The organism is Kitasatospora sp. NPDC090091, from assembly GCF_044747365.1.
Taxonomy (GTDB): Bacteria; Actinomycetota; Actinomycetes; order Streptomycetales; family Streptomycetaceae; genus Kitasatospora.
Genome location: NZ_JBIVDY010000025.1, coordinates 9437 through 67107, shown reverse-complemented (window position 1 = coordinate 67107; position 57671 = coordinate 9437). Strand labels below are relative to the sequence as shown.

Sequence of the window (57671 nt, the reverse complement as noted above, 5' to 3'; positions counted from 1 at the left end):
TGTTCGCCCGCCACCACGCCGCCGTGCTCGCCTACGCCCGCACCTGCTGCCGGGACGCCGCCACCGCCCACGACCTCGCGGCCGAGGCCTTCGCCCGCACCTGCCGCGCGGTCGCCGCGGGAGCGGGACCGCAGTACGCCTGGCGTCCCTACCTGCTGACCTGCGTGCGCCACGCCGCGATGGACTGGGCCCGGGAGGGCGCCCGCACGCAGTTGTCGGACGACTTCGAGTCCTGGGTCGACACCCTGCCTGCCGGGCAGGACGTCGAAGGCGCCGTTCTCGCCGCCGAGGAGGGATCGCTGGTCCTGCGTGCCTACCGATCGCTGCCCGAGCGCTGGCAGGCCGTGCTGTGGCACGCGGTGGTCGAGCGCGAGCCCGCCGCCGTGACCGCCCGGCGCCTGGGCATGACCGCCGGCGGTATCGGCTCACTCGTCGCCCGCGCCCGCGAAGGGCTGCGCGAGGCCTACCTGCGCGCCCACCTCGACCAGACCGTCAGTGAGGAGTGCCGGCACTACGGTGGCCTGCTCGCCGCCTCGGTCCGCCGACCGGGCAAGCGCGCCGGCCACGACCTCGGCCGCCACCTCCGGTCCTGCGCCGACTGCGCCCGCGCGGAGGGCGACCTGCGCGACCTGAACGGCCGCCTCGGCGCGATCCTGCCCGCGGGCATCCTGCTCTGGAGCCCCCACACCCTCTGGGCGTCCGCCGCGGGGCACGGCCTCCAGCTGACCGCCGCAAAGCTGGCCGCCGCCAAGCTGGGCGCCGCCCGCCTCGGCACCGCCAAGGCGGCGTGGACGGCTGCGGCCGTCGCCGGTGCGACCGTGGCCGCCGTCGGGATCGTGCCGCAGGTGGGAGCCGCCCCGGACCGGGCCGCCGCCCCGCCCGCCGCCACCCCGACACAGGTGCCGGCGCGGCAGGACCCGCCCGTCCCGGCCTCGCCCGCCGTCTCCGCCGCCCCGGCCGTCACCGCGACTCCTGCCGCGCCGTCCGCCTCGCCGTCCGCCGCGCCGTCCGCCTCGCCGTCCGCCGCGCCGTCCGTCTCCGCCCAGCCTGCGGGCTCGCGGGCCATGGTCAACGCCATGACCGGCCTCTGCGCCCAGGCCGACCCCGGCGGCGCCCTCAGCCAGCGCGGCTGCGACCGAAGCGCCGGCCAGACCTGGATCCTGCTCCCGGCCGGCGGCAACGCGCGGATCAAGAACGCGGGGACCGGCCGATGCCTCGGCAGCGGCGGCAGCGCGGCGGACGGTGCCCCGCTCGTCCAGGAGGACTGCGCGACCGGGAGCAAGGGCCAGGTCTGGACGCTCTGCGACAACGGCATGGTGATCAACGCCGCCAACGGCCTGTTGATCGGCCTGAAGCACTGGCCCAAGGCGGACCGCCCCGGTCCCGGAGATCAACTGACGCAGAGTCGGAACTACTATGACAGCCAGGCCTTCCGCTGGCAGCAGCGCCCGCTGGGTGCCGGCGCGTGACCGGCTCCGACCGCGGCCGCGCCTGGGCCGCCGCCCTCCTCGACGACGTCCGCGACTCCGCCGTCGTACCCGCAGGAAGGGAGTGAGGTGTCGACGGCCCCCGCCGGGGTAGGCGCGTTGGGGGGCTCGTTGGGGGGCTCTGTGAACGTCCAACGCGGGGGGGAAGGGAGCAGTGATCATGGGAATACCGCCGAACGACCCGGTACCTCCCAACCCCACGCCGGTTCCGGGGCCCGGCCCCCGGCCGGGTCCGCTGCCCGGCCCGGTCCCGGGCCCCGGCGGTCCGGATCCGGTGCCGCCCGGACCGCTCCCCCCGGAGCCGGACCCACCGCCGCCGCCCGCTCCGAGGCCCGACCCCCACCCGCAGCCCGGGCCGCTGCCGGGCCCGGGCCCGGCTCCGGAACCGGTCACCTGAGGACGGCGCGAGCACTCGCCCGGGCCCAGCCCTTGGCGCGCCCGGGACCCTGCTGAGGCCTCGGGCACGCAGACGGCGCGAACGGCCGGGCCGCGGTCGCTCACGACCGCGGCCCGTCGGCGTGGGGCGGCGCGGTGGTGACGATCGTGCCGCCTTCGCCGCCGTTCGCCCGCCGCCGTTCGCCGTCCGCCGTTCGCCGTCCCGAGAGGGGGCGTCAGACGGTCGGTTAGAGTGGGCGGATGGGCAAGGGGCGGGCGGACGGGCAGGTGGGCGGGGCTGCAGCGACCGGGCCGGCCACGGCCCACCCGGCCGAGCCCGCCGCTGACAGCCCACCGGTCGCCGTCTGGTCCGCACTGCGGGCCCACCCCTTCCGCTTCCCCTTCACCCGCCACTCGCTGCGCTGCGGGGCGTACCTGTCGAGCGGCGCCGTGCTGGGCATGCTGGTGACGGTCCTGCTCGTCGCGCTCACCCTCGCCGGCCTCGGGCTCTCCGTCGTCGGCATCGGCCTGCCGCTCCTGCTCGCCGTCGCGCTGGCCGGGCTGCCGGCCAGCGCCCTGGAGCGGCGCCGGATCCGGCTGGTGGAGCCGCACCCCGTCCCCGACCCGCACCGCGCGCTGCCCGGGGCGGGGCTCCGCGCCCGGCTGCGGACGCGGCTGCGCGAACGCGCGACCTGGCGCGAACTCGCCCACACCGCGCTGGTCGGCCCGGCGCTCACCGCCGCCGGACTGGGCTTCACCGCACTGCTGCTCTTCTCGGCGGCCCTGGTGGTCAGCCCCGTGATCGTCTGGGCGCTCGCCCCCGAGACGGTGATGCTGATCCCCGGACACGCCGTACCCGGACCGCTCCAGGCGCTCCCGGCCACCGCCGTCGGCCTGGCCGGGCTGCTCCTCGCCGGCTACGCGGGCGCGCTGCTGACCACGCTCCAGGTACGGCTGGCCCGGTTGATGCTCGGCCCCCGCGAGGACGACCTCGGCCGCCAGGTCCTCGAACTGACCCGCTCGCGCGCCCGGTTGGCCGACGCCTTCGAGGCCGAACGCCGCCGGATCGAGCGCGATCTGCACGACGGCGCCCAACAGCAGCTCGTCGCCCTCACCATGACCCTCGGCCTCGCCGCCCACGAACTGCGCGAGCGCGCCGCCGGGAGCCCCTCGGCGGACGGGCACGCCGCCGAGGACGGCGCCACCGCGCTGGTCGACCGCGCCCGCACCGAGGCCCGGCGGGCCTTGGAGCAGCTGCGCGACCTGGTCCGCGGCATCCACCCCCAGGTGCTCACCGACCACGGACTGCCCGCCGCCGTCGCCGAGATCGCGCTGCGCCACCCGGTCCCGGTCGCGATCGACCTCGACCTGCCCGGCCGGCTGCCCGGTCCGGTCGAGACCACCGCGTACTTCACCGTCACCGAGGCGCTCACCAACGCCGCCAAGCACAGTGGGGCCGGTGCGATCGCCGTCCACGGCCGGGTCGAGGCCGGCCGGCTGGTGATCCAGGTGACCGACGACGGCTGCGGCGGGGCCGACCCGGCCGCCGGGGCCGGACTGCAGGGACTGGCCGACCGGGCGGCGATCCTGAGAGGACGACTGATGGTGACCAGCCCGAGCGGCGGACCGACCAGGCTCCGGTTGGAGGTGCCGTGCTCCGGCTGGTGATCGCCGAGGACGCCGTGCTGCTCCGGGCCGGCCTGGTCGAACTGCTCACCCGCGGCGGCCACCGGGTGGTCGCCGCCGTCGGCGACGCCGCCGCGCTCGCCGCGGCCGTCGACGCGGAGAAGCCGGACGCCGTCGTCACCGACGTCCGGATGCCGCCGGGCTTCAGCGACGAGGGCCTGCGGGCCGCCCTCGAACTCCGGGAGCGCCACGCCGACCTGCCCGTGCTCGTGCTCTCCCAGTACGTGGCCACCCCGTACGCCACCCGGCTGCTCGGTGCGGCCGGCGCGCAGCGGGCTGGCCTCGGCTACCTGCTCAAGGACCGGGTCGGCGAGGTGGGCGACTTCCTGGACGCGCTGCGCCGGGTGGCGGCGGGGGAGACCGTGATCGACCCGGAGGTGGTCCGCGTCCTGCTCCGTGCGCAGTCCGCCGACCGCCCGCTGGCCCGGCTCACCCCGCGCGAGCGGGAGGTGCTGGGGCTGATGGCCGAGGGCCTCAACAACCAGGCCGTCGGCGTCCGGTTGAGCATCACCGAGGCCTCGGTGGTCAAACACTGCGGGAACATCTTCATGAAGCTTGACCTCGACCCCGCCGAGGGCAACCGCCGCGTCCTTGCGGTCCTCGCCCACCTGCGCGGCGAGTAGCTCCCACCCGGAGACGGCCCGGCCGGGCCGACGGGCGGATCGCTGCTCGGGTGCTGACGGTGTTAGGCCCTGTCCGGATCCCCCGGGGCGGGGGTGAGGAGGGTTGCGAGACGGTGCGCGGTGGCGTCCCAGGACCACTGCTCGCGCACCCACCGCCGTCCGGCGGCGCCCGTCCGCGCCCGCTCGGCGGCCGGGGCACGGAGTATCCGGGTGATCGCCCGGGCCACGGCGGCCGGGTCGCGGCCGTCGACGACGGTGCCGTTGACGCCGTCAAGGACGGCGTCGGGCGCCCCGCCGGACCGGCCCGCGACGACGGGCAGACCGGCGGCCGCAGCCTCCAGGAAGACGATGCCGAGGCCTTCCGCCTCCAGGCCGGCGCGGCGGGTGCGGCAGGGCATCGCGAAGACGTCGGCAGCCGCGTAGTCGGCGGGCGTCTGCGCGTGGTCGCGCCCGCCGGCGAACACGACCGCGCCGGGTTCCGCGTGCCGCCGGGCCAGCCCGCGCAGCCGGCGTTCGTCCGGTCCCCGGCCGACCAGGACGAGCACCGCGCCGGGGACGGCCCGCCGGATCAGGGGGAGCGCACGGATCAGGGTGTCCTGGCCCTTGCGCGGAACCAGCCGCGCCACGCAGACGATCACCGGACCGGCGGCCACGGAGCCGCCGTCGCCGACGGGCTCCGGCCGCGGCCGGAAGAGCTCGGCGTCGACACCGGGGACCAGGCGCTCCAGCCGGGCCGAGGGCCCGAGCGCGGGGGCGATCCGGTCGCGCGTGTAGGCGCCGAGGTAGGTGACCACGTCGACGCTGTCGCCGATCCGGCGCAGCAGACGGCGGGCGCCGGGGGTGCGCGCCCACCAGATCTCGTGGCCGTGCGTGGTGGCGACCGTCCGCCGGACACCCGGGGCCTGGCGGCGCAGTCCGGGGGTCATCGCGGCGAGCGGGGCGGCGGCGCCGAACCAGACCCGGTCGCAGCCGTGGGCCCGGGCGACCTCGGCGGCCCGGCGGGTCACCCGGCCGGTGGGCAGCAGCAGCCCGGACCGGTCGCGGATCACCGGGAACGGGAGCGCGGCGTCGTGGCGGGCGGCGCCCGGCTCGTCCGAGGTGTAGACGACGACCTCGCCGCCGGACACCCGGGGCAGCCGGGTGGCCATGGCCAGGGCGAAGGTCTCGATACCGCCCTGCCGGGGCGGGAAGTCGTTGGTGACGATGAGCGTGCTGGTCATGGGGCGGGTACGACCTCGGTTCGGTGGGCGAGTAGGGACGACGACGGGGCGGGTGCGGCGGTCGGGCCGGGCCTGACGCGGGCGGCGGGGGCGGCTCCGGTGAACCGCCGACCGGCCGCCACAGCCGCCGACGGGGCGGTGGGGACCGCGAACACGGCGGCCGCCCGCCCCGGGTCGACGGCGCCCGCGGCGGGCGGGTCGACGGCGGACCGCAGCCGGGCGAGGAGCACGAGGAGTACCGGCAGCGCGAGGTAGCCGAAGCGTCCGGCCGGTGCCAGCAGGAAGGCCAGGGCGAGTCCGAGCGCGAGCCGGTCGGCGGCGGCGACGGCGCCCCGCGGCGGATGGCGGACGAGCGAGGCGGCGACGGCGAGTCCGGCGAGCAGCAGCAGAGCGGATGCAGCGCACCAGCCGGCCGTGCCGAGGTCCGCGAGCAGCCGGCCGGGCAGCGGGCTGCTCGCCGGCGTGGGCAGCCCGCCACGACCGGTGGGGAAGGCGAACACCTGCTCCAGCAGGGCCCCGGGAGAGCGCAGCGCCGAGGGCAGGGCGAGGGCGGCCGCGCCGCCGACCGCGGTGACGGTGGCGCGCACGGCGGACCGTCGCCCCGCGGTGGCGGCCAGCAGAGCGGCGGTGACCGCCACCGCGGGCCAGGCCGTCCACTTGAGCGCGCAGGCCAGTGCCAGGGCCAGCCCGGCGCCGAACGGGCGGGCCCGTCCGGCCAGGGCGAGTGCCAGGCAGCAGAGCCCGGTCATCGGCAGATCGACCCCGCTGACACAGAGCGGCAGCGCGACCAGCGGCGAGGCGACCAGTGCGACGACCGGCACCAGGGCGCTGCGTCGCCACGTCGGGGTGCTGCGTCGCTGCGAACGGCCGCTGTGCCGCCACGAACGGCCGCTGTGCCGACGCGATCCGGCGACAGCCGCCGGCAGGCAGGCGAGGAACACGGCGGCGCACCACACCCGGGGGTCGCCGAGCAGCCGGGCGGGCAGGCTGTCCGCGCCGACCAGCGCGCGGGGCAGCCCGAACAGCGCCATGCCCGGCAGGTAGGGCGTGACCTCGGCGACGGTGCGCGGCTCGGCCAGGTACGGGGTGCCGTGGCGGAGCAACAGGTCGCCCGACCGCTCGATGACGGTGACCTCACTCTGCCCCTGCGCGGCCGTCACCAGGACCAGCAGCGGTACGACGACCGCGCCGGCGAGCGCGACGGCCGCGGCGCCACCGCGCGCCCACCGCGGGGGCAGCACCAGCACGGCAACTGCCGCGCCCAGGTAGCCCGCTGCGGCGATCAGCCCCCAACTCCGGTGCGGGCCGAGCGCGGAGAGCAGCGGGAACGCGGCGGCCCACCCGGCCGCGACCAGCCAGCCGCCGGACCACAGCACCCGCCACCCGCCGGGAGGGCGGCGGGTGGGGCGTTCCCGGCGGAAGCCGCGGTGGCGGCGCACCTCCGGAGGGCGGCGGTGCACCTCCGGAAGGTGGCGGCGACCGGCGGCGGGGTGGTGGTCGCGGGGACGGGGGAGGCCCTGACAGGCACGGTTGATCTGCACCACTTCATTGCAGCGGCGCTGGTCAGCGAGGTCATGACGGCCAGGTCGAGTCCTCCGGTCGGGTTTCCCCTACCACCGGACGGCGGGCAGGGCCGACGACACGGCCACGGCCACGGCGCCGACCCCGGCGGCGCCGTGGCCCCGAGGTCAGCGGACGGTGATCCGGTCGAGGTTGGGGCCGCCGTCGGCGGTGGTCGAGGAGACCCGGACGGTGTTGGCCCCGGCCTTCAGCGAGATCGGCAGCGACGCGGTCGACCAGGTGTCCCAGCCGGCGGTGGGCGCGAAGACGCGGCCGGTGGCGACCCGGGCCCCGTTGACGGTGACGTCCATCGGCCGGTCGGTGCCGGTGCCGTTGGCGTAGGTCAGGTCGAGGACGGCCGTGGACGCGGCGCCCGCCGGCACCGTCCACTCGGCGTAACTCCCGGTGGAATTGGCCAGGTTGAGGAACCCGCTGCCGCTGAAGCCGGTGTGGTTCGTGTCGATGGTGCCCTGGACGATCCGCGCCTCCTCGGCCTGGTAGACGCCGGAGCTGCCGGAGACCAGCTGGTAGCCGCGCATCGCGGTGGTGAGCAGGTAGCAGTTCTGGAGCGAGCCCGAAGTGTCGCCGAGCGAACGGTAGACGCCCCACTTCGGCCGTACCCGGTCGGCGAGGAAGGTGTCGACGCCGGTCTTCGACACGTCGATCAGGGTGCTGCCCGCACTGCGCAGGATCCACCGCACCGAGCCCGAACTGCCGTCCCCCACCTTGATCTGGAAGTCCACGTCCACCCAGCGGTCGTGCAGCGGGTCCAGGCTGGTGCGGCCCACCAGTACCCCGCTGATGGGGAGTTGGAGCTCGATCGTCTGCGCGCCGTTCACCCGGCGCAGGGACTGCACGACGATCGGCGAGGTGCCGTTGCCGGGCTGCTTCATCTGCATGATGTGGGTGAAGGTGGTGGTCGCCTTCAGCGAGGAGGGGATGTACATCGAGTAGGTGGTGCGCCAGGTCTGGCCGGACCGCCACTCCAGGAAGGCGCCGCCCGCCGGACTGCGCATGCCGGTGACCTCGTGGCGCTGCCGGTCGGCGGCGGAGTCCCGGTCCACCGTGTGCATGTTCCAGCGGTAGTTGCCGTTCTCGACCCGGATGTGCGGATGGCCGGCCGGGTGGGAGTCGGCGCGGTCGTCCTCGATCGTCTCGAAGGCGGCGAGGCCGTCGGTGGCGGCCGAGGGCGCCCAGCGCTGCTGCCAGCTGGAGACGGCCAGGGTGGTGGCTGCCGAGGCGCCGGTGCGCGGCAGCGCGGCGGTGGCGGCCGCGGTGAGGGCGGCGCCGAGGACGGTCCGGCGGGAAGGCCTGTTCACGGGGGCTCCTTGCGGTCGGTGGGCGGTGTCGGCTGCAGGGGCCCGCGCGGGACGGGCGCCGGCGGAGTGGATCCGCCGGCGCCGGACGCCGCGGGCCTGCGCAGCCGGTCGAGCCGGCCGTCGGGTCGGGGTGGTCGAGGCGGCGGAGGCGGTTCGGCGTCGGCCCGCGGTGGTGGCGGGCTGCGAAGTCGCTCTCCGGGTGGACTCGTTCATGCCGTCGCCGTGCCTTCCTCGACGGGAGTGGGCCGGGTGACGTACAGAATTCCGACATGAGGGAGCACGGTCAAGAGGTTTGGTTAGGAAAGTTTCCCAACTGACCGCCAAGCGGCCTGAGGGGGGTCAGCGGCGGGCGGCGCGGCGGCGGCCTGCGGACACGGCCGCGCAGCCGGCGGCGACCAGCGCGGTCGCGCCGACCGCCGTGGCGGCCAGCAGGCCGTCGTCGGCCCCGGTCGCGGCGAGTGCCGGAGCGGCGGTGGCCGTGGTCGCGGCCGTGGCCCGGGTCGGGGTCGGGTGCTGCGTCGAGGCCGGCGCTCCGGAGGAAGGAACCGACGCGGCCGAGGTGGTGCGCGCCGCCGTGGGCGTGGCCGTGGCCGTCGGAGTGGCCGAGGCCGGGACGGCAGCGGTCGTCGGGGCCGGGTTCGTCGGTGCCGGGCTGGTCGGGCCGGTGGTCGGCGTGGGCGGGCAGGCCGTGCCGCCGTTCCACGAGGCGATCAGCAGGCCGGAGAACGGCTCGTCCGGGTAGTGCGGCAGCGGGTGGTCGCTGTCGCTCCCGTCGTACTTCTCGCCGACGCCGTAGAGCGCCAACTCGCCGAAGCAGCCGGGCAGGTGGCCGCTGACGTCGAGCGTGTCGCGGTAGTGCTCGCGGGTCAGCGTCGTGGTGGCCCAGCCGAGGAAGGTCTGTCGGCCCGAGGTGGCCCAGGTCGCGCCCTGCGTCTCGTACGACCCCAGGGAGACGTGGTAGTCGCAGCCTGCGGTGGGGTGGCCGGCCAGCCGGACCTGGACGGTGCCCGAGAGGGCGGGGATCGTGGCGCTGTTGGTCCAGTTGGCGCCGCCGTCCACGGAGTACTGGACCGGCGGTCGCCCGCAGGCGGGTTCGGCGTGCGCGGCGGGCGCGGCGAGGACCGCGGCCCCGGCGGTGAAGGCGAGGGCCGTGAGCGCCGGCAGGGCGCGACGAAGGTTGTTGGACAAGGGATGTGCTCCTGGTGCGATGGGTCGGAGAGCCGGTGGATCGGTACGAAGGGAGCGGCGGGCTCAGGCGCCGTGCCCTTGAACGCGCGGAGGCGGCCGGGGGAGGAGGCTGACGGGCAGCAGGGGGACCGGCGCAGCGCCTCGAAGCCGACGGAAAGCCCGTTCGGGGCGTCCGCCGGGGTTCGACAGGACCTATCGGGCGGGCTCGGCCGCCGGCCGGGGTGCGGCGCCGTCCTCGGAGACGGCGGGGTCTGCGGTGTGTCCGTCGCCCTCGATGTCGAGGTGCGGCAGCAGCCGGTCGAGCCAGCCGGGCAGCCACCAGTTCCGGTCGCCGAGCAGGACCATGGTGGACGGCACCAGCAGGCCGCGGACCACGGTCGCGTCGAGCGCGACGGCGGTGGCCAGGCCGACGCCGAACATCTTGACCACCGGATCGTCGGAGAGCAGGTAGCTGAGGAAGACCGCGACCATGATCAGGGCCGCCGAACTGATGATCCGTCCGGTGCCGGCGAGGCCCGTGACCACCGCGCGACGGCTGTCGCCCTCCCGCAGGTAGCCCTCGCGCACAGCGCTGAGCAGGAACACCTCGTAGTCCATCGAGAGTCCGAAGAGCACCGCGAACATCAGCAGCGGAACGTAGCCGGGGATCGCCACGGCGCCCTCCAGGCCGATCAGTTCGGCGCCCCAGCCGTGCTGGAAGACGGCGCTGAGCACACCGTACGCGGCGGCGACCGACACCAGGTTCATCACGGCCGCCTTCACGGCGACGATCGGCGAGCGGAAGGCGAGCAGCAGGAGCAGGCCCGCGACCGTCAGGACGAACCCGACGACGAGCGGCATCCGGTGCGCGATCCGCGTGTTGAGGTCGGCCTGGGCGGCGGTGGCCCCGCCGATGTGCAGCACCTGGCCGCTGCCGGCGGTGGCCGAGGGCAGGACGTCGGAGCGCAGGCGGTGGACCAGCGCGGTGGTGGCGGGATCGGAGGGGGCGGTGGCCGGGGTGACCTGCCAGCGGGCGGTGCGGCCGTCGGCGGCCACGGCGGGCGGGCCGACGGCGGCGACGCCCTCGGCACCGCGCAGCGCGGCGGTCACGGCGGCCAGGCGCGGATCGACGGCTGCCGTCCCTCCGGCCGGGGCCGTGGCTGCCGTCCCACCGGCCGGGGCCGTGGCCGCCGCCCCACCGGCCTGGGCCGGGGTGGGCAGGACGTCGACGACCTGGAGCGCGCCGTTGGCCCCGGGGCCGAACGCCGCCGCCATCCGGTCGTACGCGGTGCGGCTCATGGTGCCGGAGGCCTTGCTGCCGGCGTCCAGCTGGCCGAGGTGGAGGTGGACGGCCGGGGCGGCCAGGGCACCGAGCAGGGCGAGACCGGCCAGCAGCAGGGGCCAGGGCCTGGCGGCGACCAGCTCGGCGATCCGGCCCCAGCCGCGCGGGCGGGCGTCCGGGGCGGGGGCGGACCGCGCGGGGGTCAGACGCTTCCCCAGCAGGACGAGCACCGCCGGCAGGAGCGTGAGGTTCACGCCCACCGCCGTCACCACGGCGATCGCGGGTGCGAGGGCCAGGGCGTAGAGCAGCGGGAGCCCGCCGAGCGCGAGCCCGGCGAGGGCGGCGACGACGGCGCTGCCGGCGAAGGCGACGGACTTGCCCGAACCGGCTGTGGTGCGCACGGCCGCGTCCTCGATCCCGACCCCCGCGGCGCGCAGCTCGCGGAAGCGGCTGAGTCCGAACAGGGTGTAGTCGATCCCGACGCCGAGGCCGATCATGGCGGCGATGGTCTCGCCGGCCTCGGGGACGTCCATCAGGTGGCCGGCCAGGCCGATGACCGGCAGGGCGATGCCGAGGCCGACGATCCCGGCGAGCAGCGGCAGCCCGGCGGCGACGAGACTGCCGAGGGTGAGGGTGAGGATGACCAGGGCCGTCCCGAGACCGATGGCCTCGCTGCGGCCGGTGGTCCCCTTGTCGACCGCGGCGGCGAGGAAGCCGCCGGGCGTCACCTCGATGCCGGCGGCGGTGGCCGGCGCGGCCGCGGCCAGCACGGCCTCGGTCGTACCGGGCGTCACCTCCCGCCCGGTGAGGTCGAGTTCGACCGAGAGGTAGGCGGTGTGGCCGTCGGCGCTCATCGCCGCGGCGCCGGCCGGGTCGTACGGCGTGGTGACGCTCACCACGTGCGGCACCGCGGCCACGGCCGTCGCCGCCGCCCGGACCGCCGTGGCGGCCTCGGGAGCGGTGAGCGGCGCCGCGGAGGCGTCGGTGTGCAGCAGCACGGGCTGCCGGCCGGACGCCGAGCCGGGGAACGCACGGTCGGTGACGTCCTGGGCCGCCTGGCTGTCGCTGCCGGGTATGGAGACGGCCTCGCTGGTGACGCGCCCGAACACGCCGAGGGCGGTGAGCGCGGTGGCGAGCAGGAGCAGCCAGGCCGCGACCACGCGCTTGGGTCTGCGGGCGCACCAGCGCCCCGTGCCGGTGAACATCTGCGGTGGACCGTCCTTCTTCGCGGCGGCGGGACCGCGGAGGTGCCCGGCCGAACTCATTGCACTCGCCGTGCAACGCGTACACTTGCACTCGCGGTGCAAGAATGTCAACGAGACGCCGGAGGGCCCCGTGAAACGGACCGAAGCCGCCACGCCCGTCCCCGACGGGCGCACGGAACGCGGGCGTCAGACCCGCGAGAAGATCGCCGATGCGATGCTCTCGCTGCTCGACGAGAACCAGGCCCAGTTCCCCGCCGACAAGGTCGCCGAACGCGCAGGCGTATCAAGGCGGTTGGTGTTCCACCACTTCGCGGACATGGCGCAGCTGGCCGAGGTCGCCGTCGGCCGGCGGCTGGAACAGGTGATGGCGCAGGTCCGGCCGCTCCCCACCGACGGGCCGCGGGACGTCCGGGTGGCGGCCGTCGCGGAGCAGCGCGCCCGGATCCTGGAGGGCATCACCCCGGCCCGGCTCGCCGTCATGCGGCTGGAGAACCCCTCCGCCCGCGTCCAGGAGGGCATCCAGCAGATGCTGGACTTCGCGCGGCTGCGGCTCACCCAGATCTTCGCCCTGGAGCTCGACCCGCTCCCCGAGCCCGCCCGGACCGACCTGCTGAACGGCCTCGACGCGGTCACCACGTGGAGCGCCTGGCACCACTGGCGCAGCTCCGGGCTGAGCCCGGAGCAGGCCCGCCACACCATGGCCGCGACCGTCCACGCCCTCCTCGCCGCCGCGGACCGCCCGGCCGGCGACGTTCCGCGGACCGACCCTGTGGACTGAGACGGCGGCGCGATCCGGCTCCGTCCCGCGGACCGGCCGGGCCTGATCCGACCCGCCCGGCCCGCCGCCGCTCTGTCCCCCGCTCAGCCCGCGGCGGCCAGCAGGGCGGCGCCGAGGTCCCCTGCCGCACCGCCGCCGGGGAGGGTGAAGTAGTAGCCGCCGCCGAACGGGAGGACGTACTTCTCCAGGGCCTCGCCGTGGAGGCGGCGCTGGACGGTGGCGAAGCCCTGCTCGACGTCGTGCTGGTAGCAGACGAAGAGCAGGCCGGCGTTCTCGTTGCCGGTGGCGTCGCGGTCCAGGCGGTAGGAGTAGCTGCGGCGCAGGATGCGGCTCGCGTCGCTCTCCGGCGTGCGGGGGTTGGCGCGGCGGATGTGGGAGTCGAGGGAGATGGTCCGGCCCTCGGGGTCGTGCGCGTAGTCGGGGGTGTCGGTCTCGCGGGCGGCGCCCAGGGGTGCGGCGTTGTCCTTGCGGCGGCCGATGACGGCCTCCTGCTTCGGGACCGGGTCGGCGTCCCAGAGCGGCATGGCGAAGCGGATGAGGCGGACGACCTGGTAGGTGCCGCCGGCCGTCCAGGCGGGTTCGTCGGTGCCGGGGCGGACCCAGACCTGGCGGTCCATCAGGGCGGTGTCCTCGGCCTCCAGGTTGCCGGCGCCCTCGCGGAAGCCGAACAGGTTGGTGGTGAAGGCGCGGCCGCCGCGGCCGGTCTCGTTGCCGGGCCGGAAGCCGGGCATCCGCCAGATCCGTTCCAGCCCGGGCACCCGGGCGGCGTGGGCGGCGAGTTCGGCGGCCCGTTCGGGGGTGGCGGCGCAGGTCTGGACGGTGAGGTCGCCGTGGCACCAGGCGGGGTCGAGGACGTCGCTGGGGAAGGCGGGCATCTCGGTGAGGCGGCGCGGGCGCAGTGCGGCGAGTCCGTAGCGCCGGTCGAAGAGCGAGGCGCCGACGGAGACGGTGAGGGTCTCGCCGTCGCCGGCCTTCGCGGCTTCGGCGCCGAGCCGGCGCAGGACGTCGGCGAGCCCGTCCCGCCCGGCGGCGGTGATCCGGTAGGCGGCCACCTCCGCGGCGGCGGGCGGCACGGTGGTGACGCCGGCCTGGTGCGTGGCCGGGGCGGCGGGCGACGGCGGCGGTGCCACCGCGGGCGATCCGGAGCCGCCGGGCGGCGCACTGCTCACCTCGGACTCGGGCCCGCAGGACGTGGCGGCGACCGCTCCGACCAGTCCTGCCAGCAAGGGGCGCCGACGGATCTGCACGTTGTTCCTCGTTCCTGATTGTTCGTTGACGTCGCGGCGCGTACTGGGGGGCGTCGCGGGGGCGTTCTGCCGGGTGGAAATACGGCGGCCGGCAGGCGGACGCCTCACCCGGCTCTCTCACCGGGTGGTGCGGTCCGCCTGCCGGCCGACGGGGATGCCCCTGGGTGGTGCGGCCCCGACGCTGCGGCGGGGCCCGGTCCCGGGCGTTGGGCGGTCGGGCCCCGACGGTGTGCGGTCGGGGCCCGACGGTCTCAGGCCTGCTCCGGGCCGCTCTCGTCGAGGTAGGCCGCGAGGTCTTCCAGGATCGCCTCGAACAGCGTTGCGTCGATCGTGCAGTCCTCGAACTGGCCGTAGAGGTCGACGATCTCGACGAGCTCCGGTCCGAGCCGGGTGACGCCGGCGCTGCTGGTGCCGAGCTTGTACGCGGCGCCACCGGCCTCCGCCCGGCAGCGGCGCCACTCGCGGAGGTAGGACCTCGGGTCGTCGCTGCCGGTGCCGAAGCCCAGGATCAGCGTCTCGACCGCCAGCCGGAGGTTCTCGTCAATGCCCGGGGGCGCCTCGACCAGGACCATGTCGTCCTCGTCGAGGCTGAACGCCCACTGGGTTCTGCTCATCACTTGGGCCCCCTCGGGAAGAAGGTCGACGGGGTGTAGGTGCCGTCCGGCTGCTTCTCCAGGAAGCCGGTCATCCGCACACCGTTGTACTCGCCGTGCACCAGCGTCCCGCCGCGCTTGTACTGGCCGGTGGCGAACAGGTGCCGGCCGGCGGCAAGGATATCCTCCTTGGTCCAGTTCTCCGGGAAGAAGGTGTGCCCGGCGCTGGCGATCTTCTCGATCTTCCCGCCGTCCACGAGGGCCCCGACGGCCCCGTCGACGACCTTCACGGATCCGTCGGACTGGGTGACCAGCCTGCCGCTGATGTAGCGGCCCTCCGGGATCCCGCCGCTCTGGTTGGGGTGGAGGTGCCACCCGGCGAAGGCTCCCTTGTCGGTGATGACGCCGTCCCAGACGTGCTCGGCGGCCTTGTCGGAGATCTTGACGAAGCTGCCGGGCGTGGCGGGCTTGTTGCCGCTCGGGTCGGTGAGCGCGGTGGGCCGGTTGGCCGCGTAGGCGTGGAGGTTGGTCCCGCCCTTGAAGCCGATCGGGTCCTCGCTGATGAACCGGTGCAGGCCGGGGCTGTAGTAGCGGGCCCGGTTGTAGTAGAGGCCGGTGCCGTCGTCCTCGCGGCCGGCGTAGCGCCGGCTGTTGCCCTTGTCGTCGCCGCTGGTGGCGGTGGTGCCGAAGGGGTCGTAGAGGTACCGGGCGGTGATGGTGCCGGCCTCGTCGGCGAGGGCGACCGTGCTGCCGAGCGGGTCGGTCAGGTAGCGGGTGGTGGTGCCACCGCTCTCGCGCAGCTGGACGCGGTCGGTGCCCGCGTCCACCGTCGTGGTGACGGTGGTGCCGGTCTTCTCCTGGAGCGGGTTGTCGCCGTCGTTGAGGAAGCCGGTGGTGACGCCGCCCGTGGTCCGGGTGGCGCGGCGGCCCTGGGCGTCGTAGCCGAAGGTGGCTGCGGTGCCGGGGCCGTTGACGGCGGTGAGCTGGCCACGGACGTTCCAGGTGTAGCTCCTGGTGCCGTCGTTGGTGAGGTTGCCGTCGGCGTCGTAGCCGACGGACTTGGCCCCGATGCTCTTCAGCTGGTTCGCCGCGTCGTATACCGACGTCTCGGTGGTGCCGGGGATCGCCGTGCGGGCGAAGCTGCCGCCGATGCGGATCGGCAGGCCGGCCGCGTTGTAGGTGTAGGTGAGGTTGCCGAGGTCGGTGGAGCCCTTGCGGTAGGTGACGGAGCTGATCCGGCCCGCCGGGTCGTGGGCGTAGTCCTGGTGAACGCCGTCACCCGGTGCGCCGGTCCGGGTGATCCGGCCGGCGTCGTCGTGGCCGACGGCGACCGCCTCCGCGCCGTCCTTCCTGACCGAGACCAGCTCGCCGTTGTCGTCCGCGACGTGTTCGAGCAGCGGCCGGCCGCCCACCAGGACCTGGCGGGTGCGGCTGGTGGAGCCGTAGGCGTAGCCGACGGTGCCCTGGCCGGTGGTCTCCTCGGTGACGCGGTCGAGGAGGTCGTACTTGGTCGTGACGAGCCCGTTGGCGGTGTCCTCGATGCGCAGCGCGCGGTTGCCCGCGTCGTACCCGATGGTGGTGCTGCCCTGGTCGGTCGTGCCGGAGACGCCGAAGCGGGTCTTGACCGGGCGGTCGAGCTGGTCGTACTCGACGGTGGTGACCTTGCCGCTGCGGGCCGTGGTGCTGACCGCGTTGCCGTTGCGGTCGTAGTCCTGCTTGGCGATCCGGCCGAGTGCGTCGGTCACGGTCGTGGCGTGGTCCATGGCGTCGTAGCCGTAGACGGTGGCACCGCCGCGGGGGTCGACGACCTTGGTCCGGTTGCCGTTCGGGTCGTACTCGTAGCCGGTGGTCCGGCCGAGCCCGTCGCTCGCGGTCCGGATCCGGTCGAGCACGTCGAATCCGGTGGTGCGGACGTTGCCGAGCGGGTCGGCGCTCTCGTACAGGCGGCCGGCGGTGTCGAACCGGCTCCGCTGAGCCTGGCCGAGCGGGTCGGTGACGGCGACCGGGTCGCCGAACTCGTAGGTGTAGGTGGTGGTCCGGCCGGTCGGGTCGGTCTGGCTGGTGACCTGGCCGGCGTCGTCGGTGGTGTAGGTGGTCTTCCTGCCGAGCGCGTCCGTGGAGCTGAGGACCGCGCCGCGGGCGTCGTACGCGGTGCGGGTGGTCTTGCCGTACGCGTCGGTGACCGCCGTGACCTCGCCGAACGGGCCGTTCCGCTCGACCGTCTCGATGCGGGCGTCCGGGGTGCCGGCCAGCCCGGTGGTCTTGGCGATCTGGCCGTTGGCGTCGTACTCCAGCTCGACGCGCCGGCCGAGTGCGTCGACGGTGGCGGTCGGGCGACCGCCCGTCGGGTCGTACTCGGTTCGGGTGGTCTGTTCGACCGGGGTGCCGAGGGCCTTGGTGTGGCTGGTGGTCAGGCCCTGGGCGTTGAAGGTGAAGCGCTGGACGTCGCCGCGCGCGTCGGTCATCCGGGTCTCGGCGATCCTGCCGTCGGTCCCGGCGGTGTAGTCGAACCTGGTGACGCCGCCGTCGGCGGCGGTCTGGGTGGCGACGCGGCCGAGGCCGTCGTAGGTGTTGGTGAGGAAGACCGTCCCGCGCGGGTCGGTGATGGTCTTCATCCGGCCGGACTCGTAGGTGTACCTGGTGACGCCGCCGGCCGGGTTGGTGACGGTCTCCAGGTGGCCGTCGGCGGTGTAGGTGTAGCCGACGGTGCGTCCGAGGTTGTCCTCGGCCTTGGTGATCCGCGGCGGGGTGGCGTTGTCGTACGAGAACTTGATCCACTTGCCGTTCGGCGAGGTCACCTGGGTGACCGGACCGCGCAGGCGCACCTTGCCGTCGGAGTCCGCCGGCGCGGGGGCACGGGTGATCGTGGTGGTGTTGCCGAACTTGTCGCGGATCGCCTGCAGCGGCGCCTCGTCACCGAGCACGTAGGTGGTGCCGTTGCGGAGCTTGACGTCCCAGCCGTTGCCGTTCCAGCCCATGGTGGCGCCGGAGAACTCGGTGGGCGTCGGGTCGGCGAGGAAGAGCGCGTCCTCGTAGGTCTTCTCGCCGGGGGTGATGCGGCGGAAGTGGACCTTGCTGCCGTCCGGCTGGACGAGGTCGACCTCCAGGTAGCGGTAGTAGCCGATGTTGCCGGTCGACCACGGGAAGTGGCCGAAGTTGAAGTTCATGCCGACGCCGAAGGCGCGGGAGTCCTGGTCGCCCTGCTGGTAGGTGCGGCGCAGGGTGAGCGGCATGACGTCGTCGAGGGCGAGGTCGGTGTTCTCGTCGACGAGCAGGCCGGTGGCGGGGTCGACGGGGTCGCCGACGCGCGGGCCGGGCCGCGGGGCGACCGGCGGCGGGTTGTGGCCGGGGACGGCGGTCATGGCGCCGGTGAAGCGGTAGACCTTGACGTCCGGGTCGGGCACGACCTGGTTGCCGTCGGGGGTGACGGTGCCCTTGCCGTAGATGTGCCAGCCCTGACCGTCCGGATCGTAGTTCCAGAAGATCATCCGCGTGCCGGGGGCCTCGCGGGTGTAGTTCGGGTAGACGATCTGGGCGCCGTCGGGGAAGAGGTAGCCGCTGCCGGGCTGGACGGTGAAGTAGATCGGCACCTGGGTGGGCGGCAGCGGGAAGGGCGTGCGGTCGATCGGGATGGGCGTGATGGACAGCTCGGTGGCGAGCTTGCCGTCGCCGTCGCGGACCACGGCCCCGGCCGGGATGTGGACCTCCAGACCCGGGATGGCGGGGGTCTTGAGGACGGTCTTCTCGGTGGTCGGGGAGGCGATGCGGACGGTGGTGGAGGTGTCGGTCTGCGGCAGGAAGACGGTGTCCGCCACCCGCAGGGTCTTCCCGGCGGGGACGTCGACGCCGATGTCGAAGACGCCGTAGGTGCGGTCGGCGCTGCCGGCGGTGCGGCCGTCCACGCGCAGCACGCGGTGGCCGGCGTCGGTGCCGGTGACCAGGAAGCGGCCCTCGGCGTCCGTGCGGGCGGTGGCCTTGCCGATGCTGACGGTGGCGCCCGCGAGCGGGCTGCCGGCCACGGTGCGGATCTGGCCGGAGACCGCGGTGGTGCCCTTCGGGGCGTCCGCCGGGTACTCGGGCCGGGGGGCCGCGCCGTAGCGGGTGTACCAGCCCTTGCCGGCCAGGTTGTCGGCGTCGGGCTTCCAGACCGTGTCGGCGGGCTTGGACTCGCCGCCCGGGGCCTGCCGCGGGAAGCCGCAGGCCGCCCAACCGGCCGCCGGCTCACCGGTCTGCGGGGTCTTCCTGGTGCTCTTGGCCGCGACCGGGACGGCGCGGCCGGTGCCGGCCGGGAGCTGCGCGGCCGTGCCGCACTGTTCGGGCGTCGGCGTGGTCGCCGCCTCGCCGGTCACCGCAACGGCGCTTGCCGCCGCGGGGGAGTCCGCCGTCGGAGCCTCCGCGGACGGGGCCTCCGTGGCCGCCTTGGCCTTCGCCGCCGCTGCGGCCCCGACGCGGCCGACCGCGACAGTGGTGGAGCCGGTGGCCGCGGACCGCGGGTCGACGACCACCCGGTAGGTACCGGCCACCGTCAGCGCACTCGCGAACTTGTACGCGCTCTCGTCGAACCGGGTGGTCGGCCCGGCCAGGACGGAGCCGTCCGGCTTCAGGACGGTGAGCCGGAATCCGTTGCCGAGGAAGGTGGTGCCGGTGAAGTTGAGCTGCAGGTTGTCACCGACGGCGCCGGTGAAGGTGAACGTCCCGTCCTGGCCGGGCCGGTTGAGGGCGAGCGCGGCACCGGGGCCGCCGGCGGTGACGCCGCCCGCGTCCACGGCGGTGGAGAGGGTCCAGGTGACCGTGCCGGTGGTGCCGGAGTCCGGGTCGTCGACGATCTCGTAGCTGCCGGTCGCCGGCAGGTCGGGCAGGGTGATGCTGTCGTTGGCGTTGAGGAATTCGGTCGACCCCAGCGAGCCGCCGTCCGGCTTGGAGATCTTCAGCGTGTGGCCGCGGAAGCCGGTCGTGGCACCCGTGAGGGCGAGGCTGAGCCGCTGGCCGGCGGTGCCGTCGAAACGCACCGAGGCGTTCTGCGCGGCGCGGGCGACGGTGACGTTCTTGGCGTCGCCGTCGACGGCGAGCGTGCCGGCGTTCACGGTCTGCGAGAGCTGGACGGTGTAGTCGCCGAGCGCGGAGCTGTTCGGGCTCGCCAGGATCTCGTAGGTACCGGTGGCCGTGAGCGGCGGGAGGTCCAGGCCGCCGGAGTTGCGGGAGGCCACCTCCTTGCCGTCCGGGCCGGTGACGGTGAAGGCGACGGTGCCGGTGTAGCCCTTGGCCAGGTGACCGAGGCTGAGCTTCTGGCCGGCGGTGCCCTGGAAGGTCATCCGGGCGTTCTGCGACGCACGGGTGATGCTGACCGGCTTGTCCTCACCGACCGCGACGGTGCCGGCGGAGACGTCGTCGTTGAGCCAGACGGTGACGGTGCCGGTCGCGGAGCCGCCGCCGACGATCAGGTCGTACCTGCCGTTGGCGGTGATCTTCGGCAGATCGGCGCCCTCGCCGTAGCTGTACAGGCTGCTCTGGGTCCGGTCGGGCCGGATCAGCGAGACGCCCGGCAGGTAGAGCCGGGTGCCGATCTTGAGGTTCAGGTTGGTGTAGCCGAGGCCGAGCCGCTGGCCGTCGGTGCCGTCGAAGCTCAGCCGGACCTGCTGGCCGGGGCGGGCGAGGGTGACCGTCTTCTCCTGGCCGCCGGGGCTGATGGCGCCGCCGTCGGTTTCCTCGGAGAGCCAGGCCTTGGCACCGCCCACGCTGGCATCGGTGAAACCGATCACCAGGCGGTAGGTGCCGGGTGCGAAGGTCTTGAGCCGCAGGTAGCTGTCCAGGCTGAAGCTGCGCCAGGTGGTGAACTTGGCGCCGCCGGGCTCGTACAGGGTGGCCGAGACGTACTTGTACTGGGCGGAGGCCGTCACATCCGTGAAGGCCAGCCCGTACCAGCTCTCCTTCTTGCCCTCGAAGGAGAGCTCCAGGAACTGCCCCGGCTTGGCCAGGTTGAACGCGAAGCCCTGGTCGGTGGCGTTGGTGGCGCCGGTGACGTTCCTGGTCAGCGTGGTGGTGAGGGAACCGCTGCCGGTGCCGTCGGGGTCGATGACGAGCTGGTGGACGCCGGTGGTGGTCAGGGCCGGCAGCGGGACGTTGCGGCCGGTCCGGGCGTCGAGCGGCCACGGCGTGTCGTACTGGTCGGCGGCGAAGGAGCGGCCGAACGGGTCGTACAGGCGGAAGGCGGAGCGGGTGCTGATGGTGTTGCCGGACAGGCCGAGGCCGAGCTTGTCGCCGGCCTTGCCGTCGAAGCGCAGGACGAGGGCCTTGCCGGAGGCGATGGTCGAGGTGACCGAAGCGCCGTCGACGGCGAGCGCGCCGCCGTCGACCAGGCTGCCGGGCGCGACGCCGGTCGGCGGGACGACGAAGTCGCTCCCGCTGGTGGCGGTGCCGCCCGGAGTGCGGACGGTGATCCGGCCGGAGGAGACGGCGCCGGGCACGACGACGGTGAGGCGGGTGGGCGTCGCGGTGACGACCTTGGCGAGCGTGCGGTGGAACAGCACCGCGTTGCGCGCCGGGTCCGGGTCGAAGCCGCTGCCGTCGATGGTGACGGTGGTGTCGGGGGCGCCGAGGGCGGGCGAGAAGCCGGTCAGCGCGGGGGCCGGACGGGCGGCGCCGATCCGGAACCTCTCGGTGCCGGTCGCGCTGGTGCTGCCGACGGCCACGGTGACCGGGCCGTCGGTGGCGCCGGCCGGGACGAGGACGGTCAGGCGGTTGCGGTCCGCGGCGGTGACCTGGGCCGGGGTGGCGGTGCCGGTGAAGGTCACCTTGTTCGCGGCCGGGTCGGTCGCGAAGGCGGTGCCGCTGATCTCGACCTTGGCGCCGGCCGCGGCCTGGTTGGGCACGGTGGCGAGGACGGACAGCTCGGACGACGCGTACTTCCTGGTGGAGAGCGTGTTGCCGGCGGCGTCGTACTCGTAGCGGGCGGTCTCGCCGCCCGGCTGTGAGACACCGACGAGCTGGCCGGCCGCGTCGTAGAACAGGTCGTGCGGGTCACCGGAGGCGAAGGCGTCCACCACGAAGCTGTACGCGGCCGGGGTGGAGGCGGTGCCGGTGGCGTCGATCGCCCGCACGGTCAGCGTGCGGCGCCCGGCCGAGGTCGGGGTGAGCGTGACCGCGGCGGAGCCGTCGGCACCGGCCGCAACCTCGGTGGCCTTCGCGTCGGTGTCCAGCTGGTAGCCGTACTTGACGACCTGCTTCGACCCGCCGGGCTTGAGGGTGAAGGTGCCGGCCCGCCCGATGCCGCCGTACGGCTGTCCGTCCGCCGGGTACTCGGCGGAGGAGACCAGCGGCGTCTCCGGAGCCTGGACGACGTCCTCGTAGGTGACCGACAGCACCGGGTTGGTGGCGAACCGGGCGAACCGGCCCGGGTCGGACTCGGTGCTGTTGCGCAGCGCGAAGGTGAGGCTGCGCCAGTTGGATGCGGCGGCCTCGGCGGCCGCCGAGGTGACGTCGAACGGGGCGGGGGGCGGGGGCGTGACACCGCCCACGCCGCAATTCCCCCGGAACGTACCGGTGGTGACGAGTCGCTGCAGGGCCGGCTGGTTGTTCCAGGTGGTCGCCGGACCGATCGGACCGGCGAGCCAGGCCTCGATGCTGTTCTGAGAGCAGGAGCCGGTGTGCGTCTCGGTCGCCGCCAGTTGCGCGCTCAGCACGCGCTTGCCCCCGAGGCCGGTCGGAACCGCGAGCTGGAGGTACGTGCGGTACACGCTGTTCGGGAGGGTGAAGCCCTGGTAGCCGACGCCGAGCCCGTTGCCCGTGGGCGTGGTGTTGTAGAACGAGGACGTCGGGTACGCCGACCTGACCTCGGTGAAGGCCTCGGTGGTACTGGAGGCCCACGCGGGGTCGATGTAGACCGGGTAGACGGTGTCGGCCGCCTTGAGCAGGCCGGCATCGGGGGTGATCCCGATGGTGCCGTCCTGCACGCTGGTGCCGACCTCCGCCTCGTGGGCGCCGGTACCGGGCCCGCCGGGGCCGGAGCGGGCGTCCGGGCGGGCGTCCTGCGCCGAGGGCTGTTCTGCGGCGGGCTGCCCGGCCGCCGCCTTCCGGCCCTTCGGCGTGGTGGGCGCGGTGGGGGCGGAGGCGGGTGCTCCGGCGGAGTCCCACATCCGGGCGGGCGGGGCCTGGAACACCGCCCGGCCGGCGGCGTCCTTCACCGCGAGCCCGGTACCGTCCTCCTGGCCGAGCGTCAGGCCGGGGCTGGTCCGGGTGACCAGCTTGAGGGCGGCGAGGCCGGGATCGGCGGCCGCCTTGGCGTTCTTGACGACCAGGACCTCCTGCACACCGCCGCCCGGGGTGACGGTGAGCCGCAGGTCGACGCCGCTCGGCAGGACGTCGGGGTAGGTGAGGCCGGCCCCGTCGGCGACCGGCACGGGGAGCTTCTCCGGCCAGAAGAGTTCGAGCCGCTGGCCGCCCTCGACGGTGAGCGCGGCCAGCGGGCCGGAGCCGCCGCCGGACAGCTCCACCGCCTGGGCGGTGGCCTGCGGCACGTAGCTGCCCTCGGCGGTGCGGCGCAGCGTGGGGTCGACGGCCGTCCAGCCGTCGCCCTTCCTGGCCCAGCGGGGCTGGGGGGAGATCTCGGTGGTGAACGTGCCGTCCGGGTTGGCGAAGGTCTGCGCGGTCGCGGTGCGGGCGTCGCCGACCTCGACCCGGCCGTGCTGGCGGCGGGCCGCCTGGCTCGCGGCCGCGGCGTCCGGGGCGGAGTCGGCCCGATCGGCCTGCGGAGCGGCGGCCCGAGCGGGCGCCTGCGCGTTCACCGTGGTCAGGACGACCGACAGGGCGATCGCGACGGTACCGGCGACCCGGGCCAGCCGGCCTCCGGTCCCCCTTGACGTGGCACCACCCGGTGGTGTGGAGCCACCGGGCTCCGCTGTGGACGAGGCGGGCAGCTGTGGCGTGCCCTGACCGTACGAAGACATGGCTGGGAGAACCCCCGATTTGTTCGCGGGCGGCGCATCGACGCCGCGCATGATCACGAACACAATCCCTTCACTGGTGATGCACTGTCAAACGCCTTACCGCCGACCCATCCTGATCGCACCGAACCAGTGGCCGGAGTCCGATCTGCACCAATGTGATGGTGTGATGGAGGCCTCGCTGTCACCCGGCGTATCGCGCAGTGCCCGCCGCCACCCGGACGGCCCGGACCGCCGCAGTGCCACAGGCGGCGACCGGGCTCGGCAACCCCGCGGGCACCGGGGGTCGGCTTCGGGTTCCTCGCCCGCCCCGCAGTTCGGGGGGCTTCCCGCGAGTGCGGGGATGGCCCCGGCCAAGATCAGGACATTGCTTTGACGCGACCGTCGGCCACGCGCATGCGGGGGTGGCCGAGGGTGTTCGACCTGCGCTTGTACGTCATCCGAAGGGGCTACGGTGCCGCGGCCGCCGATGCCTGCGCCCAGGGTGCTCGTCACCCCGCCCTCGCCGACTTCCGGGCGGCCTTCCACCGCCGTGTCGGTACGTCCCCCACGGGCCACGGGCCACGTTCCAGGCGCAGTGCCGTACGGCCTGGCTCCGGGCCACGCGCGCCACGTGGTGCGGGCGGGGCGCGGGGCCGGGAGAGTGGAGACATGCGTGGTCGAGCCTCGCCAGGACGTCGGCAGGACGTCGGCAGGCCCGCTCGCAGGCATGATCGGAGGAGCACCGTGACCACAGACACCGCCCTCGGCTACGACGTGTTCGTCCTCGATCCGTCGCCGCTGACCGGGTCCGGACCGCTGCCCAACGGGGAACCACGCCGCTACCAGCCCATCGCGGTCACCCTCGTCCACGGCCGGCAGGACGCCGTCCTCGTCGATCCGCCGCTCACCACCGAGCAGGCGCAGAGGGTCGGGGACTGGGTCGAGGCGAGCGGGAAGCGGCTGACACACATCGTGGCCACCCACGGACACGGTGACCACTGGTTCACCGCCGAAACGCTCGCCGAGCGCTTCGGTGCCCAGGTGGTCGCCTCCGCCGGGACCATCGAGCAGATGCACGGCAACGTGTCGGCCCGGGAGCTGCTCTGGGACGTGATGTGGCCGGACCAGATCCCGGTGACCGCGGTGACGGCCGAGACGGTCCCCGGCAACCGTCTCACCCTCGAAGGCCACGATCTCGGCCTCGTCGAGGTCGGGCACGCGGACAGCGACGACTGCACCGTGGTGCACGTGCCGGACCTCGGGCTGGTGGTGGCCGGCGACGTGATCTACAACGGCGTGCACCTGTATCTCGGTGATGCGGCCGCAGGGGAATTCGGCCCGTGGCGCAAGGCCATCGACACGGTCGCGGCCCTGCAGCCGAGCCGGATCGTCGCCAGCCACCAGAACAAGGACCTCGACGACGACGCCGGACGGGTCATTGCCGAGACCCGCCAGTACCTCGACGACGCCGAGGCCGTCCTGGCCAAGCAGACGACGGCGGAGGGCTTCTTCGCGGCGATGCTGGAGCGCCACCCCGACCGGCTCGGCAGGACCGTCCTGTGGGTGAGCGCACGGGCGCTGTACTTCGCTCGCGAGGGGGACGACCCCTGGCAGACCCTCATGGCGGCCTGGCTCTGATCGGACGCGGGTCCGATCGGACGCGGCTACGGCTCTGATCGGACGCCGCAGGGTTCGGCTCCGCGAGGGTTCCGCTCCCGGAGGGGCCGCGGCCCTACGGGTCCAGGAACGCGTGCACGTCGGCGGCGAACGCCCGGGCGGGCTGGAAGAGGAAGCCGTGGGCGGCGTCCGGGTACAGCTTCACGGACGCGTCGGGGATCAGGCTCGCTGTGTCGGGGATCAGGCTCGCTGTGGGGTGCGGGCGCGGCCGCCGGCCGTCCGGTTGCTCGGCCGCCGCCGGTGGCGGCCGCCTCGGTCAGGCTGCGGATGCAGCCCCGGGGCGGAGCTGTTCGGCGATCCAGGCCGCTGCGAAGGCCGTCCAGGTGGCCGCGTCGCCGGAGCCGTGGGCGAGGCCGAGGCCGTGCGGGCCGTGGGCGTAGACGTGCACCGTGTGCGGGACGTCGTGCGCCGCCAGGGCGGCGGCGAGGCGGTAGGTGTGCTCCGGCGGGACGTAGACGTCCTCGGCGGTGTGCCAGAGGAAGAACGGGGGCGATGCCCTGGTCACCAGGGCGTCGAGCGAGGTCGCGCGGCGCAGGTCCGGCGGGGCGTCCTCGCCGAGCAGGATCAGTTGGGCCGGCCGGTAGGTCTCGGTCTCCATCGACGTGACCGGGTAGCCGAGGACGGCGAACTGGACCGCCTCGCCAGGGTCGGTGCTCGGTGCGAGGGCCGCGTGCCCGGCGAGGTGGCCGCCGGCCGAGAAGCCGATCAGCCCGATGCGGTCGGCGCCCTGCTCGCGGAGGCGCCGGATCTCACTGCGCAGCGCGCGGAGCGGAGCGGGGTGCCGCACGTTCACGGGGTACCGGAAGACGCTCGCCGCCAGGCCCAGGCCGGTGAGCCAGTCGGCGACCGGCTCCGCCTCCTGCTCCGCGTGCGTTCCGTAGCCACCGCCGGGGAGCACGATCATGTGCGCCGTCGCCGCAGGCCCGCCGGCCGTCCGTGGCGTTCCGGACGCAGTGCTCACGGCCGGCCCCCGCCCCGCAGGCCGGCCGGACCCGCCGCGCCCACGCGGCCGGCGGTCCTCGTGCCGGTCACCGTCATCGTCACCGGAATCGGTCGGACGGTGCCCCTCCTGCCCCTCCACAGTGTGTCCATGGCTACCAGCGTTGTGCCCGGGTGCCCGCGGCGCGACCGGAGCAGGTGCCCGCGGCGCGACCGGAGCAGTCGGCCGGGGCCGACTCGGCTCGGCGCCGTCGCGGGGCTCGCCGTCGCCGGGCCCGCCGTCACCGAACCCCGCTGACAGGAGCGAACTCCCCGTGCAACCGGGCAGCTGACCCGCACCCGGACCGCCCGGGGCTCCGCCCGGTGACGCGTGCCGTGCCCCTTGGGCCGATCGGCCCAGGCACGGCGCGCCTCGGCCGTGCGCGCGGGCGCCGGTGGAGGATCGGTGCGGCGGCGGCCTCCGGACGCCCGCCCGGCGCCGTACCCCCCCGCGCGAAAGGCCGGCCATGGATCTCCTCGACGTTCCGCCGCCCCGGCTCCCCGGGCGGGACGACGCCAGCAGCCGCACGCCGGCGGCGTCGTGACCGCCGACCCGCGCGGCGAGGCGCCGGGCGGCGGCCGCTACGGCGAGGCCGTCTTCCGCCCCGAACTGGCCGGTGAGGGCGAGCGCACCGACCTCGGGGCCCTCGCCTACGACGATGTCACCATGGCGCGGCTGCGGGCGCTCGGGGCCGGCCCGGGCTGGCGCTGCCTCGACCTGGGTGCCGGCACCGGCACGGTCTCCCGGCGGCTGCTGGACGAGGCCGGGGTGGCGAGCGTGCTCGCGGTGGACCGCGACGTGCGCTTCCTGGGCGGACGCTCCCTCCCCGACCGGCCGCCACCCGAGCCCGGGCTCGACGTCCTGGAGGCCGACATCACCGCCCCGGACTTCGCCCCCGGCCGGTTCCGGCTCGTCCACGCGCGCTTCGTGCTGATGCACCTGCCCGAACGCGACCGCCTGATCGCGGCTCTCGCCGAACTCGTCGAGCCGGGCGGGGTGTTGGTGCTCAGCGATGCGGTCGACCTGACGAGCGACCGGGCGCCCGGCACCCCGTACAGCGTGGCGATGCGGGCGATGTGGCAGGGGCTGCGCGCCACCATCGGGACCGACGCCACCTCGGCGCCGTCCTACCCGCACCGGTTGCGCGAGGCGGGGCTCGTGCGCGTCGCCGCCGAGATCCACGTGCCGCCGCTGCTGCCGGGCAGTCCCATCAGCCGCTTCTGGGCGGACACCTGGGAGCGCAGCAGAGCCGCGATGCTCGCCACCGGCCTGGTCGACGATGCGGCTCTCGACGCGGCCGTCCGGTACCTGGGCTCCGACGAGTGCGCCGCCCTGTCGGCCGGCATGCTCACCGCCTGGGGCTGGAAGCCCGGGGGAGCGCCGGCGCAGGGCCCCGGCAGCCGGGGGGAGTAGTCCCCATGATCACCGCGACCACCGTGACCGCCTACCCGGCCCACGGCCGTCCACGGCCGGCCTGCGGGCGTCAGGACCGGGACAGGTGCGCCAGCAGGAGCTCGGCGAGGCGGTCGGGGGTGCGCAGGGGCAGGTAGTGGTCGGCGTCCGGGACCCGGTGGGCGCGGGCGGCCGGGAGGTCGGCGGCGAGGCGTTCGGCGATCACCCCGATCTCCGGGTGGTCGTGGTCGCCGTGGACGACCAGCGTCGGCGCCGTGATCGTGCCGAGGCGCGGTTCGGCGTCGCCCTCCGCGGAGGGGGCGATGTGCAGTTCGCTGATGATGCGCCGCTCCGCGTTGTCCGCCACCATCACCTCGATGAGCTCCCCTCCGGGGGCCGTGCGGCCGAGGGAGGCCCAGATCGACAGTTCCAGCTCGGCCAGCCGGGCGGCGTCCCGCTCCCGGCGGGCCGCGGAGTAGGCCGACAGCTCGGGAGTCGCCGGCCAGCTGTGGCCGCTCACCGAGGCCCCGACCAGGGCGAGGGCTGCCACCCGGTCCGGGTGGGCGAGGGCGAAGTCGAGTGAGGTCTCCCCGCCCATGCTCAACCCGACCAGCGCGGCCCGCCGGTGACCGAAGTGGTCGAGGACGGTGCGCAGGTCGTCGACGTCGCTGAACGGCGCCTCCGGCGGAGCGGAGCGGCCCAGGCCGCGGGCGTCGAACCGGATCACCTCGTGGTGACCGGCCAGCCGAGGAACGATCGGGTCCCACAGCCGGGAGTCCATCCCGGCGCCGTGCAGCAGCACCACGGGGCTCCCGGCCCCGCTGCGGTCGGCCCAGAGGTGCCCGCCGCCGGGGACGGGGATGCGGACGTCGTCTGCGGGCACGGCACTCGGGTCGGCGGTGTTCGTCGTCATGCCGAAATGATCTCAGATCGGCCTGCACGGAAGGCCGTTCCGGGCTTCTCCGGGGAACCGCCTCCGGGGGAACCGCCTTTTGACGGCGGGCGTCAGGAGGCCGGGTCGGCCGGCGGGGTGGCCCGGGGGGTCCAGCCGGGTGGCCCGAGGAGGTAGCCGGCCTTGTCGCGCCAGCGGTCGGTGGTGCGGGCGTCGCGCCAGGCGGCGCCGAATTCGTGGAAGGCGACGCGCAGCGGGTTGAAGGTCCGGATGTTCTTGGTCAGGCCGTAGACCACCTTCTCGTCGCCCTCTGGCCGGAAGGTGCGCAGGAGGCGGTCCCAGACGATGAGGATGCCGCCGTAGTTGCGGTCCAGGTAGGCCCTGTTCGAGGCGTGGTGGACCCGGTGGTGGGAGGGCGTGTTGAAGATCCACTCTACGGGGCGCCAGAGCCTGTCGACGCGTTCGGTGTGGAGGAAGAACTGGTAGGCCAGGCTGACGGACTGCTGGAGGAGGATCATCCACGGCGGCAGGCCGAGCAGGGCCAGCGGCAGCCAGAACGGCAGGCTGGTCATCGGGGTCCAGCTCTGCCGGAGGGCGGTGGACAGGTTGTAGTACAGGCTTGAGTGGTGCGGGACGTGGCTGGCCCACAGCACGCGCACCCGGTGGTGGGCGCGGTGGAAGACGTAGTAGGCGAAGTCGTCCGCGAGGAGGAGGACCAGCCAGGTCCACGGCGAGTCCGTCGCGAGGTGCCAGGGGGCGATCGTGTACAGCGCGGCGTACGCGAGGACGGCGACCACCCGCCAGGGGGCTCCGACGACCAGGCTGCCGATGCCCATGGAGAGGCTGGCTGCGGTGTCGCGGACCTCGTAGCCGCGTTCCTCGTCGTCCGGGAGGAAGCGGTAGGAGAGCACTTCGAGGAGCAGGAGCACCACGAAGGCGGGTATCGCGTAGACGACGGCGGGTATCACGATCCAGCCCCCTGATCGGTGGTGGCGCGGGTCATGGCGGTCACGGTGCGGGTGAGCATCTCGCGGGCCACCCGTTCGGCCCCCTGCGCGTCGCGGGCGGCGATGAGCTCTGCCAGCCGGCGGCGGACCGTGACGTCGAGCAGCTCGGCGGTGCGGTGGACCAGCGGCACCTCGCCGCTGGCGACGGCACCGCCGACCAGGGTGTTGAAGGACAGCAGGTAGGCGAGGTTCCCGGAGCCCGTCACGATCAGCCGCCACAGCGCGACGTCCGCCGTGTCCAGGGCCGCCAGGTCGGCGCCGGTGGCGCCGTAGTCCGCGGCGGCGCCGGCGATCGCCTCGGCGACCTCGGGCGGGCACCGCTCGGCGCAGAGCCGCGCCGCGTCCGCCCCGATGCAGGCCCGCATCTCCATCGCGTCGCGCTGCAGGCCCGTGAAGACGGCGTTGCCGCGGGCGACGTCGAACGCGAGGTCGAGTCCGGCGCGGGTGCGCCAGTCCAGGACGCGGGTGCGTCCGCCCTGGCTCACCTCCACGAGCCGTGCCTGCTGCAGTCGCTTGACCGCCTCGCGGACCGCGTGCCGGTTGACGCCGAACTCCGCGGCCAGGTCCCGTTCGGCGGTGAGGGCGCTGTCGGCGGGCAGGTGGCCGCCGAGGATGCGGTCCCTGAGGATCGCGAAGAGCTGATCGGAGACCGACTCCCGCTTGATGGGTGCTTCCGTCATGCCGATGAGGATGAGCCCGAGAGCCGAACTGGTCAACTGGTTGGACCAGATGACTTCTGCTCACGGCACGGGTTGCCCGGCCCCACGGGGTCAGCCGCCCCACCCCGGTACCACCAGACCGGACTCGTAGGCGATCACCACCGCATGGGTCCGGTTCTGCGCGCCGAGCTTGGTCAGCACGTTCCCGACGTGGGTCTTCACCGTCTCCAGGCTCACGGTGAGCGACTGGGCGATCTCCGGGTTGGAGCGACCGGTGGCCATCAGGCGCAGCACCTCCTCCTCCCGCCCCGTCAGCGCCGCCGTCGGCAGGGCCTCGGTGGCTTCCAGCGGGCGGGCGGCGACCATCCGGCGCAGGGCCGCGGGGAAGAGGACCGCCTCCCCGGCCGCCACCACCCGCACCGCCTCCGCGATCTGCCGGACCGGAAGCCGCTTGAGCACGAACCCGCTGGCCCCGGCACTGAGCGCGGCGGTGACGTAGCCGTCGTTCTCGAAGGTGGTGATCACCACGATCCTCGGCGGTGCCGCGGACTCGGCCAGCAGCTGCCGGGTGGCCTCGATGCCGTTGCGGCGTGGCATCCGCACGTCCATGAGGACCACGTCCGGTCGCAGCCGCCGCGCCTGCTCGACCGCCTCGACGCCGTCGGCGGCCTCACCGAGCACCGTGATCCCGGGCTGGGCGGCGAGCAGGGTGCGCAGACCGCTCCGGGTCACCTCGTCGTCGTCGGCGATCAGGAGCGTGACGGGTGCGCCGGCGGGGCTGCCCGTGGTGATGCCGACAGGGACGGCCTCGGTCGCGTCAGGGCCGCCGGTCATGCGGGCAACCGCACCGGCAGCCGGACCGCCAACCGCCAGTGCCGCGGGCCGTGCGGGCCGGCCTCGATCTCACCGTGCAGCAGCCGCACCCGCTCGGCCAGCCCGGCCAGGCCGTGCCCGGACGCCGGGAAGGCGCCCGCGCCGTCGCCGGCACCCGCCCCCACCCGGTTGACCACGCTGAGCTCCAGCGCGTCCGCCGAGGCCGCCACCCGGACCTCGACCGGCCCGCCGGCCCCGTGCCGCAGCGCGTTCGTCAGCCCCTCCTGGAGGATCCGGTAGGCCGCCCGCGAGAGCGTCCCCTGCACCTGCGCCCACTCGCCGGACAGCTCCGGCTCCACCACCGCGCCCGCGTGCCGCAGCCGCTCCAGCAGCGCGGGCAGGTCGACCAGGCTCCGGGTCGGCGCAGTTCCCGCCTCCTCCTCGCGCAGCACCCCGAGAACGTAGTCGAGGTCCTCCAGCGCGGCCCGGGCCGATTCCTCGATGCTGCGCATGGCGGCCCGCGCCGCCGCCGGGTCGGCGGCGAGCACCTCGCCGGCCACCGCGGCCTGGATCGTGGCCGCCGTCAGCGTATGACCGATCGAGTCGTGCAACTCGTGGGCCAGCCGGTTGCGTTCGGCCAGCCGCCGCTCCCGTTCGGCCGCCAGTGCGATCCGCTCGGCCGACGACAGCCCCAGCAGCCTGGGCGCCGACCATCGCAGAGCGGCCGTCGCCACCGCGCACGTCGCCGCTGCCAGCAGCAGGCAGCCGAGCGCCACCGCCCAGTTCTGCCAGCCGCCGTCCGCGCGCATCGACCAGCCGAACAGGGTCAGCCTCGCCTCGGCCCGGAGCCAGGCCCCCGGGAGGACGAGGCCGATGAGGAGGAACAGACCGCCCAGCCCCGCCACCGTCCAGCCGAGTGCCACGTGCAGGAGCAGCCAGAGCGGAGTCCGCCAGCGGTCGGCGCCGGCTCGCGCGGTGCGGCCCGGCGCCGGCGGGGCCGGAGCCGGCCCTGCGCCGGGTGGGCCGGCGGGCCGGCCGACGGCCACCGGATCCGGCAACGGCAGCTTCAGCATTCGACGCGCGGACGCCACCAGCACCCGCCGGGTGGTGGCGGCCCGCCCGACCAGGCCGATCAGCACCGCCCAGGTCAGCAGGGCCAGGGGCAACCGCACAGCCTCCGGGGCGGACCGCCACATCAGCACCGGCAGGAGCGCGAACGGCAGGAGTGGAAGGCTTGCCAGCGCGCCGCAAGAGGCGAACAGCGCACCTGTGTACGTGGAGCCGCGCAGCAGCGGCCGGAGTCCCCTGATCATGATCGCCAGTATGTCCGGGCAGCCGATCGGTGACCTCCCCCGATCGAGGGAGCACGTTCTCCCGCCTTCCCGCGATGCGTGCCCGGCAGCCCGGGGGCCAGGATCGTGCTGCGGCTCCTGCCGCCACTTCCTCACGATTCCAATGGAGTTGACACATGCGTGAGTACTCGGGCCGGCGACTTCTTTCGTCCGGGCGGCAGCACGGCGGCCGGCGACGGGCCGCGGCGTTCGCCGTCGGGGTGGCCGTCGTCGGCATGACGACGGGCCTCGCGGCGCCGTCCGGGGCGTTCGCCGCCGCCCGGCCGGACGCCGCCCAGCAGGGCCTCGACGCGCTGGTGCGCGATGACGGCATGCCCGCCGCGCTGGCGACCACCGTGGACCGTGCCGGCCGCACCCGGACCTACACGGCGGGGGTCGGCGACCTGGCCACCGGTTCGAAGGTGCCCCGGGACGGGCAGGTCCGGATCGGGAGCAACACCAAGACGTTCACGGCGGTGGTCGTGCTGCAACTGGTCGGTGAGGGGAGGGTCGGCCTCGACGCCACCGTCGAGACGTACCTGCCGGGCCTCGTGCGCGGTGACGGGATCGACGGGCGCCGCATCACCGTCCGGCAGCTCCTGCAGCACACCAGCGGACTTCCCGAATACGAGGGAGACGTCGACGGCGCCATCCTGCAGCAGCGGTACCTCGAACCCCGCGACGTGCTCGACATCGCCCTGCGGCACAAGGCCGACTTCGCCCCCGGGACGAACTGGGCGTACAGCAGCACGAACTACGTGCTGGCCGGCCTGATCGTCCAGAAGGTCACCGGACGCCCCCTCGCCGAGGAGATGGACAGGCGCATCATCAAGCGCATCGGGCTCAGCCACACCTACTTCCCCGCCCCCGGTGACAGGACCATCCGGGAACCGCACCCCAAGGGCTACCGGCAGGACACGGCGGGCGCGCCGCTGCGCGACGTCACCGACATCGACCCCTCCTCGGCCTGGGCCGCGGGGCAGATGATCTCCACCAACTCCGACCTCAACCGGTTCTTCACTGCCCTCCTGGCCGGCGGGCTCCTCCAGCCGGCCCAGCTCGCCGAGATGCGCACCACCGTCCCCATCGGCGACACCGGCGCCGGCTACGGGCTGGGGATCATCAGCAGGCCGCTGTCGTGCGGCGGTGAGTACTGGGGCCACGGCGGCGACATCCCGGGGTACGAGACCCGGGGCGGAGCCACCGACGGCGGCCGCGCCGTCAACGTCGCGGTGACCAGCATCCCGGCCGACGCGGCCGGTACCAGGCACATCGAGAGCGTCGTGGACGCCGCCCTGTGCCGCTGACCTCTTGAAGGACGGCGCCGACTCCCCCCGCCGGCGGGCCGAGCTGCCGGCAGCCGGCCCCGGGGAGCGGCATGCCGCTCCCCGGGGCCGGCTCTCGACCGCTCACTGCCCCACGACCGCCACCGCCCGCCCGCTCACCCGCACGCGCGGGTCCGTCGTGGACGCCTCGACCCGGAGCAGGCTCGGCCGGCCGAGATCCTCCCCCTGGCGGATGGTGAAGGCACCGGAGGACGGGAGGGCGCCGATGGCGCGCAGGTAGCCGCCGAGGGCGGCGGCCGCGGCGCCGGTGGCCGGGTCCTCGACGACACCGCCGATCGGGAAGGGGTCGCGGGCGTGGAAGAGCTCCTGGGTCTCACGCCAGACCAACTGGAGCGTTGTCCAGCCGTGACGGTGCATCACCTCGGCCAGGGCCTCGAAGTCGTAGTCGAGGTCCGCGAGACGCTCGCGGGTGGCCACGGCCAGGACCAGGTGCTCGTTCCCGCCGAAGGCGACGTGCGGCGGCAGCGCCGGGTCGAGGTCCTCCGGGGACCAGCGCAGGGCCGCGAGGGAGGCGTGCACCTCCGCTTCGCTCGCCGGTCGGGAGCGGGTGGGGACGCTGGTGAGCGTCGCGGTCACGGTGCCTCCGGGCGCTGCCGATGTGTCCAGGGCGATCTCGCCCACCGGCGTGTCGAAGACGAGCGGGCCGGGGCCGATCCGCTCGGCCAGGGCCACCGCGGTGGCGACGGTCGCGTGACCGCAGAAGGCGACCTCGGCGAGCGGGCTGAAGAAGCGCAGCCGGAACCGGCGCGCCGCCCGGTCCGCGGAGGTGACGAACGCGGTCTCCGAGTAGCCGACTTCGGCGGCGGTCGCGAGCATGGCGGCATCGTCCAGCGCGGCGGCGTCGAGCACGACGCCGGCCGGGTTGCCGCCGGCGGGGTCGGTGGTGAAGGCGGTGTAGCGCAGGGTCTCGGGGCGTGTGCTCTTCAGGCTCATGCCCCTACCCTGGCGCCCCGAAGGCATCCGGACAAACGATGGATTCCGATCAGCTCCATCGCATTTCACGATGGCAGGGCGCTATCGTCGGCGGCATGGACACCCGACTGCTGCGCACCTTCGTCACCGTCGCCCGGACCGAGAACCTCACCGCCGCCGCGGAGCGCCTGCACCTCGTCCAGTCCACCGTGACCGCTCAGGTGCAGGCGCTGGAGAAGGACCTCGACCTGCGGCTGTTCGACCGGCTGCCACGCGGGGTGGTGCTCACCGGCGCCGGGCGCGAGGTGCTGGCGCAGGCCGAGGCGGTGCTGGAGGCCGAGGCCCGGCTGCGGGCGGTCGCGGCCTCGGCCGGTGGCTCGGGCGGTCGGGTGACCGGACGCGTGGTGCTCTCGGCCGGCGAGACGCTGGTGTCCGCGCGGCTGCCGGGAGTCATCGCCGCGCTCCGCCGCAGCCACCCCGGGGTCGAGGTGGACCTGCGCACGATGGGGACCACGGCCGCCGTCGCCGCGCTCCGCACCGGGGAGTTGGACCTGGCCCTGCTGCTGGAGGACGAGGCCGCTTTCCGTGACATCGACTGCACGCCGCTGGCCGGCGAGCCGCTGGTGCTGGTCTGCTCGCCCGAGCACCCTGCCGCCGCCCGGAGCGCCACCGACTCGCCCACCGACTGGGCGGAGCTGGCCCGTGAGGACTACTTCCTGCACGAGCAGGGCTGCTCGTACAGCGACAGCTTCATCGAGCGGCTGCTCGCCGCCGCCACTGGCGCACCGCCCCGGATCACGCGCTTCGGCAGTCTGGAGGCCGCCAGGTCCTGCGTGGCCGCGGGCCTCGGCCTCAGCCTGTTGGCCCGCGCCAATGTCGCGGACGCGCTCCGGTCGGGCCGTCTGACGCAGGTGCCGGGGCCGCAGTTCCCCGACGTCACCGTGCATCTGGCCCGCCACCGCCGGCGCTGGCTCTCCCCGGCGGCGGCCGCGCTCGCCGCGGAGCTGCCGCACCACTTCCCGCACTGAGCACAGGACCGCGGGGGCGGACGGCACGCGATGCGGGCGCGTGGTGCGATCGCTCGGCGAAAAGGATGTCCGTTCCGGACGGGCGAGGGGAACGATGGGCAAGGAGAGGCCCGACCCGCTCCTTGCCATGATCAATTTATAGCCCGTCAGGGGGCTTGCAGCAAGGGCCCGGTCGTGCCGCAGAATCTCCACTCGTAGCCATGACCTGCGGAAACGGGTGGGGAATTCTGATGATCGACGTAATCGTCGCCGGTGGCGGACCGACCGGGCTGATGCTGGCTGCCGAACTGCGGCTGGCCGGGGTGCGGACGGTCGTGCTCGAAAGGCTGACCGAGCCGGCCGGGCAGTCCCGCGGGCGCGGGATACAGGTGCGCACTGTCGAGATGCTGGACCAGCGCGGCCTGCTGGAGCGGTTCCTCGCGGTCAGTGAGCCCTACCGGACCAGTGACTTCGGCGGTCTCGTCAAGCTGCGGCCGGACCTGCTGGACACCGCGCACCCGTTCGGCCTCGCGACGCCGCAGACGGTGACCGAGGAACTGCTGGCCGAGCGCGCCGCCGAGCTCGGTGCCGAGATCCGGCGCGGCTGCGAACTGGTCGGGCTCGCCCAGGACGAGGAGGGGGTGGACGTCGAGCTGGCCGACGGCACCCGACTGCGTGCTCGCTACCTCGTCGGCTGCGACGGCGGGCGCAGCACCGTGCGTCGGCTGACCGGCGTCGGCTTCCCCGGCGAGCCCTCCACGGTCGAAACGCTGCTGGGCGACATGGAGATGACGGAGGATCCGGCGACGGTGGCCGCCGTCACGGCAGAGGTCCGCAAGGTGCACGTCCGGTTCGGCACCGTCCCGATGGGGGAGGGGGTGTACCGGGTGATCGTGCCCGCCGACGGGGTGGCCGAGGACCGGGCCGCGCCGTCCCTGGGGGAGTTCAAGGAGCAGCTGCGGGCCCACGCGGGCACCGACTTCGGGGTGCACTCGCCGCGCTGGCTGTCGCGGGTCGGCAATGCCACCCGGCAGGCCGAGCGCTACCGGGTGGGGCGGGTGCTGCTGGCCGGCGACGCGGCGCACGTCCATCCGCCGACCGGCGGGCAGGGTCTGAGCCTCGGTGTCCAGGACGCGTTCAACCTCGGCTGGAAGCTCGGGGCCCGGATCAACGGCTGGGCGCCGGAGGGTCTGCTCGACACCTACCACGCCGAGCGCCACCCGGTGGGCGCCGCCGTGCTGGCCAACACCCGCGCGCAGGGCGCGCTACTGGAGAACAGCCCCGGTGCAGTGGCGCTACGGGATCTGTTCTCGCGGCTGCTGGACTTCGAGGAGGTGAACCGGTACGTGACCGGGATGACTTCCGCGGTCGGCGTCCGCTACGACTTCGGCGCCGGCCACGACCTGCTCGGCCGGCGGATGCGGGACGTGCAGCTGAAGGACGGGCGACGCCTCTACGAGCTGATGCACGCCGGCCGCGGCCTGCTCCTCGACCGGACCGGCCGGCTGTCGGTGACGGGCTGGGAAGACCGGATCGACCACGTCGTCGACACCGGTCGGGAGCTCGACGCACCGGCGGTACTCCTGCGCCCGGACGGCCACGTGGCATGGGCCGGCGTAGACCAGCAGGACCTCCTCACCCATCTGCCCACGTGGTTCGGCACCGCCGCCGGCTGAGCCCACCTGCCGGCGGCCCCCCGGGGTGCGGCACGCCGCACCCCGGGGGGGGCGCACGTCCGCGCACGGCACCCCCGGGGTTTGTATCGATCTCTTGACTGGCGTCACCGGAGCGCGATACTGGCTTCACTCCCCGCTCGCCGAAGAGGTGCCGCCGCATGGAGCTCACACCCTCAGCGCATCTGGACACGTTCTGCCGCGACAATCTCCCGCCGCTCGACCAGTGGCCGGAACTTCTCTTCGAACTCCCCGAGCTGGCCTATCCGGACCGGCTCAACTGCGCGCACGTCCTGCTCGACGAGTCGATCGAGCGCCTCGGCCCCGACCGGCGCTGCCTGCTCACTCCGACGGAGCAGTGGAGCTACGGCGAACTGCGCGAGAACGCGGACGCGGTGGCCCGCGTGCTGACCGAGGACCTGGGCCTCGCCACCGGCAACCGGGTGCTGCTGCGCGGCCCCAACACCCCCTGGCTGGTGGCATGCTGGCTCGGGGTGCTGAAGGCCGGCATGGTGGCGGTCACCACCATGCCGCTGCTGCGGGCACCCGAGCTGACCGCGATGAACGAGATCAGCCTGCCGGCCGCGGCACTGTGCGACCACCGCTGCCTGGCCGAGCTGGAACGGGCCGCCCCGCCGGGCCTGACCGTCCTGGCCTACGGCGGCCCCGGGCCGGACGACCTGATCGCCCGCTGCGCCGCCCGGCGTGGCCGCTTCACCGCCGTGCCGACCGCCGCCGACGACGTGGCGCTGATCGCCTTCACCTCCGGCACCACCGGCCGGCCCAAGGCCACCCTCCACTTCCACCGCGACGTCCTCGCCAACGCCGACACCTTCTCCCGGCACGTGCTGCGGCCGACCCCGGACGACCTCTTCGCCGGCACGCCGCCGCTCGGCTTCACCTTCGGCCTCGGCGGGCTCGTGGTCTTCCCGCTGCGGGCCGGCGCCGCCAGCCTGCTGCTGGAGCAGGCCGGCCCGGAGGAGCTCACCGAGCAGGTCGCCCGGCACCGGGTCAGCGTGCTGTTCACCGCGCCGACCGCCTACCGGGCGATCCTGGCCGCCGGGCTGGCCGGCCGGCTGGCGGGCGTACGGCGCTGCGTCTCGGCCGGCGAGCACCTGCCGGCCTCCGTCTGGGAGGCCTTCCACGCGGCCACCGGGCAGCGGCTGGTCGACGGCATCGGGGCCACCGAGCTGCTGCACGTGTTCATCTCGGCCGCCGACGGTGACATCCGCCCCGGCGCGACCGGCCGGCCGGTCCCCGGCTACCGGGCCGCCGTGCTCGACGCGGACGGCGCGCCGGTGCCGGACGGCAGTCCGGGGCTGCTCGCCGTCAAGGGCCCCACCGGCTGCCGCTACCTGCGCGACGAGCGCCAGCTCGGCTACGTGCGCAACGGCTGGAACCTCACCGGCGACACCTATGTGCGCGACCGCGACGGTTACTTCTGGTACCAGGCGCGCACCGACGACATGATCGTCTCGGCTGGCTACAACATCGCCGGGCCCGAGGTCGAACAGGTGCTGGCCGACCACCCGGACGTGCTGGACAGCGCGGTGGTCGGCGTGCCCGACGAGCGGCGCGGCAGCGTGGTCCGGGCGTACGTGGTGCTGCGCGAGGGCGTGCCGGCCGGGCCGGAGACCACCCGCGCCCTCCAGGAGCACGTGAAGCGGACGATAGCGCCGTACAAGTACCCGCGCGAGATCGAGTTCGTCACCGAACTGCCGCGCACCGCCACCGGCAAGCTGCACCGGGCCGAGCTGCGCCGCCGTGCGGCCGTGCACCCGGCCAGCGTGGCGGTGGAGCGGCGGGTGGAGTGGTCGGACACCGACGCGGCCGGGCACTACCACTTCTCGGCGGTGCAGCGCTGGGTCGAGGCGGCGGAGGCGGTGCTGCTGCGCCGGCTCGGGCTGGCCGGGCTTTTCGGCCGGATCCCGCGCGTGCACTTCGAGGCCGACTACCGCGAACGCCTCTGGTTCGGCGACCAGGTCCGCACCGAGCTGCGCGTCCTGCGGGTCGGCGGCTCCTCGCTGCACTACGCCTTCGAGGTGCACGGGCCGCTGGGCCTGGCCGCGACCGGGCGGATGTCGGTGGTGCACGCCGCCGCGCAGGCCAAGGGTGCCGAACCCTGGCCCGCAGAGGTGCGCCGGGCGCTTGCCGAGTCCGGACCGCAGCAGCCGGAGGGCTACCGGTGACCGGCGGAGGGCCGCCGGTGAGCGGCGGAGCCGGGCCGGCCGGCTCCGCGGTGCGGCGGATCGCGGTGATCGGCGCCGGGCCGGGCGGGCTCTACTTCGCCGCACTGGCCAAGAAGTTGGCGCCGCACCGGGAGATCACCGTGTGGGAGCGCGACGCCCGCGACGACGCCTACGGCTTCGGGGTGGTCTTCTCGGACGAGACGCTGGACGGCATCGCCCAGGCCGACCCGCCGGTCTTCGCCGCGCTGTCCGCCGAGTTCGCGCGCTGGAGCGACATCGACGTCCGGTACGCCGGCCAGGTCCGCACGTGCGGCGGGCACGGCTTCGCCGCACTGGACCGCAACCGGCTGCGCACGATCCTGCAACGGCGCTGCGCCGAGCTGGGGGTGGACGTGCGCTACCGCACACCCGCGCCGCCGGTGGCCCGGCTGGCGTCCGGGTACGACCTGGTGGTGGCCGCCGACGGCGTGCGCTCGGCCACCCGGGCGGCGCTCGCCGAGGCCTTCCGGCCCGACCTGGACGAGCGGCACTGCCGCTACATCTGGCTCGCCACCGACAAGGTCTTCGAGGCCTTCACCTTCATCGTCGAGCAGCACGACTTCGGCGCACTCCAGGTGCACGCCTATCCGTACAGCCGCCGGCGCTCGACGTTCATCGTGGAGATGGCCGAGGAGGCGTGGCGCAAGGCGGGCTTCGAAGAGCCGGCCGGGCGGGAGTCGGGGCGTGGGGAGAGCGACCTGCCGAGCGTGCTGCGGTGCGAGCGACTGCTCGCCGCGCACCTGGACGGGCACCGGCTGATCCCCAACGCCTCGCGCTGGATCCGCTTCACCACCGTGCGCAACGCGAGCTGGCACCACCGCAACGTGGTGCTGCTCGGGGACGCCGCGCACACCGCCCACTTCTCGATCGGATCGGGCACCAAACTGGCCCTGGAGGACGGCCTGGCGCTGGCCGCCGCACTGCACGAACACCCGTTGCTCGAAGGCGCGTTGGTGGCCTACGAGCGCGAGCGGCGACCAGTGGTGGAGTCCGCGCAGCGGGCCGCGCAGGCGAGCCTGGAGTGGTTCGAGACCGTCGGCCGGCACACCGGCCAGGGCGCGGGGCAGTTCGCCTTCAACCTGCTCACCCGCAGCCGCCGGGTCACCTACGGCAACCTGCGCGCCCGGGACGCCGCCTTCGTGGACGCCGTCGACGCGGCCTTCGGCGGTGCTGCGGACGGCGAAGGGGTGGGCCGCGTGGCAGCCCCCGACGGCGCGGCCCCCGACCCCGGCGGCGGCACGGCCGGCGTTCCGCCGATGTTCCGGCCGCTGCGGCTGGGCCTGCTGCGGCTGCGCAACCGGATCGTGGTACCGCCGCTGGCCACCTTCACCGCCGTCGACGGGCTGCCCAGCGGCTTCGACCGGGCCCAGCTCGGCGCGCAGGTCCTCGGCGGCGCCGGTCTGGTCTTCACCGGCATGACCGCGGTCAGCGCGCAGGGCCGGGCCACCGAGCGCTGCCCGGGCCTGTGGACGGACGCCCAGGAGGCCGCCTGGCGTTCGGTGGTGCGCGCGGCCCGGGAGCTCGGCGACACCCCGCTGGGCATCCAGCTGACCCACGCCGGTCGGCGCGCGGCCGGCAGCGTCCCCGGCCCGGACGGGATCGGGCACCCCCTCGCGGACGGTTGGCCGACGCTGGCCGCCTCACCGCTGCCCTGGGAGCCGGGGGCCCCGCCGCCGCGCGCGGCCGGCGTGGCGGAACTGGCCGGCGTGGTCGCCGACTTCGCGGCCGCCGCGGCCCGCGCCGACCGGGCCGGATTCGACGTGCTGGGCCTTCAGTTCGGCCACGGGCACCTGGTCTCCGGGTTCCTCTCGCCGCTGACCAACCACCGTACCGACCGCTACGGCGGACCGCTGGAGCACCGGCTGCGGCTGGCCCTGGAGGTGCTCGCCGCGGTGCGGGCCGTCTGGCCGGCCGGCAAGCCGGTCGTGGTCCGGATCTCGGCCGCCGACTGGGCGCCGGGCGGCACCACCGAGGCGGAGGCGGTGGCGATCTGCCGGGCACTGGCCGGCGCGGGCGCGGACGCCCTGGACGTCTCCACCGGCGAGGTGGTCGCGCACCAGAAGGTGCCGTACGGGCGCGGCTACCAGGTGCCGTTCGCCGACCTGATCCGCCACGCGACCGGGATCCCGACCGTCGCCGTCGGCGCGATCTCCGGCCACGACGACGCCAACTCGGTCCTGCTGGCCGGCCGGGCCGATCTGGTCGCGGTCGGCCGGGCCCACCTGTACGACCCGCTGTGGACGCTGCACGCCGCGGCCGAGCAGGGCTACGCCGGCCCCGGGGCGCGCTGGCCGCAGCCCTGGCAGCCGGGCAGCCGCCGACCGCCCGGGCCCGGTGCGGACCGGGTCGCGCCCCGGCTGCGGCTGTTGCCGGAGGCGGCCGCTCCGGTGCACCGCCGCTGGCTGCCGGCGGACGGCCCGGCCGCCGGCGGCCCGGACGACGGCGGTCTGGACGGGCAGGCCGGCCGGAAGCCCACCGAACCCGTGTCGAACTGAGGGAGGACCGGATGCCCCACCTGCCCCGCTTCACCGCCGCCGCCGTCCAGGCCGCCCCCGTCTACCTGGACCCGGACGCCACCGTGGACAAGGCCGTGGCCCTGATCGCCGAGGCGGCCGCGCACGGCGCCGAACTGGTGGTCTTCCCCGAGGTCTTCGTGCCCGGCTACCCCTACTGGAACTGGACGATGAACCCCGTCCAGGGCTCACCCTGGTTCGAACGGCTCTACCTGGCCTCGGTGGACGTCCCCGGCCCGCACGTGGACCTGCTCTGCGCCGCCGCCCGCCGGGCCGGCGTCGTCCTGGTGATCGGCGTCAACGAGCGCGGCGGGCCCGGGCTCGGCACCCTGTACAACACGCTGCTCACCATCGGCCCGGACGGCCGGCTGCTCGGCGTGCACCGCAAGCTCGTACCGACCTGGGCCGAGAAGCTGACCTGGGCCCAGGGCGACGGCAGCTCACTGGTGGTGCACCGCACGCCGATCGGCCCGCTCGGGGCGCTCGCCTGCGGCGAGAACACCAACCCGCTGGCTCGCTTCACCCTGCTCGCCCAGGGCGAACTGGTACACGCCGCAAGCTACATCGCGCTGCCGGTCGCGCCCGACGACTACGACATGGCGGAGGCCATCGCACTGCGCGCGGCCGCGCACTGCTTCGAGGGCAAGGTGTTCACCGTGGTGTCCTGCTCGACGATCTCGCCCGAGATCGTCGACCTGGTGGCCGGCGAGGACCAGCAGGTGCGCAAGCAGCTCGCCCGCCCGCGCGCCGCGCTCTCCGGCGTCTTCGGCCCGGACGGGCGCCCCGTCACCGAGCCGCTGGTCGACGACGAGGGCATCGTCTACGCCGAGATCGACCTCGCACGCTGCATCCAGCCCAAGCAGATGCACGACATCGTCGGCCACTACAACCGCTTCGACGTCTTCCGGCTGCACGTCGACACCGCTCCGCACCGGCCCGTGCACCTCCACGAGGGGCACGACGGGAACCGCCCCGACGGACACCGCCCCGGCGCGAACCGGCCGGACGGCTACCGACCAGGCGCGAGCCGGCCCCACCCCGAGCAGGAGAGCGGCACCCACCACCAGGAGGAAGCGTGAACGACTACGACGACACCCGGCCGGGCCGGGCCAGGGTCGCGGACAGCCCCGAACTCGCCGCCTACTACGAGGAGTTGGCCAAGCAGGAGGCCGGCGCGCTCTGGACGGTGGCGAACGAGATCGAACCCTGGTACCCGCAGCCCAAGTCCGTCCCGGTGCTCTGGCGCTACGCGGACCTGGCACCGCTGGTCCGCAAGGCGCTGCCGCTGGTCCGGGCGGACGACGCCGGCCGCCGGGTGGTGATGCTGGTCAACCCCGGCCGACGCGAACTGAGCGCTGCCGTCGGCCTGTTGTACACCGGCCTGCAGATCATGGGACCGGGCGAGGCGATGACCGCGCACCGCCACCAGGCCGCCGCACTGCGGTTCGTCCACGAGGGAACCGGCGCCTGGACGATCGTGGACGGCCAGAAGCTCAAGGTCGGGCCGCGCGACTTCGCGATCACGCCCAACAACACCTGGCACGAGCACGGCAACGAGGCCTCGGACGAACCGGTGATCTGGCAGGACGGACTGGACATCCCGCTGGTCAACGCGCTCGACGCCGGCTTCTACGAAGTCCACCCCGAGCTCTACCAGCAGCCCGGCACGGTGGTGAACTCCTCGCTGCTCAGCTACGCCGGCACCCTGCTGCCGTACGGCGTCGAGAAGTGGAGCCGCCCGTACTCCCCGCTGCTCGGCTGGCCCTGGGAGCCCAGCTACGAGGCGCTCTGCCGACTGGCCCGGGCGGGCGAGGGATCGCCGTACGACGGCGTGATCATGGAGTACGCCAACCCGGTCACCGGCGGTTCGGTGATGCCGACCATGAGCGCCCACCTGCAACTGCTGCGCCCGGGCCAGGCCACCCTCGCGCACCGGCACACCGGCTCGGTCGTCTACACGGCGGCCAAGGGCCGCGGCGTCTCGATGATCGCCGGGCAGCGCTTCGAGTGGCAGCAGGGCGACGTCTTCGTGGTCCCGTCCTGGGCCTGGCACGAGCACGCGAACGCCGACCAGGGCGAGGACGCCTGCCTCTTCTCGTTCAACGACTTCCCGGTGATGCGCTCGCTCGGCATGTACCGCGAGGAGGCCCACCCGGACAACGGCGGCCACCAGCCCGTCCTCTCGTAAGGAGCCCTTCGATGCACCTGCTCAGCTTCCACACCGGCGGCGGCGACACGCCCCGCCTCGGCGCGCGGAGCGGCGAGCGCGTGGCCGACCTGACGGCGCTCGCCACCGCGGCCGGCGCCGACCTGCCCGGCGATCTGCTCGCGCTGATCCGGGCCGGCGGACCCGCCCTGGCCACCGTCCGCGGACTGCTGGCCGGCGCGCCGGCCGACGCCTGGCTGCCGCTCTCCGGCGTCACGCTCTGTGCGCCGCTGCGGCCCGGCAAGATCGTCGGAGTCGGCCTCAACTACGTCGAGCACGTCGAGGAGTCGCACCGCTCGCTCGACACCGAGCGCGAACTGCCGGACCGCCCGGTATTGTTCGGCAAGCCGGCCACCGCCGTCACCGGCCCCGGCGGGCCGATCCTGCACAACGCCGACCTGACCAAGCAGCTCGACTGGGAGTGCGAACTGGCCGTGGTGATCGGCCGGACCGCCAGCCGGGTCACCGAGGCCGAGGCGCTGCGGCACGTCTTCGGCTACAGCATCGTCAACGACATCAGCGCGCGCGACCAGCGCCGCTCCGGGCAGTGGTTCTTCTCCAAGGGCCAGGACTCCTACTGCCCGTTCGGACCGGTCGTGGTCACCGCCGACGAGATCCCCGACCCGCAGAACCTCGACCTCTCGCTCAAGGTCAACGGCGTGACCAAGCAGGACTCCAACACCCGCCACATGCTCTTCGGCGTCGCCCGGCTGATCGCCGACATCTCCTCCGGCATGACCCTGGAGCCCGGTGACGTGATCTCCACCGGTTCGCCGTCCGGCGTCGGCGCCGGCCTCGTCCCGCCGCAGTTCCTGCAGCCCGGCGACCTGGTGGAGGCCACCGTCGAGCGGATCGGCACGCTCGCCAACCCGGTCGTCGACGCGCGCGGCCACGACGACGGCGGCCACGACGACGGGGCGGGCGCGTGACCACCTACCGGATCGGCCAGATCGTCCCGAGCTCCAACGTCACCATGGAGACCGAGGTCCCGGCCCTGCTGCGGGCCAGGGAGAAGGTCGCCCCCGAGCGCTTCACCTTCCACTCCAGCCGGATGCGGATGACCAGGGTCACCCCCGAGCAACTGCGCGCGATGGACGCCGACTCGGACCGCTGTGCGCTCGAACTCTCCGACGCCCGGGTCGACGTGCTCGGCTACGCCTGCCTGGTGGCCGTCATGAGCAACGGGCCCGGCTACCACCGGGAGTCCGAGCAGCGGCTGCACCGGCGCACCGTCGAGAACGGCGCACCGGCGCCGGTGGTGACCAGCGCCGGCGCCCTGGTGGCCGGGCTGCACGTCCTCGGGGCGAAGAAGGTCGCGCTGGTCGCCCCCTACCTGCGACCACTCGCCCGGACGGTGGTGGACTACCTGGCGCACGAGGGCATCACGGTGACCGACCACGCGGCCCTGGAGATCCCCGACAACCTGGCGGTCGCCGCCCACGACCCGGCCCGGCTGCCCGGGATCGCCGCCCGCCTGGCGCACGCCGAGGCGGACGCCGTGGTGCTCTCCGCCTGCGTGCAGATGCCCTCGCTGGCGGCCGTCGAGGAGGCCGAGCAGCGGCTCGGCAAGCCGGTGGTCTCCGCGGCGATCTGCACCGTCCACCAGCTGCTGCGTGCGCTCGGGCTGCCCGCCTTCGCCCCCGGGGCGGGGGCGCTGCTCTCCGGCGCCTACGCGGGGAGCCCGTCGCCGGTCCCGGGCTCGGCGCCCACCGCGCCGCCGTCCCGGCCACCGGAGGCATTCCCGCAGCCGCCCGCAATCCCGCAGCCGCCGGCCGTGCCGCAGCCGCCCGTCGTCCCGCCGTCCGGACCACTTGGCTGCGCTCCGACAGTATGATCACGCCGGACGGCCGCGGACGCCGGCGCCGCCGCGCGCCCGCGAGGCCACGACGGGAGGAGGGCCGCCATGCCGGAGAACACGCCACGCCCCAGCTCCCTGATCCACACCATCTACGGCGAGTTCGTGCGGCGGCTCGGCGGCTGGATCTCGATAGCCGACCTGATCGCGCTGATGGCCGAACTGGACGTCGACGCGCCCGCCGTCCGGTCGGCGATCTCGCGGCTGAAGAAGGCCGGCACCCTGTTGCAGGAGCGGCGCGCGGGCACCGGCTACCGGCTGAGCCCGGCGATGGGCCCGGTCTTCGACGAGGGCGACCGCCGGATCTTCCACAGCCTGGCGCCCGCCGAGCTCGCGGACGGCTGGGTGGTCGCGGTCTTCTCCGTCCCCGAGTCGGAGCGGGCCAGCCGCCACCAGTTGCGGTCGCGGCTGGGCTGGCTCGGCTTCGGCAACGCCGCCCCAGGGGTCTGGCTGGCGCCCGCCCGGGTGCTGCCGGACGCCCGGCGGCTGCTGGAGCGGCTCGGACTGAGCGCGTACGTCCACCTCTTCCTGTCCGAGTACGCCGGGTTCGCCGAACTGCGCTCGGCAGTCGGCTCCTGGTGGGACTTCCCGGCGATCGAGGCGCAGTACGCCGAGTTCACCGAGGCCTGGGGGCAGGTGGCCGCCGGCCTGCGCCCGCACGCGCTGATCGAGCCGGTCGAGGCGTTCCGCGCGTACGTCCCGATGCTCACCCAGTGGCGCCGGCTGCCCTATCTCGACCCGGGGCTGCCGGCGCCGCTGCTGCCGCCGGAGTGGAACGCCGTCGCGGCCCGCGCGGTCTTCACCGAACTGCACGGGCTGCTCGCCGGACCCGGTCTCCGGCACGTCGAGCAGCTCACCGGCCTGTCGCGCCCGGCGCTCGACGCCCGGCCACAGCCACAGCCTTGGCCATGACCGCATCCGCACAAGTATCGCCGCAGCCCCGACCCGCAGCCCGACCAGACGCCATGACGCCGGAGGAGATGCCGCCGTGACCGACCACGCCCCCGCCGACCTGCTGATCCGGTCCGGCACCGTCCACACGCTCGTCCCCGGCGAGGCGCCGCGCCGTGCGCTGGCCGTCACCGGCGACCGGATCACCGCACTGTCCGCCGCGGCCGACGGCCTGGACCACCTGATCGGCCCGGGGACGGAGGTGCTGGACGTGCCCGGCGCCACCGTACTGCCCGCCTTCGACGACACCCACACGCACTTGATCCTCGCCGCGCACAGCGTCCACGACGTGCCGGTCCACCGGGCCCGCGACCTCGGCGAGTTCCTCGGCCTGATCCGCGAACGGGCCGCGAACACGCCCCCCGGGCAGTGGATCCGCACCACGATCAACTGGCAGGAGGTCAACCTCGCCGAACAGCGCCTGCCCCGCACCGAGGAACTGGACGCGGCCACCGACCGGCACCCGGTGCTGGTGCGGCGCGGCGCCTACAACATGGTGCTCAACACCCCCGCGCTGCGCCTGGCCGGCATCACCGCCGCCACCGAACCCCCGCCCGGCGGCGTGATCGAGCGGGACGAGCAGGGCCGGCTGACCGGCCGGCTGGTCGACAAGGCGGTCGCACTGGCCGAACGGGTCCTGCCGCGCCCCGCGCTCGCCGACCGGATCGACGGCCTGCGGGCCGCGTCCGCCGACTACGCCGCGACCGGGATCGGCACCGTCCGCGACTGCCTCGTCCCGGTGGAGGACCTCGACGTGCTGCGCGCGGCCCGGCAGGCCGGTGCGCTGAGCGTACGGGTGCGCGCCCTGGTCTCCGGCTTCGGCGCCCGCACGCCCGGGCAGGTGGACGAACTGCTCGACCGGATGGAGCCCTGGCGGGCCGAGAGCGACGCGTGGTTGAGCGTCTGGGGCGTCAAGTTCGGCATCGACGGCGGCATCGAGGCGGGTGCGCTGGACGAGCCGTACGAGGGCCGCCCGTGCTACCACGGCACCCTGCTCTGGGAGCCGGAGGAGCTGGCCGCGGCGGTCGACCGGGTGGTCGCGCGCGGTTGGCGGGTCGGCGTGCACGCCTGGGGCGACCGAGGCCTCCGTACGCTGCTGGACGTCTTCGAGCAGGTGCTCAAGGACCGCCCGGGCCTGGCCCCGGGCACCCTGGTGGTCGAACACGGCGGCCTGGCCCGGCCCGACCAGCGATCGCGCGCGATCGCGCTCGGCATCCCGGTCACCGTCCAGCACCCGCTGCTGCACGACGCGGCGACGGCCCAGATCCGCGCCTGGGGCGCCGAGCGGGTGCGCGGCATCTTCCCGCTGCGCGAATGGCTGGACGAGGGCGCGCTGCTGGCGGCCGGCTCCGACTTCCCCGTCGGGCCCTACGGGGCGATGGTCTCGGTCTGGGGCATGACGACCAGGCAGACCGTGGCCGGCGCCCAGGGCGCCGAGCACGCGATCACCCGGGCCGAGGCGATCGCGCTGCACACCGTCGACGCGGCCCGGCTGCTCGGCGAGAGCGGCACGCGCGGGAGCCTGCGCCCCGGCGCGCTGGCGGACCTCACCCTCTGGCCCGCCGACCCGCTGGACTGCCCGCCCGACGAGCTGGCGGGGCTGAGGCCGCTCCGCACCGTCCTCGGCGGCCGTACGGTCCACCGGAGCTGACCCGGCCCGGCCTGTTCCTCTTCAACCACTTCGTCGCCGAGGACACGGCAGTGGCGCTCGAACTCTGGGACCATCTGGCCGGGTGGTACGCCGTCGAGACCGGTCTCGACAACTCGACCCTCCTGGAGCCCATCGGCGAGGCCGACTACGCCTTCGTCAACCACGCCCGCTGGGACATCGGTGTGCCCAGGTTCCTGCTCCGCCAACTCGCCAGGCCCGGCTTCCGCAGCTTCGTCCTGACCAACCTGCTGGTCAACCGCACCGGCTCCATGCCCGTCCTCTACCGCCTGGCCTGACGCCACCGACCGAGAGTGTGCTGATCCGCCGCTTCATCGTGCTGTCATCGGGCGCTGTCACTGTCGTCCCCGTGATCTCGGCCGACCGCGTGCCGCACCGGAGAGCGGGCGTGTGGGCCGACTGCGTGGGGAGGAACGAATGCGAGCACGACGGATCGCGGCCGCGGCAGCCGGAATCCTGCTGACGGTCGGGCTGACAGCGGCACAGGGGGCCACGGCACAGGGGGCCACCACGCGCGTGACGGCTCCGTGCGAGGGCACCTACACGATCGTGGTCGGGGGCACCGGCAGCTCGTGGAACAACGACGGGTTCACCGGCAACATCCAGCAGCACGTCGGGTATCCGACCCAGATCCCCAACGGTGCCAGCACGCGGGCGGGCGTCAACGAGCTGAACCGGCTGGTCCGCGACCAGCGCGCGGCGTGCCCGGGCCAGCACGTCAAGATCGGCGGGTACTCGCTGGGGGCCGGGGTGGTGCACGTCTGGGTCACCGAGAACTGGCAGACCTTCGACAACGTCAACGCCGTCCTCGTCTCGGACCCCAAGCGCCAGGGCCCGCCCGGGGCCAACGGCGGGGCCGTGCCGTTCGGCGGCTTCATCGGAGCGCCGCTCGCAGGTGCCGACAAGTTCTTCGGCAACGTGCCGGTCAAGACGATCTGCCACTGGGACTACGTCTGCGACGAGTCGGCCGGCATCTGGACCTACCCGTACAACCACGTCCACAACTACCCCGAAGACTTCAACATGGATCACCACAACGACAGCGCCAACGAGGTCTGGTACAACGGCGCCTGGTATCCCGCGTAAGCACGGAACGCCCGTCGGCCGGGTCCGTGGCCGAACTCCTTCACCGCCTGTCGGCGGCCGGGAACGTCCGGCCGCCGACAGGCGGTGATCTGTTTCCGGCTCCCCGGCACCCCGCAGCGCCGCCCCGGGTGCGACCGCTTCATCGGGATGTCATCGGCCCTCCCTAGCCTGGTCGCGTTCAGTCAAACGCCGGACCGCAGGGGGAAGGACGACTCGATGGCACGGAGCAGGCTCAGAGCGAGGCTGCCGATCACGGTCATGGCCGCGCTGGCCCTGATGAGCACGGCGGCGGCAGCCGGGACACCGGCCACCGGAACGACGGCCGCCGGGACACCGGCCGCCCAGCCGGGGACGGGGACGGGGCCGGACCGGCCGACGATCCGGTACACCGAGTACGGGATCCCGCACATCATCGCCTCGACCATGGAGGGGCTGGGCGAGGGGTACGGCTACGCGGCGGCCAAGGACAACATCTGCACCCTGGCCGACACCTACCTGATGGTCAACGCCCAGCGGTCCCGCTACCTGGGGGCCGACGGCAGGGCGAGTCCCGGCCAGAACCAGAACGGCACCACCAACCTCAACAGCGACCTGTACTTCCAGCGGATGAACGACAACCGGGTGGTGGAGCGGCTGCTCGACCAGCCCGCCCCCAACGGGCCGGAGCCGGAGGTCAAGGAGGCCATCCGCGGCTATGTCCAGGGGTACAACAGGTACCTGGCCGAGACCGGCGTCAACAACCTCTCCGACCCGGCCTGCCGCGGCGCGGCCTGGGTGCGGCCGATCACCGAGCTGGACGTCTACCGGCACGCGCACGCCGAGATCATCATGGGCAGCGCCGATCCGCTGCTGGACGGCGAGGTGAACGCCGCACCCCCGGGAGCCTCCGCCGCCGCGCCGTCCGCTGCCGCGCCGTCCGCCGCCGCGGCGCCGGCGGCCTCCCCCGAGGAGACCGCGGCGAAGATCCGCGAGGCCATGGCCGCGAGCCGGCAACAGGGCAGCATGGGCAGCAACGCCCTGGCGGTCGGGTCGCAGGGCGTGGCCGCGGGCACCGGCACCAGCATGATGCTGGCCAACCCGCACTTCCCCTGGCAGGGCAAGAACCGGATGTGGCAGAGCCAGCTGACCATCCCGGGGAAGATCAACGTCTCCGGGGCCAGCCTGCTCGGACTCCCCGCGGTGAACATCGGGCACACCGACGACGTCGCCTGGAGCCACACCGTCGCCACGGTGGCCCCGTTCGGGCTGTTCGACGTGCAGGTGGACCCGCTGCACCCGACCAACTACCTGGTGGACGGCGGCTGGCAGCAGATGACCTCGCAGCAGGTCGGCGTCGACGTGCTGAATCCGGACGGCTCCATCGGCAGGGTCACCCGGACGCTGTGGTCCACCCGCTACGGCCCGATCACCACCTCGGTGCTCGGCGTCGCGCTGCCCTGGGTGGTGAGCGCGCACGCGGTGCGCGACGCGAACATGGACAACCTGCGGGCGTTGAACACCTGGTTCCACCTCGACCGGGCCAAGGACGTCAACGACGTGGTGAGCACCCTGGAGACCACGCAGGGCGTGCCGTTCTTCAACACTGTCGCCTCCGACCGCAAGGGCAACGCGCTGTACGCGGACATCCAGGCCGCCCCGAACATCACCGACGAGCACGCGCAGTCCTGCCTCACCCTGACCGGCCAGGTGCTGTTCAACCAGCAGCTGCGGCTGCCCAACGTGCCGCCGGTCTCGATCTTCGACGGCAAGCGCAGCGCGTGCGACTGGCCCGACGATCCGAACGCCGTCGCGCCGGGGCTGCTGGACCCGCACAAGCAGCCGCGCCTGATCCGGTCCGACTTCGTGGGCAACGCCAATGACAGCGCCTGGCTGGCCAACCCCGAGCAGCCGCTGTCCTTCCCCCGGGTGATGGGCGACACCGCAGCGCCCCGCTCGCTGCGCACCCAGGAGCTGATCCTGACCGCGCAGAACCGGATCAGCGGCAGTGACGGCCTGCCGGGCCGGGGCTTCACCCCGGAGACCATGCGGCAGTTGCTGTTCGCCGACAACAGCAGGGCGGCCGACCTGGCCCTCAACGCCACGGTGAGCTCGTGCCGCAGCCAGCCCTTCGGGCTCGTCCTGGTGGACGGCAACCTGGTCAACGTGAGCGAGGCCTGCCCGATCCTGGCCGCCTGGAACCACAAGTACACCGCGGACAGCCGGGGGTCCTGGCTGTTCGAGAACCTCTGGTACTTCCTGACCAACGGGCAGGCGATCGAGAAGCTGCCCTGGCGGGTTCCCTTCGACCCCAAGGACCCGGTGCACACGCCCAACTCGCTGGACCCCGGGAGCTCCGCCGTCCGCGACGCGCTCGGCCGGGCGGTGCTCGCGCTGCGCAACGCGGGCGTTCCGCTGAACGCGCCGCTGTCGGACGTCCAGAAGATCACCCGCAATGCCGAGCAGATCCCGATCCACGGGGCGATCCACGAACTGGGCGTGCTGAACGTGGTCACGCCCGGGACGGTCGACGGAAAACTGGACATCACCTTCGGCTCCAGCTTCGTCCAGGAGACGCGGTTCACCGCCGACGGCCCGCCGCAGTCCGCCTCGCTGCTGGCCTACTCGCAGTCGGCCAACCCGAACTCGCCGCACTACGCGGACCAGACCAAGCTGTTCTCGGCCGGCCAGTGGGTGACCGAGCGATACACCGAGGAGCAGATCGCGGCCTCACCGGCGCTGGAGATCAAGGTCCTGGACCGATGATCCCGCGCCGCGCAACGACGACACCGACAAGGGGGAACACCGTGACGAGGACATCGAGCCGGTGGCGCACGGTGGTGGCCCTGCTGGCCGCCGTCCTGGCGACGGCCACGACGGCGGGCACGGCACGGGCCGCCGGCGGCACCGGGGCGCCGCCGCCGATGGCGAACGGGTTCGGCCTGACCCAGGTCGAGCCGGCCGTGGGCGGGCCGACCGACTTCTACCTCACCGTGACCACTCCCGAGGTCACGGGCCGGCACCACATCAAGATCATCCTGCCGAGCGGGTACTACGACGACCCGACCAGGCGCTACCCGGTGCTGTACTTCCTGCACGGCTCGCCCGACGACCCCGTCCAGCAGAACTACCCGGCGCTGACCATGTCCAACTCGATGATCACCGTCATCCCGGACGGCGGCGCCCGGGGCTGGTACGCCAACTGGCTCAACCAGAACACCCAGCTCGGAGCCCAGAACTGGGAGAACTTCCACCTCCAGCAGGTGATCCCGTTCATCGACGCGAACCTGCGGACCGTCGCCGCCAAGAAGGCCAGGGCCGTCGCGGGCGTCTCCATGGGCGGCTTCGGGGCCCTCCACTACGCCCAGGACCACCCCGAACTGTTCAGCCAGACCGCGTCCCTGTCGGGGGACATCGACCTGTCGGCCGACTCCATGGACCTACGGCTGGCCGTGGTCGCCTCCCTCATCGACGCGCAGGGCGCGATCTGCGGCTCGGCCTCCGGATTCTGCGGCGACCCCGCGAACGACCCCTACAAGCCCGGCGTGGACAGCGACGCCCTGTTCGGCTCGCCCTACCCGGTCTTCAACGTGGACTGGCGGTGGAACGCGGCCGACCCGTCCCAGCACATGGACAGGCTCGCCGGCGTCGGAGTCTCCATCTACGTGGGCAACGGACGCGGCGTGCCCACCGACCTGGAGTTCTGGCTCGAAGGCGCGTCCAAGCACGTCAAGGACCGCATGGACGCCCTGGGCATGCCGTACCACTACGTCGACTACGGCGACGGGTCCGGCTGGGGCACCCAGTGCAACGGGGGCCACAACGCGGGCTGCTGGGAACAGGACCTCCGGGACCTGATCCCCCGGCTGGAACGGGCCTTCGCCTCCTGAGCGCGGCCGACGGTACCCGGGCCTCACCGCACGGCTGCGGTGAGGCCCGGGCCGACCTCCTCCCCGCTCAGGATCAGCCGGTGCGTCCGGCGCAGCAGCCGGCTCGGCGCAACCCCCAGGTCGTCGGCCAGCCGGCGGCGGGCGCGGTCGAACACGGCCAAGGCGTCGGCCTGTCGGCCGCTGCGGTACAGCGCACCCATCAGCATCGCGGCCACCGGCTCGTTCAGGGGATGCGCCGTGGACAGGGCGAACAGCTCGGCGGTCGCCTCGGCGCACTGGCCCAGCTGCAGCTGCCACTCCAACTTCCGCTGAGCGACGGCGATCCTGCGCTCGGCGAGCCGCAGCCGCTCCAACTCGGCCAGCGGGCCGGGCAGCCCGGCCAGGAGCTCGCCGCGGAACAGGTCCAGCGCCCGGGCGCAGAGGCGGACCGCCTCGGCCGGGTCGCCCGCCCGACGGGCCGCCGCGGCGTCGGTGACCAGGCTCTCCATGCGCGTCAGGTCCACTTCGACCGCGCCGGGGACCAGCCGGTAGCCGCACCGGTCGTGCTCGATCACCGAGTCCGGGCTGTCCCCGATGCGCAGGGTCTTGCGGAGGCGGTAGATGTGGACCGGCACTACGTTCGTGACCGGCTGCTCCAGCCCCCAGACGCCGTCGAGCAGTTCCTGCTGGCTGACGGTCCGCCCCGCGTGCAGCGCCAGTGCCGCCAGCACGGCCTGCTGGCGCAGGTGCCCCAGCTCCAGGGACCGCCCGTCCCACCGGGCCCGCAGCGGTCCGAGTACGGAGATCTGCACCTTCGGTCCGGCCGCCCGGCCGGCGGCGCCGCGTCGGACCGGGCCCACCGCCCGCGTGCGGGGGCCGCAGCCGGGGGCGACCAGTCCGCAGTCGAAGGCGTGGACGATGGCGGCGGCCCGGTCACGCAGCCCGAGCTTCCCGAGGATCCGCGCGACGCACCCGGTCACGGCCTCCTCGGAGATGGCGAGTGCGGCGGCGATCTCGTCGTCCCGCAGGCCGCAGCCGACCGCGTGGAGCACGTCGCGCTCTCGGGGCCCGAGCGCGGCGGCGCTCGGCCGGCTGGTGGTGGCGGTCGTCGGCATCGCTGCTCCCTGGACTCCGGGCCGGCCGGTCCGGCGGACGCCGTCGACGGTAGTGACGGGAGCCTCGGGCCCGGAATCCGGAACGATCCGGAGGAGCACGTGCGGCGGCCCCCGCCACGGACACCCGGCCCCCGCCGCCGGCAACCCGTCAGGACCGCGGACACCCGGTCAGGGGCAGCGGGCGAGGGCGGGGTGGTCCTTGGTGCGGACGGCGGGGAGCCAGGCGGTGGTGGGGCCGGGGAGGCGGACGCGGTACCAGAGGGTTGAGGTGCGGTCCTCCTCGTCGATGACGGGAAGGCCGGTGGGGAGTTGGCAGTCGGCGTCGAGGAGGTCGTTGTGCCAGACGCGGGTGGGGACGACGTTCTCGGCGGTGTAGGGGCGCAGGGGGTCGACGGCGAGGCCGAGGCTGCACCGGGGGTCGCGGTCGGTGCGGTCCTGGCAGCTGCGTTCGGCGTTGAAGACCCGGACGCGGGTGGGGTGTTCGTCCGAGCCGGAGTGCGGCCAGAACACGACGGCGGCGGCCGCGGCCGTGGCGCAGGTGGCGAGGGCGAGCAGGGTGGTGCGCGGTCGTGGGCGGCGGTGGCGGCGGCCGCCCCGGTCGGCGCGGATGCGGGCGAGCAGGCTCTCGGCGGTGTGCGGGGCGCGGGCGGCGTGGGTGGGCGCGAGGCAGTCGACGGCGAGGGCGCGCCAGAACGGGGGCAACTCGGGGGCCAGGCGCAGGGCGGCGCGGCCTTCGGCGTACTGCTGGGCGGCGGCGCTGCGGGCGGTGGGGGTGGCGCCGGGGAAGGGCGGGACACCGGCGGCGAACACCTCGTGGATCACGATGCCGAGCGCCCAGATGTCCGCGGTGGGCCGGATCTTGACGCCGTGCTCGCCGAGCGGTTCCTTCCAGCGCTCCGGCGGCAGGTAGTCGGGTGTGCCCATGGGGGCGGAGTGGCCGTGGGTGCCGGTGAGTTCGATGGCGAGGCCGAAGTCGGAGAGGCGGACCTCGCCGTCCTCGCCGATGAGGACGTTCTCGGGTTTGAGGTCGGTGTGGACCCAGCCGGAGCGGTGCAGGTGGGCCAGGCCCTCGCAGATGCCGGCGATGATCCGGCCGCCCCGGGCCTCGTCGACGCCGGTGGCGAGCACGTCGCGCAGGGTGCCCCGGGCGCGTTCCATCACCAGGACGATCGCGCCGTCGAGCCCGGGGTGGTCGGGGGCGGCCAGGGTGAGGGTGCCGAGCAGACGGACCAACCGGGGGTGCGGGGCGGTGCGGGCCAACTCCGCTTCGCGGCGGGCGGCTTCGGCGACCTGACGGGCCTGGCGGGGGGCGAGTCCGGCGGTCGGCAGCACCTTGAGGGCCACCGTGTCGTCCACGGCGGCCGCGCGGTCCGGGCCGTCGGCACCGGTGGCGTCCTCGGCCCGGCGGGCGGCGTAGACGGTGGCCCAGCCCCCTTCGCCGATGGGCTCGGTGACGATCCAGTCGCCGATCCGGTGGCCGGCGGGCAGCAGTTCCTGGCCGGACCCGCGAAAGTCCGGGGCGTGCACCATCGGGGCCCCTACCTCCGGGGCTCGGCGGCTTCGGTGCGCGGCAGGAGCGCCAGGTGCTCCTCGCGGACGATGCCGAACTTCAGGGCGAGCCCCACGACGGCCTCGCGCTTGCCGCTGCGGCGGTCCGCACGGCTCGCGTCGTCCGGCAGGTCGATGCGGAGCTTCTCGTCGGCGAGGTAGTCGAGGTGCGAGCTGACCGCGCGGGCGGTGAGCCGGGCGCAGGCGGGGTGGTCGCGCAGCCGTGCGACCACCTGGGGGGTGGTGGGCACGGCGGCGGGGGAGCGGTCACGCAGCCACGGCTCGCAGAGCGCGACCAGGACGAGGAAGTAGGTGGCGGTCTCGTCCAGCGAGTACGCCGTCATGGTGCGGCTCTCCCAGGATCCGCCACCGCGGGCGTGCGGGTCCAGGTAGACGTGGTCGGGCGCGAACACCTGGAAGGACAGCGGCGTTTCACGCCGCGAGGGCAGCACCACCCGGGAGAACTCGAACGGGATCGGCGCGCCGATGCGTCGCGGCGGCACCCGCAGGTACTCGCCGGCGCCCTCCGGGTTCTCCACCAGGTAGGTGTGGGTGCTGCTGAGGTTGCTCAACTGCCAGTGGTCGTCGGTCGCGTGGATCTCGCCTGCGAGCCGGGAGACCGTCTCGTCGCCGAGTCGGAGCTCCACCGGCGTTCCGGCGGAGCCGCGGCCGAAGCGTGCCCGCTCTCCCGGACCGAGCCGCAAGGTCACCGCGTCCTCGCCGTTCCCCTCCGGCAGGTGGACGAGAATCCCGCTCACCGCTCCTCCGTCCCGCGCACTGCTTCCCCCGTTTCGCCTGCCGATCATTGTCGGACGGACGGAACGTTACCTCCTTGAGCATGACAATAAACCGTATGGTGGCGCAGGCCACGTGACGGGGAAGCCGGGGAGCGCACGGACGGGTGTGCGTGCGGGCGTGCGGACGTGAAGACGGGGCGGACGGTCAGCGCATCGGCGCCGCCGTGGCGGTACGGCCCGCGAGCGGGAGCACGCGTGCTCCCGCTCCGGCCGCCCGCAGCAGGCCGTGCCTGCTGGTCGGGGACATCGTTGTTCTCCAGGGGTGCCGGTGGGGTCAGGGGACGGCGGGGCCGGCGGTGGTGTTGAGCCAGGTCCAGTCGGACCAGGTGGAGAATCCGGTCTGCCACTTGTGGTGGACGCCGGTGTTGCTGGTGCCGAAGACCTCGATCCGGCCGTCGGCGTTGGCCGTGGCGACGATCTCGGTGCCGGCGCCGCCGAAGGTCTCCCACGGGCCGTAGGGCGCGTTGACGCCGGTCTGCCAGAGGTGCTGCGCCGTGCTGCCGTTGATGGCGAACACCTCCACCCGCCCGTCGGGCGAACGCTCACTGGTGAGTCGGGAGTCGGCGGGTCCGCCGGCGGGTTCCCAGTCGGACCAGCCGCTGTTGGGTGCGGTCTGGTACTTGTGGAAGATGCCGACGGGTCCGGAGGCGAAGACTTCGAGGCGGCCGTCCTGGTTGTGGTCGACGGTGAGGTCGTGGCCGCCGCCT

At 74.3% G+C, this 57671-nt stretch carries 39 protein-coding genes and 3 pseudogenes (1 of these 42 cut by a window edge); 22 read left to right on the top strand and 20 right to left on the bottom strand.

The annotated features are described in order from the left end of the window. The 3 genes from ACIPSC_RS32595 to ACIPSC_RS32585 form a co-directional block, all read left to right on the top strand. Window positions 1-1469, top strand: the 3' portion of a protein-coding gene (locus ACIPSC_RS32595; RefSeq protein ID WP_400831346.1) for a sigma-70 family RNA polymerase sigma factor. Its footprint begins 124 nt before the window's first position; the window shows 1469 of its 1593 coding nt (coding positions 125-1593); its start codon lies off the left edge, out of view; the stop codon is at window positions 1467-1469. Between the two features lie 654 nt (window positions 1470-2123). Beyond that, window positions 2124-3530, top strand: coding sequence for a sensor histidine kinase (locus ACIPSC_RS32590; RefSeq protein WP_400831343.1), 1407 nt, complete (start codon window positions 2124-2126; stop codon window positions 3528-3530). After that, entirely contained in the window at window positions 3515-4171 is a 657-nt protein-coding gene (locus tag ACIPSC_RS32585) for a response regulator (protein ID WP_400831341.1), read from the top strand. The genes ACIPSC_RS32590 and ACIPSC_RS32585 overlap by 16 nt, the downstream gene beginning before the upstream one ends. 62 nt (window positions 4172-4233) lie before the next feature. On the opposite strand, the gene ACIPSC_RS32580 is transcribed toward ACIPSC_RS32585, so the two are convergent. The 6 genes and pseudogenes from ACIPSC_RS32580 to ACIPSC_RS32555 all read right to left on the bottom strand — a co-directional run bounded on the left by ACIPSC_RS32580 (window position 4234) and on the right by ACIPSC_RS32555 (window position 11924). Further along, a complete protein-coding gene (locus ACIPSC_RS32580) occupies window positions 4234-5391 on the bottom strand; it encodes a glycosyltransferase family 4 protein (protein ID WP_400831337.1) in 1158 nt (385 codons plus the stop codon). Then, on the bottom strand, window positions 5388-6932 hold the full coding sequence (locus ACIPSC_RS32575) for a hypothetical protein (protein WP_400831334.1): 1545 nt from the start codon (window positions 6930-6932) through the stop codon (window positions 5388-5390). Before ACIPSC_RS32575 ends, ACIPSC_RS32580 begins: the two co-directional genes overlap by 4 nt. 147 nt (window positions 6933-7079) lie before the next feature. Beyond that, on the bottom strand, window positions 7080-7490 hold the full coding sequence (locus ACIPSC_RS32570; RefSeq protein ID WP_400831483.1) for a carbohydrate-binding protein: 411 nt from the start codon (window positions 7488-7490) through the stop codon (window positions 7080-7082). Further along, a pseudogene (locus ACIPSC_RS32565) lies at window positions 7470-8270 on the bottom strand (Tat pathway signal sequence domain protein); the annotation flags it as partial. The gene ACIPSC_RS32570 and the pseudogene ACIPSC_RS32565, both read right to left, overlap by 21 nt. Before the next feature lie 339 nt (window positions 8271-8609). Beyond that, entirely contained in the window at window positions 8610-9458 is an 849-nt protein-coding gene (locus tag ACIPSC_RS32560; RefSeq protein ID WP_400831331.1) for a hypothetical protein, read from the bottom strand. Between the two features lie 192 nt (window positions 9459-9650). After that, complete coding sequence (locus ACIPSC_RS32555) at window positions 9651-11924, bottom strand: MMPL family transporter (RefSeq protein ID WP_400831326.1); 2274 nt, start codon at window positions 11922-11924, stop codon at window positions 9651-9653. 130 nt (window positions 11925-12054) lie between these two features. Between ACIPSC_RS32555 and ACIPSC_RS32550 the strand changes: the two genes are divergently transcribed. Further along, on the top strand, window positions 12055-12702 hold the full coding sequence (locus tag ACIPSC_RS32550) for a TetR/AcrR family transcriptional regulator (protein ID WP_400831324.1): 648 nt from the start codon (window positions 12055-12057) through the stop codon (window positions 12700-12702). Window positions 12703-12785: 83 nt separating this feature from the next. Here ACIPSC_RS32550 and ACIPSC_RS32545 read toward each other — a convergent pair whose 3' ends face one another. The 3 genes from ACIPSC_RS32545 to ACIPSC_RS32535 form a co-directional block, all read right to left on the bottom strand. Beyond that, on the bottom strand, window positions 12786-13949 hold the full coding sequence (locus tag ACIPSC_RS32545) for a Dyp-type peroxidase (RefSeq protein ID WP_400831321.1): 1164 nt from the start codon (window positions 13947-13949) through the stop codon (window positions 12786-12788). A gap of 251 nt (window positions 13950-14200) precedes the next feature. Then, a complete protein-coding gene (locus ACIPSC_RS32540; protein ID WP_400831319.1) occupies window positions 14201-14563 on the bottom strand; it encodes a hypothetical protein in 363 nt (120 codons plus the stop codon). After that, a complete protein-coding gene (locus ACIPSC_RS32535; protein WP_400831317.1) occupies window positions 14563-23484 on the bottom strand; it encodes an RHS repeat-associated core domain-containing protein in 8922 nt (2973 codons plus the stop codon). The genes ACIPSC_RS32540 and ACIPSC_RS32535 overlap by 1 nt, the downstream gene beginning before the upstream one ends. A 723-nt stretch (window positions 23485-24207) precedes the next feature. Between ACIPSC_RS32535 and ACIPSC_RS32530 the strand changes: the two genes are divergently transcribed. Further along, window positions 24208-25101: an MBL fold metallo-hydrolase gene (locus ACIPSC_RS32530; protein ID WP_400831314.1), complete on the top strand. Its 894-nt coding sequence runs from the start codon at window positions 24208-24210 to the stop codon at window positions 25099-25101. Between the two features lie 295 nt (window positions 25102-25396). Here the strand turns inward: ACIPSC_RS32530 and ACIPSC_RS32525 are convergent, their stop codons facing one another. Then, window positions 25397-26044 (bottom strand): alpha/beta hydrolase, encoded by a 648-nt coding sequence (locus ACIPSC_RS32525; protein WP_400831312.1) that lies wholly within the window; start codon window positions 26042-26044, stop codon window positions 25397-25399. Window positions 26045-26659: 615 nt separating this feature from the next. Between ACIPSC_RS32525 and ACIPSC_RS32520 the strand changes: the two genes are divergently transcribed. Then, window positions 26660-27532 carry a methyltransferase domain-containing protein gene (locus ACIPSC_RS32520; RefSeq protein WP_400831310.1) on the top strand — a complete coding sequence of 291 codons (873 nt, stop codon included), beginning with the start codon at window positions 26660-26662 and terminating at the stop codon, window positions 27530-27532. A 70-nt stretch (window positions 27533-27602) separates the two neighbouring features. On the opposite strand, the gene ACIPSC_RS32515 is transcribed toward ACIPSC_RS32520, so the two are convergent. The 5 genes from ACIPSC_RS32515 to ACIPSC_RS32495 all read right to left on the bottom strand — a co-directional run bounded on the left by ACIPSC_RS32515 (window position 27603) and on the right by ACIPSC_RS32495 (window position 32195). Continuing rightward, complete coding sequence (locus ACIPSC_RS32515; protein WP_400831308.1) at window positions 27603-28424, bottom strand: alpha/beta fold hydrolase; 822 nt, start codon at window positions 28422-28424, stop codon at window positions 27603-27605. A 92-nt stretch (window positions 28425-28516) separates the two neighbouring features. Next, window positions 28517-29371: a sterol desaturase family protein gene (locus ACIPSC_RS32510; RefSeq protein WP_400831305.1), complete on the bottom strand. Its 855-nt coding sequence runs from the start codon at window positions 29369-29371 to the stop codon at window positions 28517-28519. Next, on the bottom strand, window positions 29368-30090 hold the full coding sequence (locus ACIPSC_RS32505) for a FadR/GntR family transcriptional regulator (RefSeq protein ID WP_400831302.1): 723 nt from the start codon (window positions 30088-30090) through the stop codon (window positions 29368-29370). Before ACIPSC_RS32505 ends, ACIPSC_RS32510 begins: the two co-directional genes overlap by 4 nt. A 90-nt stretch (window positions 30091-30180) precedes the next feature. Next, on the bottom strand, window positions 30181-30903 hold the full coding sequence (locus ACIPSC_RS32500) for a response regulator (RefSeq protein WP_400831300.1): 723 nt from the start codon (window positions 30901-30903) through the stop codon (window positions 30181-30183). Beyond that, entirely contained in the window at window positions 30900-32195 is a 1296-nt protein-coding gene (locus tag ACIPSC_RS32495) for a sensor histidine kinase (RefSeq protein ID WP_400831298.1), read from the bottom strand. The genes ACIPSC_RS32500 and ACIPSC_RS32495 overlap by 4 nt, the downstream gene beginning before the upstream one ends. A 155-nt stretch (window positions 32196-32350) precedes the next feature. Here ACIPSC_RS32495 and ACIPSC_RS32490 point away from each other — a divergent pair, with 155 nt between their 5' ends. Further along, a complete protein-coding gene (locus ACIPSC_RS32490; RefSeq protein WP_400831296.1) occupies window positions 32351-33520 on the top strand; it encodes a serine hydrolase domain-containing protein in 1170 nt (389 codons plus the stop codon). 102 nt (window positions 33521-33622) lie between these two features. Here the strand turns inward: ACIPSC_RS32490 and ACIPSC_RS32485 are convergent, their stop codons facing one another. Further along, window positions 33623-34492, bottom strand: a complete 870-nt coding sequence (locus ACIPSC_RS32485) for a PhzF family phenazine biosynthesis isomerase (RefSeq protein ID WP_400831293.1) — start codon at window positions 34490-34492, stop codon at window positions 33623-33625. Between the two features lie 95 nt (window positions 34493-34587). On the opposite strand from ACIPSC_RS32485, the gene ACIPSC_RS32480 reads away from it, so the two are divergent. From ACIPSC_RS32480 to ACIPSC_RS32410, 15 genes and pseudogenes are all read left to right on the top strand, one after another. Continuing rightward, complete coding sequence (locus ACIPSC_RS32480; protein ID WP_400831290.1) at window positions 34588-35499, top strand: LysR family transcriptional regulator; 912 nt, start codon at window positions 34588-34590, stop codon at window positions 35497-35499. A gap of 230 nt (window positions 35500-35729) precedes the next feature. Next, window positions 35730-37154, top strand: a complete 1425-nt coding sequence (locus ACIPSC_RS32475) for an FAD-dependent monooxygenase (RefSeq protein WP_400831288.1) — start codon at window positions 35730-35732, stop codon at window positions 37152-37154. A gap of 158 nt (window positions 37155-37312) precedes the next feature. Beyond that, window positions 37313-38917, top strand: a pseudogene (locus ACIPSC_RS32470) (AMP-binding protein); the annotation flags it as partial. Window positions 38918-38923: 6 nt separating this feature from the next. Beyond that, window positions 38924-39340 carry an acyl-CoA thioesterase gene (locus ACIPSC_RS32465; RefSeq protein ID WP_400831481.1) on the top strand — a complete coding sequence of 139 codons (417 nt, stop codon included), beginning with the start codon at window positions 38924-38926 and terminating at the stop codon, window positions 39338-39340. A gap of 17 nt (window positions 39341-39357) precedes the next feature. After that, on the top strand, window positions 39358-41874 hold the full coding sequence (locus ACIPSC_RS32460; RefSeq protein ID WP_400831285.1) for an FAD-dependent monooxygenase: 2517 nt from the start codon (window positions 39358-39360) through the stop codon (window positions 41872-41874). A gap of 11 nt (window positions 41875-41885) precedes the next feature. After that, window positions 41886-42971 (top strand): carbon-nitrogen hydrolase family protein, encoded by a 1086-nt coding sequence (locus ACIPSC_RS32455; protein WP_400831282.1) that lies wholly within the window; start codon window positions 41886-41888, stop codon window positions 42969-42971. Next, window positions 42968-44080, top strand: coding sequence for a cupin domain-containing protein (locus tag ACIPSC_RS32450; RefSeq protein WP_400831280.1), 1113 nt, complete (start codon window positions 42968-42970; stop codon window positions 44078-44080). The genes ACIPSC_RS32455 and ACIPSC_RS32450 overlap by 4 nt, the downstream gene beginning before the upstream one ends. A gap of 11 nt (window positions 44081-44091) precedes the next feature. Further along, window positions 44092-45027: a fumarylacetoacetate hydrolase family protein gene (locus ACIPSC_RS32445; protein ID WP_400831277.1), complete on the top strand. Its 936-nt coding sequence runs from the start codon at window positions 44092-44094 to the stop codon at window positions 45025-45027. Next, the gene (locus ACIPSC_RS32440) at window positions 45024-45932 is read left to right on the top strand and encodes an Asp/Glu racemase (protein ID WP_400831274.1); all 909 of its coding nucleotides are present in this window, start codon (window positions 45024-45026) and stop codon (window positions 45930-45932) included. Before ACIPSC_RS32445 ends, ACIPSC_RS32440 begins: the two co-directional genes overlap by 4 nt. Before the next feature lie 69 nt (window positions 45933-46001). After that, complete coding sequence (locus ACIPSC_RS32435) at window positions 46002-46865, top strand: PaaX family transcriptional regulator C-terminal domain-containing protein (RefSeq protein WP_400831270.1); 864 nt, start codon at window positions 46002-46004, stop codon at window positions 46863-46865. Window positions 46866-46941: 76 nt separating this feature from the next. Beyond that, complete coding sequence (locus tag ACIPSC_RS32430) at window positions 46942-48555, top strand: amidohydrolase (protein ID WP_400831267.1); 1614 nt, start codon at window positions 46942-46944, stop codon at window positions 48553-48555. Between the two features lie 50 nt (window positions 48556-48605). Beyond that, on the top strand, window positions 48606-48851 hold the full coding sequence (locus ACIPSC_RS32425; RefSeq protein ID WP_400831265.1) for a hypothetical protein: 246 nt from the start codon (window positions 48606-48608) through the stop codon (window positions 48849-48851). A 139-nt stretch (window positions 48852-48990) separates the two neighbouring features. Next, complete coding sequence (locus tag ACIPSC_RS32420) at window positions 48991-49659, top strand: cutinase family protein (protein WP_400831263.1); 669 nt, start codon at window positions 48991-48993, stop codon at window positions 49657-49659. A gap of 216 nt (window positions 49660-49875) precedes the next feature. Continuing rightward, window positions 49876-52401: a penicillin acylase family protein gene (locus ACIPSC_RS32415; RefSeq protein ID WP_400831261.1), complete on the top strand. Its 2526-nt coding sequence runs from the start codon at window positions 49876-49878 to the stop codon at window positions 52399-52401. Between the two features lie 41 nt (window positions 52402-52442). After that, window positions 52443-53525 (top strand): alpha/beta hydrolase, encoded by a 1083-nt coding sequence (locus ACIPSC_RS32410; RefSeq protein WP_400831257.1) that lies wholly within the window; start codon window positions 52443-52445, stop codon window positions 53523-53525. 23 nt (window positions 53526-53548) lie between these two features. On the opposite strand, the gene ACIPSC_RS32405 is transcribed toward ACIPSC_RS32410, so the two are convergent. The 4 genes and pseudogenes from ACIPSC_RS32405 to ACIPSC_RS32390 all read right to left on the bottom strand — a co-directional run. Then, complete coding sequence (locus ACIPSC_RS32405) at window positions 53549-54619, bottom strand: BTAD domain-containing putative transcriptional regulator (protein WP_400831254.1); 1071 nt, start codon at window positions 54617-54619, stop codon at window positions 53549-53551. Window positions 54620-54787: 168 nt separating this feature from the next. Next, complete coding sequence (locus tag ACIPSC_RS32400) at window positions 54788-56149, bottom strand: serine/threonine-protein kinase (RefSeq protein WP_400831251.1); 1362 nt, start codon at window positions 56147-56149, stop codon at window positions 54788-54790. A gap of 8 nt (window positions 56150-56157) precedes the next feature. Next, a complete protein-coding gene (locus ACIPSC_RS32395; protein WP_400831249.1) occupies window positions 56158-56925 on the bottom strand; it encodes a serine/threonine protein kinase in 768 nt (255 codons plus the stop codon). A 313-nt stretch (window positions 56926-57238) separates the two neighbouring features. Continuing rightward, window positions 57239-57671 (bottom strand): annotated as a pseudogene (locus tag ACIPSC_RS32390) (M23 family peptidase); the annotation flags it as partial.

Bases quoted from the DNA above. Each gene is read 5' to 3' on its own strand.
- ACIPSC_RS32485 (WP_400831293.1), bottom strand. From the start codon at position 34,492: ATGAGCCTGAAGAGCACACGCCCCGAGACCCTGCGCTACACCGCCTTC.
- ACIPSC_RS32535 (WP_400831317.1), bottom strand. From the start codon at position 23,484: ATGTCTTCGTACGGTCAGGGCACGCCACAGCTGCCCGCCTCGTCCACA.
- ACIPSC_RS32420 (WP_400831263.1), top strand. From the start codon at position 48,991: ATGCGAGCACGACGGATCGCGGCCGCGGCAGCCGGAATCCTGCTGACG.
- ACIPSC_RS32570 (WP_400831483.1), bottom strand. From the start codon at position 7,490: ATGCGCGGCTACCAGCTGGTCTCCGGCAGCTCCGGCGTCTACCAGGCC.
- ACIPSC_RS32435 (WP_400831270.1), top strand. From the start codon at position 46,002: ATGCCGGAGAACACGCCACGCCCCAGCTCCCTGATCCACACCATCTAC.
- ACIPSC_RS32505 (WP_400831302.1), bottom strand. From the start codon at position 30,090: ATGACGGAAGCACCCATCAAGCGGGAGTCGGTCTCCGATCAGCTCTTC.
- ACIPSC_RS32580 (WP_400831337.1), bottom strand. From the start codon at position 5,391: ATGACCAGCACGCTCATCGTCACCAACGACTTCCCGCCCCGGCAGGGC.
- ACIPSC_RS32515 (WP_400831308.1), bottom strand. From the start codon at position 28,424: ATGACGACGAACACCGCCGACCCGAGTGCCGTGCCCGCAGACGACGTC.
- ACIPSC_RS32500 (WP_400831300.1), bottom strand. From the start codon at position 30,903: ATGACCGGCGGCCCTGACGCGACCGAGGCCGTCCCTGTCGGCATCACC.
- ACIPSC_RS32540 (WP_400831319.1), bottom strand. From the start codon at position 14,563: ATGAGCAGAACCCAGTGGGCGTTCAGCCTCGACGAGGACGACATGGTC.
- ACIPSC_RS32480 (WP_400831290.1), top strand. From the start codon at position 34,588: ATGGACACCCGACTGCTGCGCACCTTCGTCACCGTCGCCCGGACCGAG.
- ACIPSC_RS32525 (WP_400831312.1), bottom strand. From the start codon at position 26,044: ATGATCGTGCTCCCCGGCGGTGGCTACGGAACGCACGCGGAGCAGGAG.
- ACIPSC_RS32590 (WP_400831343.1), top strand. From the start codon at position 2,124: ATGGGCAAGGGGCGGGCGGACGGGCAGGTGGGCGGGGCTGCAGCGACC.
- ACIPSC_RS32405 (WP_400831254.1), bottom strand. From the start codon at position 54,619: ATGCCGACGACCGCCACCACCAGCCGGCCGAGCGCCGCCGCGCTCGGG.
- ACIPSC_RS32475 (WP_400831288.1), top strand. From the start codon at position 35,730: ATGATCGACGTAATCGTCGCCGGTGGCGGACCGACCGGGCTGATGCTG.
- ACIPSC_RS32490 (WP_400831296.1), top strand. From the start codon at position 32,351: ATGCGTGAGTACTCGGGCCGGCGACTTCTTTCGTCCGGGCGGCAGCAC.
- ACIPSC_RS32555 (WP_400831326.1), bottom strand. From the start codon at position 11,924: ATGTTCACCGGCACGGGGCGCTGGTGCGCCCGCAGACCCAAGCGCGTG.
- ACIPSC_RS32415 (WP_400831261.1), top strand. From the start codon at position 49,876: ATGGCACGGAGCAGGCTCAGAGCGAGGCTGCCGATCACGGTCATGGCC.
- ACIPSC_RS32495 (WP_400831298.1), bottom strand. From the start codon at position 32,195: ATGATCAGGGGACTCCGGCCGCTGCTGCGCGGCTCCACGTACACAGGT.
- ACIPSC_RS32455 (WP_400831282.1), top strand. From the start codon at position 41,886: ATGCCCCACCTGCCCCGCTTCACCGCCGCCGCCGTCCAGGCCGCCCCC.
- ACIPSC_RS32400 (WP_400831251.1), bottom strand. From the start codon at position 56,149: ATGGTGCACGCCCCGGACTTTCGCGGGTCCGGCCAGGAACTGCTGCCC.
- ACIPSC_RS32445 (WP_400831277.1), top strand. From the start codon at position 44,092: ATGCACCTGCTCAGCTTCCACACCGGCGGCGGCGACACGCCCCGCCTC.